57 protein-coding genes (2 of these 57 running past the window's edge) are annotated in these 56,036 nt (G+C 52.1%); 32 read left to right on the top strand and 25 right to left on the bottom strand.

Annotated features, from left to right (window positions below; translation table 11 throughout):
* The 6 genes in view from trpA to Q399_RS0118355 are tightly spaced (each overlapping or abutting the next) and all read right to left on the bottom strand, a layout consistent with a single transcriptional unit that may run on beyond the window.
* A protein-coding gene (gene trpA, locus Q399_RS0118380; RefSeq protein WP_031571101.1) for a tryptophan synthase subunit alpha crosses the window boundary here: on the bottom strand, nt 1-642 show its 5' portion. Its footprint begins 165 nt before the window's first position; 642 of the gene's 807 nt are visible here — the first part of the coding sequence; the start codon lies at nt 640-642; the stop codon falls past the left edge of the window.
* Nucleotides 642-1,850: a tryptophan synthase subunit beta gene (gene trpB / locus Q399_RS0118375; RefSeq protein WP_031571098.1), complete on the bottom strand. Its 1,209-nt coding sequence runs from the start codon at nt 1,848-1,850 to the stop codon at nt 642-644. The genes trpA and trpB overlap by 1 nt, the downstream gene beginning before the upstream one ends.
* Nucleotides 1,831-3,261, bottom strand: coding sequence for a bifunctional indole-3-glycerol-phosphate synthase TrpC/phosphoribosylanthranilate isomerase TrpF (gene trpCF, locus Q399_RS0118370; RefSeq protein ID WP_031571097.1), 1,431 nt, complete (start codon nt 3,259-3,261; stop codon nt 1,831-1,833). The genes trpB and trpCF overlap by 20 nt, the downstream gene beginning before the upstream one ends.
* Nucleotides 3,251-4,291, bottom strand: a complete 1,041-nt coding sequence (gene trpD / locus Q399_RS0118365; RefSeq protein WP_037046643.1) for an anthranilate phosphoribosyltransferase — start codon at nt 4,289-4,291, stop codon at nt 3,251-3,253. Before trpD ends, trpCF begins: the two co-directional genes overlap by 11 nt.
* The gene (locus Q399_RS0118360) at nt 4,288-4,881 is read right to left on the bottom strand and encodes an aminodeoxychorismate/anthranilate synthase component II (protein WP_031571090.1); all 594 of its coding nucleotides are present in this window, start codon (nt 4,879-4,881) and stop codon (nt 4,288-4,290) included. The genes trpD and Q399_RS0118360 overlap by 4 nt, the downstream gene beginning before the upstream one ends.
* The gene (locus Q399_RS0118355; protein WP_031571088.1) at nt 4,878-6,500 is read right to left on the bottom strand and encodes an anthranilate synthase component 1; all 1,623 of its coding nucleotides are present in this window, start codon (nt 6,498-6,500) and stop codon (nt 4,878-4,880) included. The genes Q399_RS0118360 and Q399_RS0118355 overlap by 4 nt, the downstream gene beginning before the upstream one ends.
* Nucleotides 6,501-7,038: 538 nt before the next feature.
* On the opposite strand from Q399_RS0118355, the gene Q399_RS0118350 reads away from it, so the two are divergent.
* The 6 genes from Q399_RS0118350 to rluB all read left to right on the top strand — a co-directional run bounded on the left by Q399_RS0118350 (nt 7,039) and on the right by rluB (nt 11,491).
* Nucleotides 7,039-7,344, top strand: coding sequence for a TraR/DksA C4-type zinc finger protein (locus tag Q399_RS0118350; RefSeq protein WP_037046728.1), 306 nt, complete (start codon nt 7,039-7,041; stop codon nt 7,342-7,344).
* A 104-nt stretch (nt 7,345-7,448) separates the two neighbouring features.
* The gene (rnm, locus tag Q399_RS0118345; RefSeq protein ID WP_031571085.1) at nt 7,449-8,339 is read left to right on the top strand and encodes an RNase RNM; all 891 of its coding nucleotides are present in this window, start codon (nt 7,449-7,451) and stop codon (nt 8,337-8,339) included.
* Between the two features lie 85 nt (nt 8,340-8,424).
* Entirely contained in the window at nt 8,425-9,045 is a 621-nt protein-coding gene (locus Q399_RS0118340) for an L-threonylcarbamoyladenylate synthase (protein ID WP_031571082.1), read from the top strand.
* Between the two features lie 11 nt (nt 9,046-9,056).
* Entirely contained in the window at nt 9,057-9,881 is an 825-nt protein-coding gene (locus Q399_RS0118335; RefSeq protein ID WP_031571080.1) for a segregation and condensation protein A, read from the top strand.
* Nucleotides 9,882-9,944: 63 nt separating this feature from the next.
* On the top strand, nt 9,945-10,544 hold the full coding sequence (gene scpB / locus Q399_RS0118330; protein ID WP_031571077.1) for an SMC-Scp complex subunit ScpB: 600 nt from the start codon (nt 9,945-9,947) through the stop codon (nt 10,542-10,544).
* Complete coding sequence (gene rluB, locus Q399_RS0118325) at nt 10,541-11,491, top strand: 23S rRNA pseudouridine(2605) synthase RluB (protein WP_031571074.1); 951 nt, start codon at nt 10,541-10,543, stop codon at nt 11,489-11,491. Before scpB ends, rluB begins: the two co-directional genes overlap by 4 nt.
* Before the next feature lie 99 nt (nt 11,492-11,590).
* Here rluB and Q399_RS0118320 read toward each other — a convergent pair whose 3' ends face one another.
* From Q399_RS0118320 to Q399_RS0118310, 3 genes are all read right to left on the bottom strand, one after another.
* Nucleotides 11,591-11,788 (bottom strand): hypothetical protein, encoded by a 198-nt coding sequence (locus tag Q399_RS0118320; protein ID WP_157836346.1) that lies wholly within the window; start codon nt 11,786-11,788, stop codon nt 11,591-11,593.
* 203 nt (nt 11,789-11,991) lie between these two features.
* Entirely contained in the window at nt 11,992-12,294 is a 303-nt protein-coding gene (locus tag Q399_RS0118315) for an EscU/YscU/HrcU family type III secretion system export apparatus switch protein (protein WP_031571070.1), read from the bottom strand.
* A complete protein-coding gene (locus tag Q399_RS0118310) occupies nt 12,291-14,285 on the bottom strand; it encodes a flagellar hook-length control protein FliK (RefSeq protein WP_031571067.1) in 1,995 nt (664 codons plus the stop codon). Before Q399_RS0118310 ends, Q399_RS0118315 begins: the two co-directional genes overlap by 4 nt.
* Before the next feature lie 106 nt (nt 14,286-14,391).
* Between Q399_RS0118310 and ccmA the strand changes: the two genes are divergently transcribed.
* The 11 genes from ccmA to Q399_RS0118255 all read left to right on the top strand — a co-directional run bounded on the left by ccmA (nt 14,392) and on the right by Q399_RS0118255 (nt 23,940).
* Nucleotides 14,392-15,012 (top strand): cytochrome c biogenesis heme-transporting ATPase CcmA, encoded by a 621-nt coding sequence (ccmA, locus tag Q399_RS0118305; RefSeq protein ID WP_031571064.1) that lies wholly within the window; start codon nt 14,392-14,394, stop codon nt 15,010-15,012.
* The gene (ccmB, locus tag Q399_RS0118300) at nt 15,012-15,686 is read left to right on the top strand and encodes a heme exporter protein CcmB (RefSeq protein WP_031571062.1); all 675 of its coding nucleotides are present in this window, start codon (nt 15,012-15,014) and stop codon (nt 15,684-15,686) included. The genes ccmA and ccmB overlap by 1 nt, the downstream gene beginning before the upstream one ends.
* Nucleotide 15,687: 1 nt before the next feature.
* A complete protein-coding gene (locus Q399_RS0118295) occupies nt 15,688-16,440 on the top strand; it encodes a heme ABC transporter permease (RefSeq protein WP_031571061.1) in 753 nt (250 codons plus the stop codon).
* A complete protein-coding gene (gene ccmD, locus Q399_RS0118290) occupies nt 16,427-16,636 on the top strand; it encodes a heme exporter protein CcmD (RefSeq protein WP_031571059.1) in 210 nt (69 codons plus the stop codon). Before Q399_RS0118295 ends, ccmD begins: the two co-directional genes overlap by 14 nt.
* A complete protein-coding gene (gene ccmE, locus Q399_RS0118285; RefSeq protein ID WP_031571057.1) occupies nt 16,633-17,115 on the top strand; it encodes a cytochrome c maturation protein CcmE in 483 nt (160 codons plus the stop codon). Before ccmD ends, ccmE begins: the two co-directional genes overlap by 4 nt.
* Nucleotides 17,115-19,082 carry a heme lyase CcmF/NrfE family subunit gene (locus Q399_RS0118280; RefSeq protein WP_031571055.1) on the top strand — a complete coding sequence of 656 codons (1,968 nt, stop codon included), beginning with the start codon at nt 17,115-17,117 and terminating at the stop codon, nt 19,080-19,082. The genes ccmE and Q399_RS0118280 overlap by 1 nt, the downstream gene beginning before the upstream one ends.
* Nucleotides 19,075-19,659 carry a DsbE family thiol:disulfide interchange protein gene (locus Q399_RS0118275; RefSeq protein ID WP_031571054.1) on the top strand — a complete coding sequence of 195 codons (585 nt, stop codon included), beginning with the start codon at nt 19,075-19,077 and terminating at the stop codon, nt 19,657-19,659. Before Q399_RS0118280 ends, Q399_RS0118275 begins: the two co-directional genes overlap by 8 nt.
* Nucleotides 19,649-20,146 (top strand): cytochrome c-type biogenesis protein, encoded by a 498-nt coding sequence (locus Q399_RS21235; protein WP_051686164.1) that lies wholly within the window; start codon nt 19,649-19,651, stop codon nt 20,144-20,146. Before Q399_RS0118275 ends, Q399_RS21235 begins: the two co-directional genes overlap by 11 nt.
* Before the next feature lie 6 nt (nt 20,147-20,152).
* Nucleotides 20,153-21,379 (top strand): c-type cytochrome biogenesis protein CcmI, encoded by a 1,227-nt coding sequence (gene ccmI / locus Q399_RS0118265; protein ID WP_031571051.1) that lies wholly within the window; start codon nt 20,153-20,155, stop codon nt 21,377-21,379.
* Between the two features lie 128 nt (nt 21,380-21,507).
* On the top strand, nt 21,508-22,248 hold the full coding sequence (locus tag Q399_RS0118260) for an MlaA family lipoprotein (protein WP_031571049.1): 741 nt from the start codon (nt 21,508-21,510) through the stop codon (nt 22,246-22,248).
* A 195-nt stretch (nt 22,249-22,443) separates the two neighbouring features.
* Nucleotides 22,444-23,940, top strand: a complete 1,497-nt coding sequence (locus Q399_RS0118255) for a peptide MFS transporter (RefSeq protein WP_031571046.1) — start codon at nt 22,444-22,446, stop codon at nt 23,938-23,940.
* 63 nt (nt 23,941-24,003) lie between these two features.
* Here Q399_RS0118255 and Q399_RS0118250 read toward each other — a convergent pair whose 3' ends face one another.
* The 4 genes from Q399_RS0118250 to tsaA form a co-directional block, all read right to left on the bottom strand.
* Nucleotides 24,004-24,300 carry a DUF6170 family protein gene (locus tag Q399_RS0118250; RefSeq protein WP_031571043.1) on the bottom strand — a complete coding sequence of 99 codons (297 nt, stop codon included), beginning with the start codon at nt 24,298-24,300 and terminating at the stop codon, nt 24,004-24,006.
* Between the two features lie 140 nt (nt 24,301-24,440).
* Nucleotides 24,441-26,165, bottom strand: coding sequence for a proline--tRNA ligase (locus tag Q399_RS0118240; protein WP_031571040.1), 1,725 nt, complete (start codon nt 26,163-26,165; stop codon nt 24,441-24,443).
* A 52-nt stretch (nt 26,166-26,217) separates the two neighbouring features.
* The gene (locus Q399_RS0118235) at nt 26,218-27,219 is read right to left on the bottom strand and encodes a Kelch repeat-containing protein (protein ID WP_245612936.1); all 1,002 of its coding nucleotides are present in this window, start codon (nt 27,217-27,219) and stop codon (nt 26,218-26,220) included.
* On the bottom strand, nt 27,191-27,979 hold the full coding sequence (tsaA, locus tag Q399_RS22395; protein ID WP_084164507.1) for a tRNA (N6-threonylcarbamoyladenosine(37)-N6)-methyltransferase TrmO: 789 nt from the start codon (nt 27,977-27,979) through the stop codon (nt 27,191-27,193). The genes Q399_RS0118235 and tsaA overlap by 29 nt, the downstream gene beginning before the upstream one ends.
* Nucleotides 27,980-28,137: 158 nt before the next feature.
* Here tsaA and purU point away from each other — a divergent pair, with 158 nt between their 5' ends.
* The 3 genes from purU to Q399_RS0118215 are packed head-to-tail and all read left to right on the top strand — an operon-like array spanning nt 28,138 to nt 30,004.
* Entirely contained in the window at nt 28,138-28,971 is an 834-nt protein-coding gene (gene purU / locus Q399_RS0118225; RefSeq protein WP_031571032.1) for a formyltetrahydrofolate deformylase, read from the top strand.
* Between the two features lie 21 nt (nt 28,972-28,992).
* Nucleotides 28,993-29,481: an acyl-CoA thioesterase gene (locus Q399_RS0118220; protein ID WP_031571030.1), complete on the top strand. Its 489-nt coding sequence runs from the start codon at nt 28,993-28,995 to the stop codon at nt 29,479-29,481.
* The gene (locus Q399_RS0118215) at nt 29,471-30,004 is read left to right on the top strand and encodes a hypothetical protein (protein WP_031571027.1); all 534 of its coding nucleotides are present in this window, start codon (nt 29,471-29,473) and stop codon (nt 30,002-30,004) included. The genes Q399_RS0118220 and Q399_RS0118215 overlap by 11 nt, the downstream gene beginning before the upstream one ends.
* On the opposite strand, the gene can is transcribed toward Q399_RS0118215, so the two are convergent.
* A complete protein-coding gene (gene can, locus Q399_RS0118210) occupies nt 30,005-30,658 on the bottom strand; it encodes a carbonate dehydratase (protein WP_031571024.1) in 654 nt (217 codons plus the stop codon).
* A 176-nt stretch (nt 30,659-30,834) separates the two neighbouring features.
* Here can and Q399_RS0118205 point away from each other — a divergent pair, with 176 nt between their 5' ends.
* Nucleotides 30,835-31,371: an H-NS family histone-like protein gene (locus tag Q399_RS0118205; RefSeq protein ID WP_031571022.1), complete on the top strand. Its 537-nt coding sequence runs from the start codon at nt 30,835-30,837 to the stop codon at nt 31,369-31,371.
* An 81-nt stretch (nt 31,372-31,452) separates the two neighbouring features.
* Here the strand turns inward: Q399_RS0118205 and Q399_RS0118200 are convergent, their stop codons facing one another.
* A complete protein-coding gene (locus Q399_RS0118200; RefSeq protein WP_031571020.1) occupies nt 31,453-32,196 on the bottom strand; it encodes a YciK family oxidoreductase in 744 nt (247 codons plus the stop codon).
* 223 nt (nt 32,197-32,419) lie between these two features.
* On the opposite strand from Q399_RS0118200, the gene Q399_RS0118195 reads away from it, so the two are divergent.
* From Q399_RS0118195 to Q399_RS0118185, 3 genes are all read left to right on the top strand, one after another.
* Nucleotides 32,420-34,831 (top strand): VolA/Pla-1 family phospholipase, encoded by a 2,412-nt coding sequence (locus Q399_RS0118195; RefSeq protein ID WP_031571019.1) that lies wholly within the window; start codon nt 32,420-32,422, stop codon nt 34,829-34,831.
* 178 nt (nt 34,832-35,009) lie between these two features.
* Complete coding sequence (gene sohB, locus Q399_RS0118190; RefSeq protein ID WP_031571017.1) at nt 35,010-35,999, top strand: protease SohB; 990 nt, start codon at nt 35,010-35,012, stop codon at nt 35,997-35,999.
* Between the two features lies 1 nt (nt 36,000).
* On the top strand, nt 36,001-36,654 hold the full coding sequence (locus tag Q399_RS0118185) for a class I SAM-dependent methyltransferase (protein ID WP_031571015.1): 654 nt from the start codon (nt 36,001-36,003) through the stop codon (nt 36,652-36,654).
* 67 nt (nt 36,655-36,721) lie between these two features.
* Here Q399_RS0118185 and Q399_RS0118180 read toward each other — a convergent pair whose 3' ends face one another.
* Complete coding sequence (locus tag Q399_RS0118180) at nt 36,722-38,029, bottom strand: dicarboxylate/amino acid:cation symporter (protein WP_031571012.1); 1,308 nt, start codon at nt 38,027-38,029, stop codon at nt 36,722-36,724.
* A gap of 171 nt (nt 38,030-38,200) precedes the next feature.
* Between Q399_RS0118180 and Q399_RS0118175 the strand changes: the two genes are divergently transcribed.
* The 3 genes from Q399_RS0118175 (at nt 38,201) to topA (ending at nt 45,532) form a co-directional block, all read left to right on the top strand.
* Nucleotides 38,201-41,164 carry an Ig-like domain-containing protein gene (locus Q399_RS0118175; protein ID WP_084164505.1) on the top strand — a complete coding sequence of 988 codons (2,964 nt, stop codon included), beginning with the start codon at nt 38,201-38,203 and terminating at the stop codon, nt 41,162-41,164.
* Nucleotides 41,165-41,580: 416 nt separating this feature from the next.
* Nucleotides 41,581-42,702 carry an arginase family protein gene (locus Q399_RS0118165; RefSeq protein ID WP_031571003.1) on the top strand — a complete coding sequence of 374 codons (1,122 nt, stop codon included), beginning with the start codon at nt 41,581-41,583 and terminating at the stop codon, nt 42,700-42,702.
* A gap of 235 nt (nt 42,703-42,937) precedes the next feature.
* The gene (topA, locus tag Q399_RS0118160) at nt 42,938-45,532 is read left to right on the top strand and encodes a type I DNA topoisomerase (RefSeq protein WP_031571001.1); all 2,595 of its coding nucleotides are present in this window, start codon (nt 42,938-42,940) and stop codon (nt 45,530-45,532) included.
* Between the two features lie 88 nt (nt 45,533-45,620).
* On the opposite strand, the gene Q399_RS0118155 is transcribed toward topA, so the two are convergent.
* Complete coding sequence (locus Q399_RS0118155) at nt 45,621-46,385, bottom strand: hypothetical protein (RefSeq protein WP_031571000.1); 765 nt, start codon at nt 46,383-46,385, stop codon at nt 45,621-45,623.
* Between the two features lie 149 nt (nt 46,386-46,534).
* On the bottom strand, nt 46,535-47,221 hold the full coding sequence (locus tag Q399_RS0118150; protein WP_031570997.1) for a sensor histidine kinase: 687 nt from the start codon (nt 47,219-47,221) through the stop codon (nt 46,535-46,537).
* Between the two features lie 162 nt (nt 47,222-47,383).
* Here Q399_RS0118150 and cysB point away from each other — a divergent pair, with 162 nt between their 5' ends.
* Complete coding sequence (gene cysB / locus Q399_RS0118145; protein WP_031570995.1) at nt 47,384-48,361, top strand: HTH-type transcriptional regulator CysB; 978 nt, start codon at nt 47,384-47,386, stop codon at nt 48,359-48,361.
* Between the two features lie 128 nt (nt 48,362-48,489).
* Entirely contained in the window at nt 48,490-49,383 is an 894-nt protein-coding gene (locus tag Q399_RS0118140; RefSeq protein WP_031570994.1) for a LysR substrate-binding domain-containing protein, read from the top strand.
* Here Q399_RS0118140 and queC read toward each other — a convergent pair.
* A complete protein-coding gene (gene queC / locus Q399_RS0118135; RefSeq protein ID WP_031570992.1) occupies nt 49,371-50,030 on the bottom strand; it encodes a 7-cyano-7-deazaguanine synthase QueC in 660 nt (219 codons plus the stop codon). The two genes, Q399_RS0118140 and queC, sit on opposite strands and share 13 nt — an antisense overlap.
* Before the next feature lie 87 nt (nt 50,031-50,117).
* Here queC and queE point away from each other — a divergent pair, with 87 nt between their 5' ends.
* Nucleotides 50,118-50,783 (top strand): 7-carboxy-7-deazaguanine synthase QueE, encoded by a 666-nt coding sequence (gene queE / locus Q399_RS0118130; RefSeq protein ID WP_031570989.1) that lies wholly within the window; start codon nt 50,118-50,120, stop codon nt 50,781-50,783.
* Here the strand turns inward: queE and Q399_RS0118125 are convergent.
* Nucleotides 50,776-51,384 carry an LON peptidase substrate-binding domain-containing protein gene (locus Q399_RS0118125; protein WP_037046720.1) on the bottom strand — a complete coding sequence of 203 codons (609 nt, stop codon included), beginning with the start codon at nt 51,382-51,384 and terminating at the stop codon, nt 50,776-50,778. The genes queE and Q399_RS0118125 overlap by 8 nt on opposite strands.
* Nucleotides 51,385-51,578: 194 nt before the next feature.
* Between Q399_RS0118125 and Q399_RS0118120 the strand changes: the two genes are divergently transcribed.
* Nucleotides 51,579-52,325, top strand: coding sequence for a substrate-binding periplasmic protein (locus tag Q399_RS0118120; RefSeq protein ID WP_157836345.1), 747 nt, complete (start codon nt 51,579-51,581; stop codon nt 52,323-52,325).
* Here the strand turns inward: Q399_RS0118120 and Q399_RS0118115 are convergent.
* From Q399_RS0118115 to Q399_RS0118095, 5 genes are read right to left on the bottom strand one after another with little or no spacing between them, the layout of a single operon-like run.
* Nucleotides 52,322-52,750, bottom strand: coding sequence for a DUF2069 domain-containing protein (locus tag Q399_RS0118115; RefSeq protein ID WP_031570984.1), 429 nt, complete (start codon nt 52,748-52,750; stop codon nt 52,322-52,324). The two genes, Q399_RS0118120 and Q399_RS0118115, sit on opposite strands and share 4 nt — an antisense overlap.
* Nucleotides 52,747-53,313 carry an NAD(P)H:quinone oxidoreductase gene (gene wrbA / locus Q399_RS0118110; protein ID WP_031570982.1) on the bottom strand — a complete coding sequence of 189 codons (567 nt, stop codon included), beginning with the start codon at nt 53,311-53,313 and terminating at the stop codon, nt 52,747-52,749. The genes Q399_RS0118115 and wrbA overlap by 4 nt, the downstream gene beginning before the upstream one ends.
* Nucleotides 53,313-53,657, bottom strand: coding sequence for an arsenate reductase (glutaredoxin) (gene arsC, locus Q399_RS0118105; RefSeq protein ID WP_031570979.1), 345 nt, complete (start codon nt 53,655-53,657; stop codon nt 53,313-53,315). The genes wrbA and arsC overlap by 1 nt, the downstream gene beginning before the upstream one ends.
* Before the next feature lie 7 nt (nt 53,658-53,664).
* Nucleotides 53,665-55,107: a beta-barrel assembly-enhancing protease gene (gene bepA / locus Q399_RS0118100; protein WP_031570978.1), complete on the bottom strand. Its 1,443-nt coding sequence runs from the start codon at nt 55,105-55,107 to the stop codon at nt 53,665-53,667.
* Nucleotides 55,108-55,779, bottom strand: coding sequence for a hypothetical protein (locus Q399_RS0118095; RefSeq protein WP_031570977.1), 672 nt, complete (start codon nt 55,777-55,779; stop codon nt 55,108-55,110). It lies immediately after the preceding gene.
* 211 nt (nt 55,780-55,990) lie between these two features.
* Between Q399_RS0118095 and Q399_RS0118085 the strand changes: the two genes are divergently transcribed.
* Nucleotides 55,991-56,036, top strand: partial view of an AI-2E family transporter gene (locus Q399_RS0118085; protein ID WP_031570976.1) — the 5' portion only. The gene runs 1,004 nt beyond the window's last position; 46 of the gene's 1,050 nt are visible here — the first part of the coding sequence; its start codon is at nt 55,991-55,993; its stop codon lies beyond the right edge, outside the window.

Raw genomic sequence — 56,036 nt, 5'->3', positions numbered from 1 at the left:
GATGCCAAACCCCAGCAGAGCTGGTGCCGCGCCATAACTTTTCAGCTTGCTCAGCATCGCATCGGCTGGCATTGCTGCCGCGGTTTCAGTGCCGGTGACGCCGGCGCGTGATAACAAATAAGTGTAACCACGGCCGTAAGAGGCCAGTTCCTTTAAGGTGTCATCACTGGCGTTTGGCGTGGCAATAAAAATCGGCGCGATGTCGGCAGCCAGTGCCGCCTCGCGAAAACGCCGGCTTTCTAACAGCGGCACATCGGCAATCAGCACCGAATCAACGCCTGCGGCTTTGGCCTGCTGATAAAAATGGCTGATACCACGCGCCATCACTAAGTTGGAGTACAACAGGAGGCCAATTGGTAAATCCGGCGCATAAGCCCGCACTTTGGCGATAATGGCAAATGCATCAGCCGGCGTGACGCCGGCAGCCAAAGCGCGGATATTGGCGCCCTGAATGGTCGGGCCGTCGGCGATAGGGTCGGAGAACGGGATACCGAGTTCTAACGCATCGGCACCGTTGTCCACCAACGTTTTGATGATGTCAAAAGACAACTCTGCTGTTGGGTCACCCAAGGTCACAAATGGCACAAAAGCGCCCTGATTAGCGGCTTTTAAGCGGCTGAACATCTGGTCATAACGTTGCATCAGTGGGCACTCCCTGTAGTTTTTGTTTGTGCGGCCAGCACCGACATCACATGGCCTAAGTCTTTGTCGCCACGGCCGGATAAGTTCACCAGCAGCACCATTGGCTCTGTGGCGGCTTTAGCCATTTTTAACGCATGCGCTAAGGCGTGTGAGCTTTCCAGCGCCGGAATAATACCCTCAGATTTCGCCAGCAACTGGAAGGCTTCTAAAGCCTCATCATCGTTGATCGCGACATATTCGGCGCGGCCAATCGACGACAAATAAGTATGCTGCGGGCCCACAGCCGGATAATCGAGGCCGGCGGAAATGGAGTAGGACTCTTCAATCTGACCGTCGGCGGTTTGCATAATGGCGGTGTAAGCGCCATGCAAAATACCGAAGCTGCCAGTGGAGAGCGCCGCGCCGTGCTGATGGGTATTGATACCCATGCCGCCCGGTTCGACGCCAATCAGCCGCACGCTTTCTTCTTTGATAAAATCAGCAAACATGCCGATGGCATTGGAGCCGCCGCCGACACAAGCCAGCACTGCGTCCGGCAATTTGCCTTCAGCCTGCAGAATCTGCTGTTTGGCTTCTTCACCAATCATTTTCTGGAATTCGCGCACAATGGTCGGGAACGGATGCGGGCCAGCGGCGGTGCCGAGCAGATAGTGGCTGGTGGCATAGCTGGCGGACCAGTCGCGCATCGCTTCATTGACCGCATCTTTTAAAGTGCCGGAGCCGGCAGTGACCGGGATCACCGTCGCGCCCATCAATTTCATCCGGAACACGTTTGGTTGCTGGCGCTCAATGTCTTTGGCGCCCATATAAATTTTGCAGTTAAGGCCCAATAGGGCACAGGCTAAGGCTGTGGCGACGCCATGCTGACCGGCGCCGGTTTCAGCGATAATGTCTTTTTTGCCCATGCGTTTGGCCAGTAACGCCTGGCCCAGCACCTGATTGGTTTTGTGCGCGCCGCCGTGTAATAAGTCTTCGCGTTTTAAATAGATTTTCACCAAAGGATTGGGGGAGATATTACGCGTTAACGTCAACGGTGTGGGCCGGCCGGCGTATTCGTTCAGCAGCTGTTGGAACTCAGCTAAAAACGCCGGATCCTGCTGCGCATCAATAAAAGCCTGCTCGAGTTGCAACAGGGCCGGGACTAATAATTCCGGCACAAACATGCCGCCGTAGTCACCAAAATAAGGGTTAAGCTTGGGTGCTGTCATCACTGGATTCTCCGAAACTGAAAGCTCTGATACGTTGAAATGCGCTGATTATTTTGGCCGGATCTTTGACGCCGGGCGCCGATTCCAGACCGGAATTCATATCGAGGCCGCTGGCGGCCGTTTTTAACGCGTGCTGGACATTGTCGGGATTTAAACCACCGGCCAGCATCACGGGTTTATGTAAAATGCGCTCGCCGAGTAAATTCCAGTCAAACGACAAACCGGTGCCACCGGGGATACCCGGCTGGTAGGCATCGAGTAAAATCCGGTCGGCGTTGTGGCTGAACTGTGGCAGGGTGTCCTTCACGCGATAGGCCTGCCAAATCTCACAGCCTTTGGGTAACAAGGTTTTTAAGCCGGCGATATAACTTTCGTCTTCATCGCCGTGTAGCTGCACCGCTGCGAGCTGTAATTCACGAGCAACCAGAGCCACCTGCGCTGGCGCTTCATTAACAAAAACCCCGACAAAACGTAAGGAAGCACTGTCGCGAATGGTTTTGGCCTGAGCGATCGTGACAAAACGTGGGGACGGCGGATAAAAAATCAGTCCGCCAAACATGGCGCCTGCTGCCGCGACCTGCTGCGCCTGCTCTGGCGTCGTCAGGCCACAGACTTTGTGTTCGCCACGGGTTAAGGCGTGCACCGCGCGGTCCAAATCCGGCTCGGCCATTAAAGAGCTGCCGACCAAAAAGGCGGTCGCTACTTTACCGAGCTGACGCACCTGATGATTAAAATAAATACCGGATTCGCTGACCAAAGGCGTGGATGGCGGTACCAGCCGCGCCAGGCGGAAACTGGTGTTTAAATCGGTTTCCAATGTACGCAGGTTACGGTTATTTATGCCAATCAGTTCAGCTTTCAGTGCTACGGCGCGCAGCGTTTCGTCTTCGTTACTGACCTCGGTCAGCACTGTCATGTTCAGGCGGTGCGCCAGCGCTGCGAGCTGCTGATACTCGGCATCATCCAGCACCGACAGCATCAAAAGCACAGCATCTGCGCCACAGGCGCGGCCGCGGTATATCTGATACTCGTCGATGATAAAGTCTTTATGCAGCAAAGGTTGGTCGACCAAACCGCGCATTGCTTGCAGATAGTCGTAGCTGCCCTGAAAAAACTTTTTGTCGGTCAACACTGAGATACAGTCGGCATATTTGCCATAGACGCCGGCGATTTCTTTTAGGTCAAAATTGGCGCGGATCAGTCCTTTCGACGGCGACGCTTTTTTGCATTCCAGGATAAAACGTGCACCAGGCGCTGTCAGCGCCTGGAGGAAATTACGCTGGGTTGGCACCACGTCGGCGATAAAACTCTCCAGCGGCAGCGCGATTTTATCCTCGGTCACTTCAATAGTTTTATGCGCAATGATGGTTTGCAAAATATTGGGTTTTGCTGAATTCGGATTAGTTGCCATGACTGGCCTCCCGGAACTGCTGTAAGGTGGTCATTGCCTGATCTGTTGTAAGTAGCGCAAGCACGGCTTTGGTATTAGTGGCTAAATCTTCGCCGCGGCCGCAAATTTTCAGCATGGCCGCGACATTGGCAGCGATGGCGTCCCGATGCGCCTGTGGCGCTTTGCCTGAGAGAATATCGCGGCTGGCCTGCGCATTTTCGGCTGGTTTACCACCGCGTAAAGCTTCGAGTGGCACTGGCTTGAGGCCAAAATCGGCGGCGGTTAAACGGAACTGCCGGATTTGACCATCGCGCACTTCACAAACGTCGGTCACGCCATGCAGCGCAATTTCGTCGCAGCCTTCGCCATGCACCACCCAGGCACGTTCAACGCCAAGTTGCAGCAGCGCTTCCGCCAACACCGGGCATAGTGCTTTGTCGTAGACGCCGAGTAACTGAAACTTGGGCGCCGCCGGGTTTAACAAAGGCCCCAGCAAATTAAATAAAGTGCGGGTTTTCAGCGCAGTGCGCACAGTCATCGCATGGCGAATGCCGCTGTGATACACCGGCGCAAATAAAAAGCTGACGCCGGCTTGTTGCAGCGCGCGGGCAGCGGTTTGCGGGCTCATTTGGATGTCGATGCCCAGTTGCTCCAGCAAATCGGCTGAACCACTTTGTGACGACACACTGCGGTTGCCGTGTTTGGCAACTTTCAGACCCATGGCCGCTGCGACAACAGCCGCAGTGGTGGAAATATTGATGGTATTGCTGCCATCACCGCCTGTGCCGCAGCAGTCGATGACCGCAAGTTCAGTCGCTGGCAGTGGCGTGGCGGCAGCGCGAAAGGCTTTGGCGGCACCGGCAATTTCCAGCGCGGTTTCGCCTTTGAGTTTCAGCGCAGTCAGTACTGACGCTAGTACTATCGGGTCAATGTCACCGCGTGCGACGGCGGCAAAAAAGGCTTCACTTTGCGCTTCGCTTAATGACTCGCGGTTCAGCAATTGGCTGATGGTGGCCAGTTCCAGCTCGCGTGGGGTTAATAGCTGTGTCATGCCTGCGCTCCTTGCGTTAAAAACGCCAGACTTTGTGCCAGTAAAGGTTTGCCTTGGGTGGTCAGAATTGATTCCGGATGGAACTGATAACCCAGCGCTTTATGTTCGCTGTGCAGCACCGCCATCGGAATATGCTGATAGTTGGCAATGACCTGCAGGCAAGCCGGCACTTCAGTTGCCATCAAGGAGTGATAACGCGCCACGGCAAAAGGCCGCGGCAAACCGGCAAAGAGCGGGTGGTCGGCGAGGTCAATCAACGAGGTTTTGCCATGCACAGTTTCACCGGCACGGCCAACCACACCACCATAATGCTCAACTAAGGCCTGATGACCGAGGCAAATGCCCAGCATTGGAAAACGCCCGGCACAAAGACGAATCAACTCAGGCATCGAGCCGGCATCTTTGGGTGCGCCCGGGCCTGGCGATAACAGCAGCACTACAGGTTCGCTTTCCTGACACATCTTGTCGAAGATATAAGCCGCCGGCACCGTGTTGCGATACAGCTTCAGCGTGCAGCCCAGCTGCGCCAGTTCATCGACCAGGTTGTAAGTAAAAGAGTCTTTGTTATCCAGTAAATACACCAGGCTCATACGGCACCTCCTGTGCTTTGCATTTGCACACTGTCGGGCGAATGCGCCGCCAGAATGGCGCTTAACACCGCCTGCGCTTTGCTGCGGGTTTCTTCGGTTTCGGCCTGTGCCACACTGTCAAACACCACGCCGGCGCCGGCCTGAACTGACGCGATACCGTTTTGCACATAAGCGCTGCGGATGACAATGCAGCTGTCAAAATCGCCGTTACCGGATAAATAACCGACGGCGCCGCCATAACTGCCGCGCTTTTTGCCTTCGACCTGACGGATCAGCTCTGCCGCCCGCACTTTCGGCGCGCCAACTAAAGTGCCCATATTCATACAGGCCTGATAAGCATGCAGCGCATCGAGTTCTGGTTTTAACGTGCCGACCACACGCGAGACTAAATGCATCACATAAGAATAGCGGTCGACTTTGAGCAACTCTTTGACATAACGGCTGCCCGGCACACTGATGCGCGCCACGTCGTTGCGGGCCAAATCGACCAGCATCAGATGTTCGGCTTTTTCTTTTTCGTCCTGGCGCAGTTCCAGTTCAATCCGGCTGTCGAGGTCGCGGTCTAACTGTCCTTGGGCATTAAAACCACGGCGGCGGGTGCCGGCGATCGGATAAATTTCCACCTGACGGCTGGCCGCGTCAAATTTCAGTGCCGACTCCGGTGAAGCGCCGAATAACACAAAAGCCGGGTCCTGCAGATAAAACATATAAGGGCTGGGGTTTTGTTGTTTTAACCGCGCGTAAGCCGCCAGCGGTGACGGGCAAGGCAGACTGAAGCAACGGCTTGGCACTACCTGAAACACGTCGCCGGCAATAATGTTGTGTTTGAGCTGTTCGACCTGAGCACTGAATGCTGCGTCGCTGATGTCCACTTGCAGCATGTCGGCACTGACCGCCTGACGCGCTTCCAGTACCGGATTAAACAAACAGTCTCCCTGCAACACGCGGTTTAATTGTTCGAGGCGTTTACCAATGCCAAAGCAGCTTTGCATCGCCTGCTCGCCACAAAACACGTTGCCAACCAGCCGGGCTTGTTGGCATTGGTGGTCCAGCACTAACAGCGTTTCGGCCAGATAAAACACAAAATCCGGGCAGGCGTTGTTGCCAACCGGTACGTCCGGTAGCAGTTCAGCGCTGGCGACATAGTCATAACCGATCACGCCGCCTAAAAACACTGCAAATGGCTCGTCGCTGTGGCTGCATAAACTTTGTTGTAAGGTGCGCAGCACTGATAACGGCGTTGGCGCTAATAATCGGCTGGCTTCGTCGCACAGTGGGTCTGGCCGGCTAAAGAGGACTTTGAGGCTGCTTGTGTTGCGTTCAATGAGCGCCAGGCCTTGCAGTTTGTCTTGTAGAAATTGCAGCAGGGGTAAACCGTTGTCGGAGACGGCGTCAACCCGGACCTCGAGGTCCTGGCATTCAATGCGTAGCGCCGCGTCCAGTAACAACAAAGTTTTAAGATTGTCTTTGCTGTCAATTTCAGCCGATTCAAGCAGCAGGCTGTATGGGCTCAGGCGGCTTAATTGCTGGTAACAACCCAAAGCGTCGCTTTGGTAGGGGATGGCGGTGGCAATAGATGCAACTTCGCCCGGGTTTTGTGTGATATGACTGAAAATCATCCGGAATTTCCTGTAAACCCGCGTTTATTGGTGCGGGTGGTCAGCTGACCTTAATAAAAACGACAATAATCCAAAGCCGGGCCACAATTGCCCTTCGAAAATTGCCACCATCGCCAGGAAATCAGTGCTGTTGTGCTCATTGTTTACTCCACGCTTAAAAAAGTTGTTCACCCAGATACGACAAAGGCCCGTTTTTGGAAAACGGGCCTTTGGGTTTTTCGGAATACACCGCCAACACACGCCCGTTAAGGAGTATGCCACCACCAGGTGATCAGCAAAGAAGCGCTGAGTGAGTGTGAAACGGCCATTGTGTATTCCTTGAATATCGCGACCACATATAGGTCAGGCCCACATAAAACCGCAAATGCAGGGATGGCGTCAAGCAAAAATCGGCGAATTTGAAAAATAAAACCGTAAAGGCGTCTGGATGTCTGACCTGGCTGGGATTACTGCATAGGCTGTTGCGCTGGATCAATACCGGCCGGCGTAGCAGGCGTAGATTCAATACATCAGCAACACAATGACCCGGGAGGCCGAGATGTCGGAGCAACGCCAACTGTTACTTTATTTACAACTGCAACTGCAGCAACGCTTAAGCGCAGTACAACGTGATTTACGCCAGGACCATGATGCGGATAGCACGGAACAGGCGCAACAACGTGAAAATGACGAAGTATTACAGCAGCTTGAGCAACAATTGCAGCGCGAACTGTTACAACTGCATCTGGCTTTGGACCGGCAGCAGCGTGGCGAGTATGGTCAGTGTGAGCAATGTGGCGAGACTATAGCGCCGGCACGGCTCAAACTGCTGCCGTTTGCGCTGCGTTGCCAGCACTGTGCCTGAGCAGACCAAAGGGTATCGCACATAGCCGCAGCGTCGCTTCTGTGGCAAAATGGCTGGCTAAGCGTTGCTATCTGAGCGCGCTCTTCACGTCCATTGAGCTTTACATGAAATTTGATCTGCACAGTCACACTTTTTTCTCCGACGGTATGCTCAGTCCTGCCGATTTATTGGCAAGGGCGATTGAACGCAAAGTCGATGTGCTGGCGATCACCGATCATGACACCTTATTAGGCCTGGCACCGGCCCATACCGCCATCGCTGAACAGCAATTGCCGCTGCAACTGGTGAACGGCGTCGAGATCTCCACCAGCTGGTATGAATTTGAGATCCATATCGTTGGGCTCGCTATCAATCCCGCCGATACCCAGCTGCAACAGCGGCTGGCCAGCCAGCAAGAACGCCGGCTGGAACGGGCCCGCGAAATGGCAAGGCGCCTGACTAAACACAATGTGCCGGACTGTCTCGAAGCAGTGATGACGCTCGCCAACGGCGGCGCTGTCACTCGTACCCATTTTGCCCGTCATCTGATGCAGATTGGCAAAGCCAGCTCGATGGCCGGGGTGTTTAAACATTATCTGGCGCGCGGCAAAGCCGGTTATGTGCCAAATAATTGGGTGAGCCTGATGGAAGCGGTGCAGTGGATCCATGACGCCGGTGGTGTTGCAGTGCTGGCGCACCCACTGCGCTACAACCTCAATGGCAAGTGGCTAACGAAGCTGATGCGCGAATTTGCCGCCGCCGGTGGTGATGCCGCCGAAGTGGCGAGCTGTCAGCTAACGCCGGTACAAAAACGTGATGTCTGGGCTTTGTGTCAGCAATTTGGGCTGGTGGCATCGCAAGGTTCGGATTTCCATCAACCCACTGACTGGAGCGATTTAGGCAGGGGGCTTTATTTAACCGATGATATCCGCACCGTCTGGCAACAATTTCCGGCGCTGTTTCCGCAACCAGAATCACCCGTTGAAAGCTCTGACAAGCCACAACTTTGCAGCTAAGCTGTAGCAACAAACAGCAAATTCGTTTTAAGCTGCTGATCTGCTGTCATTTTCGAAGCTTGTCACAGGCAATAAGGATAAAGGCATGAGCCAGTTTTTCTACGTGCATCCGGAAACACCGCAAAGCCGGCTGATGAAACAAGCCGTACACATCATCAAACAAGGTGGGGTGGTGATTTATCCGACCGACAGCGGTTATGCGCTGGGTTGTCAGCTTGGCGATAAAACTGCGCTTGAGCGTATCCTGCAAATCCGTCACATCAGCGGCGAGCACCATTTCACTATTATGTGCCGCGACCTCAGCGAATTATCCCTCTATGCCAAAGTAGAAAATACCGCGTTCCGGCTGATTAAAAACAATACACCGGGTGCATACACTTTTATCCTGCGCGGCACCAAAGAAGTGCCACGGCGCTTACTCAATGAAAAGAAAAAAACTGTTGGTCTGCGTATTCCGGACCACAAAATTGCGCTGGCGCTGTTGGCTGAATTAGGCGAGCCGCTGATGTCCAGCTCACTGATTTTACCTGGCCGCGAATTTGCTGAATCGGATCCGGAAGAAATGCGTGACCAGCTGGAGCGTCAGGTCGATTTGATCCTGCACGGCGGTGTTCTGGCCGGTAATCCGACCACAGTCATCGATTTGTCTGACGACAACCCGGTGGTGGTGCGTGAAGGCGCCGGCGCCGTGCAGCCGTTTTTATAACAGCGTCATTTATGTCTGTCACAAATCAGGCCGAAGCAGAACTGAGTCCGTTAACAGTCCAGCAGGTTCTGCCGCTGGCATTTGTCCGCGGTGAAGCGGTGCTGGAGCGGCCGGAAGACTTGTTTATTCCGCCCGATGCGCTCGAAGTCTTGTTAGAGGCCTTTGAAGGCCCGCTGGATTTTTTGTTGTATCTGATTCGCCGCCACAAGTTTGATATTGTTGATTTACCGGTCAATGAAATCACTCTGCAGTACATGGAATATATCAACCTGATGCAGGAGCTGAATTTTGAGCTGGCGGCTGAGTATCTGGTGATGGCGGCGATGCTGGCGGAAATTAAATCGCGGTTATTGTTACCTAAACGCGAAGCGGAACAAAGTGAAGAAGTGGACCCGCGCGCGGAATTAGTGCGCCGGCTGCAGGAATATGAACAGTATAAGCTGGCGGCGACACAGCTTGATGCAGTGCCGCGGCAGGAACGTGATTTTTTCCAGACTCATGCTGCATTGGCCGACAACTTTGCGCCTTTTGTCATTGAACCTGAAGTCAGTCTCGCCGAATTAGTGCTGGCGTTGCAGGATGTGATCAAACGCACCAAAGATTTTCAGCACCATCAGATCAAAAAAGAGCAGCTGTCGACGCGCGAGCGGATGAGTCGCATTCTCGAATTGCTGCGTCAGCAGCCGGTGCTGGCGTTTGGCCAGTGTTTTGCGCTTCAGGAAGGCCGGCAAGGTGTGGTCGTGACATTTTTAGCCGTGCTGGAACTGGTGAAAGAGAAACTCATCACGCTGACGCAGGTGGAATCTTATGGTCAGATCCACCTGAAATTGGCATAATACGCGGCCGTTTTGCGGCGCCTTTGCAGGCGATGGTCGACGCACTCAATACGAGGGGCACAGATGGCGACAAAAATTCAGGATGATCAGCTGGTGCAGCTATTAGAAGCCTGTTTATTTGCCAGTGAAAAACCGCTGAGCCAGACTGAGTTGCTGGAGACTGTGCTGGCCGATTTTCAGCTCAGTAAAAAACGCCTGCAGGCGGCTTTGACCCGGCTGGAACAGGATTATCAGGGCCGCGGCATTGGTCTGGTGGAAACCGCCAGTGGCTGGCAGTTTCAGACGAGACCACAGTGGAGTCCTTATTTGGCGAAGCTCTGGCCTGAGCGCTCACCGCGTTATTCACGGGCAGTGCTGGAAACATTAGCGCTGATTGCCTATCGGCAGCCTATTACCCGCGGCGAGATTGAAGAAGTGCGCGGCGTGTCGGTCAGCAGCCAGATCATGCGCACTTTGCTCGACCGTGGCTGGGTCAAAGTGGTGGGGCACAAAGAAGTGCCGGGCAGGCCCGGTTTATATGCTACGACCAAAGAATTTCTCGATTATTTTGGCGTGAAACGGCTGGATCAGCTGCCGCCATTACCTGAATTGGTTCCGCTTGGACCATTATTTAATTCAATCTCTGAAAACACAGTCGCGATGACTGAGGAGTCGCAAACATGAGTGAAAAGTTACAAAAAGTGCTGGCACGCAGTGGCGTTGGTTCACGCCGTGAAATGGAAACATTTATCAGTGCCGGCCGCGTCACCGTCGATGGCAAAGTGGCGCAGCTGGGCGACCGGATCAATTCAAATCAGCTGGTGCGCGTCGATGGTCACCCGGTCAAACTGGCGGCGGAAGAAGAACAAGTCTGCCGCGTCATCGCTTATCACAAGCCGGAAGGCGAAATTTGTACCCGCACTGACCCTGATGGCCGCCCGACGGTGTTCGACCGCCTGCCGAATATCCGTGGCGCGCGCTGGATTGCCATAGGCCGTCTCGATATCAATACTTCAGGCTTATTACTGTTCACTACCGACGGTGAGCTGGCGAATCGTTTAATGCACCCGAAATTTGAAGTGGAACGCGAATATTCTGTACGGGTCTTTGGCGAAGTGAACGACGCTATTATTCAGCGCCTGCGTACCGGGGTTGAACTGGAAGACGGTAAAGCCAATTTCAAAAAAATTAAAGCCATGGGCGGTGAAGGCGTCAACCGCTGGTTTAACGTGGTGTTGACCGAAGGCCGCAACCGCGAAGTGCGTCGGATGTGGGAATCGCAAGGCACTGTGGTCAACCGTTTAATTCGCATCCGTTACGGTGATTTGTTATTGCCAAAGCATTTACCGGCCGGTGGTTACACCGAATTTGGTCTGGAAGAAGTGAATTACCTGCGTAAGCTGGTGCATCTGTCGCTGGAAACTGAGTCGCTGGCGAAGCCGGAAGACCGGGATGAGCGCCGCCGCCGCATGGCATCGATTAAACGCGCGGTGCGCAAGCATCAGGTTAATCAGAAACTGGGTGAAAAAGGCGAAAAGCCTGCACCTAAACCCAAAGCGGAAAAAGCCCGCAGCGATGAGAAAAAGCCGGGCAAAACCCCGTTTAAAGGCAAAAGCCGGACGCGTATCTGACTGCTTATCAGTAATTTCGCAGCAACAATAAAAAACGCAGCTTTCGCTGCGTTTTTTGTCGAAAAGGACCGGTTAATAATATTTGTCGAAAAGGACCGGTCAATAATAAATGTCTGAGCTTTGATGAATTTGCGGTTCGTCCTGTAATTCTTCAAAGCTGACCGCGAAATGCCGGTTCTGGTCATGTAAATCTGACAAATAAACGGCCCTGTCCTGTGCATCAATCCAGCTGACGACACCAGCGCCTTTTTTACTTTGACATACCATACCCAATTTGAGCTCTTGCACATTCATCATTGGCCTCCAGTTTTTCTGACAGAACTGTAACGTTAGACGCTTTTTTGTACAGATGTGTGATCCGACCAGTGCCTGGTGAAGCTAAGTTACGTATTTGCCAGCCAATTTATTTTTATGCAGTGGCGGAAACGTTCCTGTGCATGCAAGCAGCCTGTGACGCAGGTATTAGATAGAGGTAAATAATCACCAAACATCAACAGCCCCTAGCTCTTAAAATCAATTTTTTGGTGAATATTGACCCAGTTCTCCGGAAATTTGCCTTGTAGCACGTAAGAGAAAGCGATGAGTTCGGCGATCAGCACATAAAGCTCCGGCGGGATTTGATCGCCCAGTTCCATCCGCTGTAATAGCTGATTAAGTTGCTCATCTTCATGGATCAGCACACCATGTTCACGGGCCAGCGCGATAATGTCGTCGGCCAGATCGCCATGGCCTTTGGCGATGATCTTCGGTGCATTTTTACCGTCATAATGCAGCGCGACAGCGCTTTGCGGTTTGTCACTCATACCCGGACCTGCAATAAACTGGTACCGCGCTGATACAGATGTTCCGGAATTTTGCCAAGCTGACAGCCGGCTTCGGCGACTTGCAACCCCTGCATCGTCAGGCGGTCTTTAAATAGCGGTAAAAACTGGCCGGTGTCGGCGACAGTTTTTTCGTTGTCAGCGTAAAACTGCAGGCTGACCTCTTTGCCAATCAGCCGAACCTGCACCAGCATCTCGCCCTGGCTGCCCAAATCAAACTTCATCGTCAGCTGCCAGCAGCGTTGGCCGCTGCGCAGCTCTGCGCCCTCGGCTTCGCGCTCACTGACCGCCAGTTCAGCAAAGCGGCTTTCGCCGTTTTGTAGCAGCGGCAGCTGGATCAGCATCTGTTCCGGTTTTTGTTGTTGTGCCGGCGTGCTTTGTTGCTCCAGATTAGCAATTTGTGCACTTTGCAGCTGGCTGCTGTGGCCAGACAGCTGCCGCAGTAACTGCGCACTCTGGCTGCGGTCAAGCTGGCCAATCAGCTGCTGCAGTTTTTCTTTTTGCGGCGGATTTTGTCGCTCGGCAGGCAGCTGTGCCCCTAAGCGACCGAGTAATAACTGGATTGCAATCGCCAGACCACCTGCGACACTGGCAGGCTGCGCCGGCATTTGCAGCGGGTTGAATTGCAGTGCGGCGTTAATTTGCTGCATCAGCTGCTGCTGGCTTTGCAGTTTGGCAGCATCCGGATGCTGGGCGCGTAATTCCTGTAAGACCTGTCGCACTGCTGCCGGCAATACGGGGCTGTCCGCCAGCAAATCGGGTGAGTTTTGACTGAGTGGCAGCCATTGCCGCCACAAGTCGCGGCTATCGGTTTGCATTTGCTGTGCTGACATTGAACCCGATTGAACCGGCAAAAACTGGAATGGCCGGCTGATTTCGCTGACCGACAATTTGAGCTGCCGGGGTTCTGCCTGCGGTGTCAGTTCTAACTGCAGCTGACGAGAGTCTGGCTGTTTCAGTTGCCACTGCCAGCCTGGCGCGCTGCTGGCTGGTCCGGTGACCTTGGCTTGTGCCAACCAGGGTTTGATGTCGCTGCCGAGTTGTTCCGGCCAAATCTGCCGCGCTAATTGTGGGATTAATTGCCGGACTGCGGCCGGTGCTAAGGTGACGGATTGCCCGGATACCGGCTCTGATCTTGACATCAGCCCTGCAGGCACCGCCGCTTTTGCCATTTGTCCGGAACTCGCTGTCGATGGGCATGGCTCGCTACTCCGGCCAGAACCCGGTGTGATTTTGGGATCTGCGTTTTCTTTAAAGATTGCCGGTTGTGCCGGACCAGAGCGCGTAGTTTCGAGTTGCAGCTGCAGTTTGATTTGCCCCTGTTCGATGCCAAGTTGCAAACGCGCTGGCTGCGACTGCTGTTCCGGCCAGTGTTTTGCTGACGGCAAAGCCGTGATGTCAACATTCAGTGGCTGACCTTGCCCGAGGTGGATCTGCAACAGCTGGCCCTGGCGGGATAACTGCACCGGCCACTGCAGGCTCAGGTTATCGGTTTTGGCGAGTTGTTGCTGTGCCTGCACACTAAAATGCTGCTGAGGCCCTGGTGCCGGTTGCTGCAGCAACTGCAATAACTGGGCAGACTGCAACGGGATGGTCAGGGTTTTTCCGGCCAGACGTACTGTCAGCTGGAGCTGGTCAGTGCCTAGTGGCTGTAATTGCACAAAAACTTTGGTTTCCGTGGTTTTGCCATTGGCTTGAGCGATGGTGTTCGTCTGGTTTTCCGCACTGTTTTGTGTGGCCGGCGTCGCGGCCGCTATTAACTGCTGTGCCGTTTGCATAATTTGCTGTGCGGTATTGGTTGGCAGCGTTAGCTGTAGCGGGCCTTGTGGCGTCTGGATGCTGAGGCGCGCGTCCTGGTCACGGCCGATTTGCAGCAAGGCCTGATACAGCTGTGACGAGTCCAGCTTCAGGCTTTGCTCAATTTTTGCACCACTGCCAATTTGTAGCAGACTGTCGATATTGATCTGGTTCATATTTCAGGCGCTTAGCCTGTCCTGATGGTGAACGCACATTCGTATTCTAACGCCAATATGCTAATATGCCCGCGTTTTTTTCTGCGCCTACAGGTCGTATTTGCTGATGTTATTGTCTGCCCGTCAATTGAGTTGCATCCGCCAGGATCGCGTGCTGTTTGAACAGCTCGATCTGCAATTGCATGCCGGCGAAGTGCTGCAAATTGCCGGCAAAAATGGTGCGGGCAAAAGCTCATTGTTGCGGATTCTGGCCGGTCTTGTTGACCCTGAAGATGGCGAGATCTGTTATCAACAACAACCGCTCTCGCACAGCGCCGATGATTATGCTGACAATCTGTGTTTTATCGGTCATTTAGCCGGCGTGCAGCCACAGCTCACTGCGCTGGAAAATCTGGCTTTCTGGCGCGCCTGTTTTGCCTTAGCACCGGCCGATGACTGGGCATTGTTGGCGCAGCTTGGTTTAGCCGGACTTGAAGATATTCCGTGTCAGCAATTATCTGCGGGTCAGCAGCGCCGGGTGTCGCTGGCCAGGCTTTGGTTAACCACAGCGCAAATCTGGATTTTAGATGAGCCCTTTACCGCGCTGGACCAAGGCGCCATCGCTGCGCTGACCAGGCGTATCGCTGCGCATTGTGAAGCGGGCGGTGCTGTGTTGCTGACGTCGCACCAGCCGGTTGAAGTGCCTGGTCACGTCGTGCGCCAACTGACTTTGGAGTACCGCTGGTAATGAGTCATGCCAACGTGTTTCGCGCTACTTTCCAACGGGAACTGAAACTGTTGGCCCGGCAAAAAGCCGACTGGGTCAACCCTTTGTTATTCTTCATTATTATCCTGACTTTATTCCCGCTTGGCGTCGGTGCTAAACCGAATTTATTACGCGAAATCGCGCCCGGCGTGATTTGGATAGCCGCGCTGTTGTCGGTGTTATTAGGCGCAGAACGCCAGTTCCGCCAGGACTATCGCGACGGTGTGTTAGAACAATTAGTCTCGGCGCGCTCGCCATTAGTCGGATATAGCCTGGCTAAAATCGCCGCCGGTTGGCTGGGCAGCGGTTTGCCGTTGATTTTAGTGTCGCCGCTACTGGCATTATTTCTCGGTTTATCAACCGAGGCTTTAACCGCCGTGGTGCTGACTTTATTGCTCGGTACGCCGCTTTTAAGCTTGCTGTCGGCACTCGGCGCAGCGCTGACCTTGTCCGCCGACAAAGGCGGGATTTTATTGGCACTGATTATTCTGCCTCTGTATATTCCGTTACTGATTTTCGCCAGCGCAGCGGTGGAGCAGGCAAGTTTTGGCCTGAACTATCAGGCGCAATTGGCCGTACTGGCTGCGATGTTGTGCGTGGCGCTGGCATTGGTACCGCTTGCGGTACAAAAAGCATTAAAACTGAACGTGGGGTGATATGTTTAAGTGGCTTGATCCATATGCAAAACCACAAGTGTTATTTGCAACCTTACTTTGGTGGCAACGTTGGCTGATGCCGCTGTCTATTGTCGTATTACTTCTGGGCACTGTCTGGGGCCTGGGGTTTACGCCGGCGGATTATCAGCAGGGTGACTCTTACCGTATTATCCACGTGCATGTGCCGGCTGCCATTTGGTCGATGGGCGTGTATGCCTGGATGGCGATCGCAGCTTTTATCGCCTTAGTCTGGCAGGTGAAAACCGCCCAGTGGGCCATTGGTGCTATAGCGCCCATTGGTGCTGTGTATACGCTGATTGCGCTCTTTACCGGCGCAGCCTGGGGCAAGCCGATGTGGGGCACCTGGTGGGTCTGGGATGCACGCTTAACTTCTGAACTGATTCTGCTGTTTTTATTTTTAGGCGTGATGGCGCTGCAAAACGCTTTTGCCGACCGTCAGACCGGTGACAAGGCGGCTGCGGTGCTGGCCGTTGTCGGCGTGGTCAACCTGCCGATCATTCACTACTCGGTGGAGTGGTGGAACACGCTGCATCAGGGCGCCACTATTACCAAATTTGCCAAGCCATCGATGGACCCGTCGATGCTGTGGCCGTTGCTGATTTGTATTCTGGGATTTGCGCTGCTGTTTGGGGCTTTAACCTGCCTGCGGCTGCGTACCGCGATTTTGCAGCATGAAGCGCACCGGCCCTGGGTCCGGCAATATGTTCAGGAGCAGCAGCATGCCACAGTTTAATTTTGCCTCTTTTGCCGATTTTCTGGCGATGGGCGGTTATGGCTTTTTTGTCTGGTTGTCGTTTGGCGGCAGTGTTGCCGCTTTATTAGCGCTGGGTCTTTACAGCAAAAGACAACAACAACGGTTTATTCAGCAGCAGGCGAGCCGCGCTGCCCGTGAAGACCGGGTGCGGCAACATACGCAGGAGCAACAATGAATCCACGTCGTAAACAGCGGCTATTAGCCGTGAGCGGTATTCTGGTGTTATTAAGCGGTGGCGTCGGCGCAATGCTCTATGCGCTCAACGAAAATGTCGATTTGTTTTATACGCCGTCGCAGCTGATTGACGGCCTTGGCGAAGACAAGAAAAAACCTGTGGTCGGGCAGCGCCTGCGCATCGGCGGTATGGTAGTCAAAGGCTCGGTACGCCGTGACGAGCACAGTCTGAAAGTCAGTTTTGACCTGGTCGACACCGGCCCTGTTGTCACTGTGCATTACGACGGCATTTTGCCGGATTTATTCCGTGAGGGGCAGGGTATTGTCGCGCAAGGGACTTTGCTGGATGCCACGACTATTCAGGCCACTGAAGTGCTGGCCAAACATGATGAAAACTATATGCCACCTGAAGTCGCTGAAGCTGTCAAAGGCATCAAACATGTGGCGCCGAAACAAACTTACCCGGCAGGTACGCCCTGATGATTGCAGAAGTCGGACATCTCGCGCTTTGTTTTGCCCTCGCTTTATCGCTGATCCTGGCGTTATTTCCACTTTATGGCAGTTATAAAGGTGCTGCCGGCCCGGTGTTGTTAGCCCGCCCGGCCGCGGTGTTATTGTTTTTACTGACCGCAGTGTCCTTTGCTGCACTCTGTTATGCCTTTTGGATCAACGACTTCACAGTCGCTTATGTCGCGAATAACTCCAATAGTCTGCTGCCCTGGTATTACCGCTTAACGGCGGTCTGGGGCTCGCATGAAGGTTCGATGTTGTTGTGGGTGCTGATGTTGTCCGGTTGGACTGCCGCAGTCGCGTTGTTGTCAAACAGCCTGCCACTGATTTTACAGGGCCGTATTCTGGGTGTGCTGGGTTTTGTTAACGTCGGGTTTTATGCCTTTGTGCTGCTGATGTCGAACCCCTTTGAACGCACATTGCCGTTTTTCCCGGTCGATGGCCGTGACCTCAATCCGCTGCTGCAGGATTTTGGCATGATCATCCATCCGCCGTTGCTGTATATGGGTTACGTCGGTTTTGCTGTGTCTTTTGCTTTTGCTATCGCGGCATTACTGGGCGGGCGTTTTGACGCCAACTGGGCGCGCTGGGCCCGGCCCTGGACTTTAGCGGCCTGGTTGTTTTTGACGCTCGGCATCATGCTCGGCAGCTGGTGGGCGTACAACGAACTGGGCTGGGGCGGCTGGTGGTTCTGGGATCCGGTGGAAAATGCTTCCCTGATGCCCTGGTTAGTCGGCACGGCACTCCTCCATTCATTGGCGGTCACCGAAAAACGCGGCACCTTTAAATCCTGGACAGTGCTGCTGGCCATTGCGGCATTTTCGTTAAGTTTATTAGGCGCTTTTTTAGTGCGCTCCGGTGTGCTGGTGTCGGTGCATGCTTTTGCCACAGATCCGAGCCGCGGTTTATTCCTGCTGGCGTTTTTGTTGGTCGTGGTCGGCGGTTCATTGCTGCTGTATGGCCTTAGAATGCATGCGGTGCGCTCGCAGGCGCGTTATCAGCTGTTTTCGCGCGAAGTGCTGCTGTGGGGCAATAACGTCTTTTTACTGACTGCCACGCTGGTGGTATTTCTCGGTACTTTGTATCCGCTGTTTCACAAAGAGCTGGGGCTTGGCTCTATCTCCATCGGCGAGCCGTTTTTTAATTCGATTTTCCAGTATCTGGCCATCCCATTTGCGCTGTTACTAGGCCTCGCGCCTTGGGTGCGCTGGAAACAACAACAATGGCAACCGCTGTTAAAACCACTGAGCCTGTGGCTGGTTGGCGCTTTAGTGCTGGCTGTTGGTGTGCTGAGCATGTATCAGACACCTGCGGCGAATCTGGCGCTGCTTGGTCTGTTATTGGGTGCCTGGGTCACCATGGCCACTATCGGCGAAATTCAGCAAAAAGCCGCCCAGCTCGGTGGTATACCTGGTTTGTTTAAACTGCAGGCCAGCCATTGGGGCATGGTGCTGGGGCATTTAGGTTTTGCCATGCTGGTGGTCGGTATTGCGATGACCAAAACCTTCAGCGTCGAAAAAGACGTGCGGATGAAGATTGGCGACAGTGTCGAACTCAACGGCTACACCTTTATGTTGAGCGAAGTCTATGCGTTAAATGGGCCGAATTACGGCGGCCAGGCAGCAGAGCTGGAGGTATTCCAGCATGGTGAAAAAGTGACGCATCTGCACGCCGAGAAACGCTTTTATCCGGTGACGCGCGCGGTGATGACCGAAGCTGCTGTGCACGCACGTTTAAGCCGTGATTTGTATGTCGCACTGGGTGAGGAATTATCCGGTCCGTCCTGGGCGCTGCGGGTTTATGTCAAACCTTATGTGCGCTGGATTTGGCTTGGTGCCATTCTGATGGCTTTGGGTGGCCTGGTGTCGTTGTCGGATAAAAGGTACCGGCGTAAAGCCGCTGTCAAGGCGGAAACAGGAGCCAAAGCCCATGCGTAAAGCCTTGTTTTATGTGCCTTTAGCGGCTTTTTTAGCGCTGTCGTTGTTTTTACTCAGCGGGCTTTTTTCTGATCCGCGCGACCATGGCTCGGCGCTGATTGAAAAACCGCTGCCGGCTTTTAGTTTACCGGACCTGCAGCAACCGACGCGATTAGTCACGGCTGCCGATTTAAAAGGCGAAGTCACGCTGCTAAACGTCTGGGGCTTATGGTGCCCGACCTGTAATGCAGAGCTTGGTTTTTTAACTGAATTGCGCCAGCAAGGCGTCAGAATCGTCGGGTTGTATTATGTGCAGCCAGTCGATGCCGCTTTTGGCGATACTTTTGATATCAACACATTACGTCTGGATGTGCAGGATAAACTGGCTGAGCAAGGCGACCCGTATCTGCTGAATATCGTCGATGAAAAGCGCTCGCTGATTTTTGATTTAGGCGTGACCGGCGCGCCTGAAACTTTTTTAATCGACCGTAATGGCGTGATCCGCCATCACCATGTCGGCGATATTAATCCGCAGAACTGGCCAAAAATTCAGCAGCTGTATCAGCAGTTACAGCAAGGAGGCAGCGATGCGCCTTAATGGATTGCTATTGTCAGTGCTGCTGTTGGCGTTGCCAGCCAGTGCGACCGAAGATTTGCTGCAGTTCGAATCTGCAGAACAACAACAGCTCTATCGCCAGCTGACCGCTGAGCTGCGTTGCCCAAAATGTCAGAACCAGAATATCGCTGACTCTAACGCGGTGGTTGCGGTGGATATGCGCAATAAAACGCTGGAGCTGGTACGTCAGGGCCAAAGTCACGACGAAGTGATCGACTACATGAAACAGCGCTACGGCGATTTTGTGCATTATCAGCCGCCAGTGCAGCTGAGTACTATCTGGTTGTGGCTGTTGCCACTGCTGGCGGTGTTGGCACTGGGCTGGACAGTGTTTCGCCGCAGTGACAGCAGTCAAACCGCTGTTGTTGGTCATGCCGATGAACAGCCTGATCACAGTGACTTAGACGCACAGTTACAAGCAATGATTGACGAAGCGACCGCTGCCAACCGGCAGCAGCCGAAGGAGTAACAGGCCATGTTGATGAATTTAGCGATTGTGGCAGCCCTGTTGCTGGCAGTATCTGCGTTGATGTTATGTTGGCCACGGCAGATGAAAGCCGGCCAGCAATTGGACCGGAAAAGTTTGTTTGCCGAAAAGCTGGCGCTGCTCACCGATGCCCGCGAGCTCGGTGAACTGTCCGAACAGGATTTTGCCATCGCAGCCGCGGAACTTAAAAGTCAGTTTCTGGCGCCATTGCCGGATGCTCAGCAACTGCAGGGCCACTCAACTCGCAGTGGCTGGCTGGCTTTTGGTCTGTTGGTGGTCCTGACCTCAGCTGCCTATGTCCTGACCGGCCAATATCGTGAGTTACAACACTGGCAGCAGGCGCAAGACAATCTGGCCAGCTTTGGTGAACGGGCATTGCTGGGCAAAGGCGAAGCGCTGAACGATAAAGAGCTGGCGCAATTTGCGCTGGCGCTGCGCACCAAGCTCGCCGACACCGGCGATGATGCCGTGGCCTGGTTTGTGTTAGGTCGTATCTGGTTTAGTCAGGGGCAAGTGCCGGAATCTATTGAAGCTTTTGAAAAGGCGCTCAGCCTGACGCCTGAACGCACCAACTTACTCATTAGTTACGCGCAGGCTTTATTAGTCGAAGGCTCAGAAGAGAATGTCAAAAAGGCCGCGCAAAGTTTAGGTGTGGTGCTGAGTAAAGATGCCGGCAATATCGACGCGCTGTCGATGTTGGCGTTAATAGCTCAGCAACGTGGCGATACCAAAGAAGCCCGCGCCGCCTGGGAAGTGTTACTGGCACAACTGCCTAAAGACGACCCGCGTTATGCACAGGTGCAACAGCAGCTGGCGCAGCTGGAGCTTCAACCTCAAGTGTCTCAGCAACAAGCTTCGCAGCAAAACGGTGAAACACCGGACGGTCCTGTGTTAAATGTGACTTTGACCATCCCGCAAGCAGTCGCTGATGCCAATGCCGGTGCGACTTTGTTTGTGTTTGCTCGCGCCACTGAAGGCATGTCGTTGCCGGTTGCTGTGCAAAAATTGACGTTGAAAGCCGGCACAATGCAAATTCAACTCGATAACAGCCACAGCATGCAAAGCGGCTGGAACTTATCGGCAGTGAAAAGCGTCACAGTGGGGGCTCGTATCAGCCGCAGCGGTTCAGCCACGCCGGATCCGACTGATCTGCAGCTAAAATCGGCAGAATTAAGCTTGTCGGCAACGCCGCAGCAGGTGGATTTAAGTTTCTGACCACCGCGAGCATGAATAACTGAGTGAAAATACGGCAAAATCGTGTAAAAACTGCAGTGAGCAGTGATCCACGACCGCGGCGCAGGGTATAATCCCGCGCCTTTTTTCTTATTGCAACAGGACGCAACATGCATTTCATCAAAACTGCAGCGCTGCTGCTGACGCTGTTACTGGCAGGTTGTGCCAGCAAACCAGAATCGGCCAATACGGCATCCAATGACCCGCGTGATCCGCTGGAGTCGGTCAACCGCAAAACCTGGACGCTGAACTACGAATACCTCGACCCTTATCTGCTGCGTCCGGCCACAGTTGGTTACATGACAGTGACGCCAAAGCCAGTACGCACTGGTTTGGCCAATATGGTGCAAAACCTCGATGAACCGGCCAGTTTTATCAATGCCGTGCTGCAAGGTAAACCAAAAAGCTCAGCCATTTCTGCTGGCCGTTTCCTGGTGAACAGTACCGTCGGCGTGCTGGGGTTCTTTGATGTGGCGTCTCACTTTGAATTACCGCTGCAAAACGAAGATTTCAGCCAGACGCTGGGCGTTTGGGGTGTTGGTCACGGCCCTTACGTGATGGTGCCAGGCATGGGCCCAACCACAGTGCGCGACGCCACAGGCCGGGTGGTTGATAACCTGTATTTCCCGTTGGCACTGTTAAACACGCCGTTGTCGATTGGCCGTTTTGTCATCAGTGCGCTCGATGGCCGCGAACAGCTGATGGCGCAGGAAAAACTGTTAAACGATTCGCTCGACCCTTATCTGTTTGTTCGTGATGCTTATTTCCAGCGTCAGGATTACAAACAATATGACGGCAATCCACCGCAGGCTGAAGTCGATGAAGAGGCGTTAGAAGCCTTTATCGAATAGCCGGTTGCCGCAAACGCCGGGCTGACCAGTGCAGCCCGGCTTTTCATTTCTGCTCAGCTGCGGTATAAACGGCTGGCAAAAATCAGAAACACCCGCGTCTTATAATTATTAGAAACAGGAAACCACCATGACCCAAACCCCTGTGACTCAGCCACAGCCTGCGCTGCTGTGCTGCAAGATGAACCGGAGCTGCCGATGAACCAGGTAGCAGCTAAACAATTTGATACGTTGTGGGGCCACCCCAAACCGCTGTGGATGTTATTCATGGCAGAATTTTGGGAGCGTTTTGCCTTTTACGGCATCCGTTGGGCGTTAACGCTGTATATCGTTGCGCAGTTTTATGAAGGCAATGCCGCTGGTGAAGCTGACGCCAGCCGTTATTACGGTGCCTATCTGGCGCTGGTATATGCCACTGCGATTTTCGGTGGTTATGTCGCTGACCGGGTGATTGGTTATCAGCGCTCGATATTACTTGGCGCTGTGGTGATGTCGATTGGTCTCTTTATGATCATGATCCCAAGCCTTGAGCTGTTCTTGCTGGGCCTTGCAGTGATTGTGGTTGGTAATGGTCTGTTTAAGCCGAATATCTCGTCGCTGGTTGGTCAGCTGTACGAACAAGGTGATGACCGCCGCGACCGTGGTTTCACCATTTTTTATATGGGGATTAACCTTGGTGGTATGTTGTCGCCGTTAATCACCGGCTGGTTAGCCAGTGAAATTTTTGGCACGCCACAACATCAGAACTACAAAGCAGTGTTTGGCGCTGCCGGTGTGGGTATGTTGTTAAGCACCATCTGGTTTTATATCGGCCGTGCCCAGTTAAAAGGCATTGGCGTGGTGCCGGAAGATAAACCGGCCGGTAAAATGCTGGCTTACGTTATTGCGGGTATTGTTGTGGCAATACCGACAGTCTATTTCCTGATGGCCGGCATGGGTGCGCAAACCTTAGCCTGGGTCCTCGGCGTGTTGTTTATCATTGTTGCGCTGATGCTGCTGGTGGAAGGCAAACAAAACGGCACAGTGCAGATGCATCGTGTTTGTGCCTTGCTGCTGTTATTCGGTTTTAACGTAACCTTCTGGATGTTCTTTGAACAGGCTGGTAGTTCCTTTACTTTCCTCGCCCAGAATCTGGTGAATCGCGATGTATTCGGTGATGCCAGTTTTATCTTCCCAACCGGTTGGTTCCAGTCAGTAAACTCGCTGGCGATTATTGTGTTTGCCCCTATCGTCAGTGCGGTCTGGTATTTCACCAGTAAACGCAAAATGGAACCGACTATTCCGTTTAAGTTTGGTCTGGGTTTACTTGGCAACGCCTTAGGCTTTTTAGTGCTGATGTACGCCTTGACGCAACTGGTTGATGGCAATGGTCTGATCCCATTATGGCCGCTGGTACTATGTTATGTGCTGCAGTCAATTGGTGAGCTGTGTTTGTCACCGATCGGCCTGTCTATGGTCACCAAGCTGGCCCCAGTACGTTATGTCGGCCTCGCGATGGGTGCCTGGTTCTTATCAGTAGCAACTGGTAATAACTTGTCAGGCCTGCTGGCTGGTGAAATTTCCGGTGAAACCGGCATGACAGTGCAATCTGCATTAGCGGGCTTTAGCTTCAGCTTCTATCTGCTGTTAGGTGCCGGTATTGTGCTGCTGGTGATTTCGCCGTTGATTAATAAACTGATGCATGGCGTGAAATAACGCTGCTGCGTCAAATAAAAAAGCGCCGGTTGGCGCTTTTTTTATGACTGACGTCTGTAGTGACTATAACTGCAGCTGCCGCCGCGCCTGTGTCAACAATGGGCGGACTAATGCAAAAGTGACTGGTCTGGTCAGCAGCGGATACAGCAGCACCAGCGCCACCGCAAAACCAATGCCTTGCCAGATGTTGTCAGCACGGGCGATCAGCATAAAGGGTGGGATTAACACACAAAGCTTCCAGACATTGAGGATAAGCTTCTGCGGCGTCGGCAGCTGATCAGAGGCCCGGCGTAAAACCGCCATCCGGTCGCGAAAATTCAGTTGCTGCAGTTCAGGTAAAGCACGACTGTTCCAGAACATAACATACCTTTATTCATTCAATTTACCGGTTATACGCGGTAGCGGCTGCCGCAGATTAGCCAGAATCAAGCCCGCCAAAAACCGCGTCGCCGGAAATAACAAAGGCCGGTACGCCGGCCTTTGGATGATGCAGCCCCAGATTAAGCGAGTTTGGCCAAAATCTCTGCCACCACGTCATCAATCGACAACAGCGATTTTTCGCCGCTGCGACGGTTTTTGTACTCGACCTGACGCTCATCCAGATTGCGCTCGCCAATGACGATATGGTGCGGCACACCAAGCAGCTCCATATCAGCGAACATCACACCCGGCCGCTCTTTACGGTCGTCGAATAACACTTCTACACCGGCCGCGGTCAGCGCCTGGTAGAGCGCTTCGGCGGTGTCCTGAATGCGCACAGATTTATGCATATTCATCGGCACTAAAGCGACCTGGAATGGTGCGATAGCGGCAGGCCAGATGATGCCGTATTGGTCATGGTTCTGTTCAATCGCCGCCGCCACAATACGGGACACGCCGACGCCATAACAGCCCATCGTCATGATCTGATGTTTGCCTTCTTCATTCAACACGCCGGCTTTCATCGCTGCGGCGTAACGGTCGCCGAGCTGGAAGATATGACCCACTTCAATACCACGTTTAATCACTAAGTGACCTTTGCCACAAGGGCTTGGGTCACCTTCGACCACATTACGCAGGTCAGCGACTTCATAAGCTGCGATGTCGCGGTCGAAGTTGACGCCGGTTAAGTGATAACCATCTTTATTGGCGCCACAAACAAAGTTTGCCAGCACAGCGGCACTGCGATCAGCAACGATACGAATAGATAAACCAACCGGGCCCAGTGAGCCGGCTGAGGCGCCGGTGACGGCACGGATGTCGGCTTCAGAGGCAAAGGTCAGCGGGCTTTGGATGCCGGCCAGTTTCTCCGCTTTGATTTCGTTCAGGTCATGGTCACCGCGTAATAACAGTGCGACCAGCGGCTGCGGGCCTTTTTCATCTGTGCGCTCGCCGTACACCAATAATGTTTTGATGATTTGGCTGGCGTCAACGGCCAACAATGCGGCAACTTCAGCGATAGTGCCGGCATTTGGTGTGGCGATTTCTGTGACAGGCGCTGTCGCTGGAGGCCGTGGCGTGGTCGGGGCCAGTGCTTCGGCTTTTTCGATGTTGGCCGCATAATCGCTGGCATCAGAAAACACGATGGCATCTTCACCTGATGAGGCCAGGACGTGGAATTCGTGGGAGACAGCGCCACCGATGGCGCCGGTGTCTGCCAAGACCGGGCGGAACTCAAGGCCTAAACGGGTAAAGATATTGCTGTAGGCCTGATACATCGCCTGATAGGTTTTTTCCAGACATTCCTGACTCAGGTGGAAAGAGTAGGCATCTTTCATCAGGAATTCACGCGCGCGCATCACACCAAAACGTGGCCGGCGTTCGTCGCGGAATTTGGTCTGGATTTGGTACAAATTCAGTGGCAGCTGTTTGTAGCTGCTGACTTCTTTGCGCACCAGGTCAGTGATGACTTCTTCATGGGTTGGGCCCAGAACAAAGTCACGCTGGTGGCGGTCTTTAAAACGCAGTAATTCTGCGTCCATTTTTTCCCAGCGGCCGGATTCCTGCCAGAGTTCAGCCGGTTGCACCATCGGCATCAGCACCTCAATAGCGCCGGCTTTGTTCATTTCTTCACGGACAATAGCTTCAACTTTGCGCAGCACCCGGATGCCGTTCGGCAGCCAGGTGTACATGCCGGACGCTTCACGGCGGATCATGCCGGCACGCAGCATCAACTGATGGCTGATAATTTCGGCATCGGCCGGCGTTTCTTTTAAGGTGGATAACAGGTACTGACTGGTGCGCATTGCTGAGTTCACTCTGAAATACAAATAATTTGGCCCTATTCTAACAAGGGGTTTAGTCGGGCAGAAGGGTGATTTGCTGTTTTCTCAAACCTGATTGTACTTGCTGGCCGGCGCCCATGCCGCCAAGGCTGTATACCTCACCGTCGATTTCGATAAGATTGCGCAAGTCCATGACCGCTTCAGTGGTTTTTCCACGCCGCCATTTTTGTGTTGCGAGCTGATATAACCAGACCTGATTGTCCGGTTCAGCTGGTTTGCCGTTGTAACCGATGCCGTTGTAATTGTAAGGCGTGGAGCTGCCACCAATAAAAGCCAGATAACGCTCGCCGTCGACAGCAACCGGCAGTGCGGCCTGACGGTAACGTGCGGTGCCGGTTGGATGCGGGATAGCTTTCCAGCTGATTTTGCGCGCATTGCTGCTGTCGATATCGCCACGATAACAGGCCGGGCTTGCGACATAGCTGCGCTCGCCCGCTGGATTTAACGCGGTGGCAACGCCGTCACAGACCACCATGACATTGCCGTCAATTGCACCCGCATGGCCAAACACCGGAGTGCCGGGGAAAGGTGTCGCCTGAGACCATTTTTGCGTGAAGTTATCAAATACCTGCACCAGGTTAATGTTGCCGTCGTTATGCCAGCCGCTGATGAGGTAGATATAACGGCTCTGATAAGCAAGGGCGACACTGTCGTCGACCGCCACCGGCATATCCGGCAATTTGGTGTAGTTTTTACTGATCACACTAAAACGATAGCTGTCCGGCTGTGTGACTTCTGTACCATCGCGGGCCACAGAATAACCACCAAACAGATAAAAGTTTTGTTCCAGCACAGTCGCCGTCATCGCGAGACGGCTATTGTGGCCAAGACTATTGGGTACATTCGGCAATTTTTGCCAGCTGCTGTCGCCGGCTAGCAACATCCAGGCTTTGCTGTGGGCGTCGGCAGCCGTTTTGCCTTCGCCAAGCCCGGCGAAACTGGCAACATAAGTTTTACCGCGGATAGTAGTCGTTAAAACCGGATTATTACTGACCGGCTCCGGTAACGGCGGCAGCGTCTGCGCCAGGGCTGGTGTCAGCAGCAGGCTCAGCAGTAACGTGCTGTTCAGGGAGTACGAAAATGTCGGTAACGTGGTTGTGGTTGCCATCGACTGTCCATTTGATGTTGTAGTGATACAAAGTCATACCATAAGTTTGTAAGTCTTCGCGCTGTTTTTTATATGGTGGCCGCGGGTCCTGTTTCAACACTTTTTCGATAAACAGCTGCAGGTGTGGATATTGACGCTGCTTTTGACAAAACTGCACAGCTGCCTCACTGAAACTGACCGTCATCGCAGTTTCTGGCGCAGCATCAGCAAAACCGCTCAACGCATCTGGTAAAGAATCTGAATAGGGCAGATACGGCTTGATGTCTAATACGGGGGTACCATCAAGCAGATCAATGCCGGATAAATGTAATACCAGTAATTCGCCGCGCCGGCTGACACCTTCCAGTTTGACCACAGACAAACCAATCGGATTGGGCCTGAAAGTGGCGCGGGTAGCAAACACACCTTTTTTGGTATTACCGCCAAGGCGCGGTGGCCGCACCATGGGTGACCAGCCTTTGTCCGCCGTTTCGTGGAACACAAACACCAGCCACAAGTGCGAAAAAGCTTCGATGCCGCGCACTATCGCATCATCGGCATAAGGCGGATGCAAAACCAGTTCCCCGCGCGCTTCCGGAATAAGGCCTGGCTGGCGTGGAATGGCAAATTTCTGTTTATAAGGCGACTGGATAAATCCGAGCGCCGGGAAGTTAAATGTATGGTCCATGGGCAGAACAACAATCTCTCTCTGGTATCTTCTGACATTATCCGGTGCTGCTGGGCAAACAACAAGGTTCAGCCGCTTCGGATGCAGAAGTGCTTGCTCTTGGCTGTCTGGGTGTCTAGAGTGATTTGTTTGCCAATGAAGTAGAGAGTTGTGATTCGATGGAACAGAAAACACTATTGATTGAATGCCCGGATTCAAAAGGCCTGATCGCACAAATTACCAATATTTGTTACAAGCATCAGCTGAATATCACCCGCAATACCGAATATGTCGACCCGGATTCCGGCCGCTTTTATATGCGCACTCAGCTCGAAGGCATATTCAATGATCATACATTGTTGCTGGACCTGGACCGCGCTTTGCCTCACGGCAGTGAACGGCAATTAGTGGGCACCGCAAAAAAACGTGTGGTGATTCTGGTCACCAAAGAAGCACATTGTCTCGGCGATATTCTGATGAAAGTGTTTGATGGCTCGCTGGAGCTGGATATTGCGGCAGTTATCGGTAATCACCCACATTTGCAGGCACTGACGGAAAAATTCGACCTGCCTTATCATTTTATTGATCATCAGGGCGTAAGCCGGGTAGAACATGAACAATTATTAGCGGCACAGATCGCACAGTATCAGCCGGATTATCTGGTGCTGGCCAAGTTTATGCGCGTATTAAGCCCGGATTTTGTTGCTGCCTATCCAAATCGAATCATCAATATCCATCATAGTTTTCTACCGGCGTTTATCGGTGCTCATCCTTATCGCCAGGCCTTTAATCGCGGCGTGAAGATCATTGGCGCAACCGCGCATTTTGTCACCGATCATCTGGATGAAGGGCCAATCATCAAGCAAATGGTAACTAATGTTGACCACACATATAGTGCAAAAGATATGGCAAAAGCCGGCCGAGATGTGGAAAAAAATGTGCTGACCAAAGCGCTGGAACTGGTGGTTGAAGACCGGGTGTTTGTACACGGCAATAAAACCGTCATACTCTGAAAAACAATATGAGGATCCACAATGCAGCCAAGAACAGTAGAGTTTCGTTTTCTGGCCGAACCAACCCATGTCAACTTTGGCGGCAAAGTGCATGGTGGCATGGTGATGAAATGGCTGGATCAGGCTGCATATGCCTGTGCCGCGCGCTGGAGCGGGCTGTATTGCGTCACTGTGTCGGTGGGGACTATTCGCTTTCGTCGGCCTATTCTGGTCGGTCATTTAGTGGAACTGGAAGCTAAAGTGGTGCACACCGGTAGTACCAGCATGCATATTTTTGTGCAGGTGCGCTCTGGTGACAGTAAAAGTGGCGAGTTGGCGGAAACCAATCACTGCATCATCACCTTTGTTGCACTGGACGAGCAGGGCAATACGGCCAAAGTCCCGGCCTGGGTGCCGGAAACCGCCGAAGATCAGTTTCTCGAACGATATGCCATTCAAATGAAGCAGTTTTCCCAGACTGTCGAACAGCAAATGCTGGATTTCTATCAGGAGCAGCAGCATGCAAATTAAAGCGTATTGGCTCAGTGCGTTGCTATTTGTTGTTGGTCCTTTATCTGCAGCAGAGCAGCTCACACTCAGTGCGGAATTGGAGCCACTGCGGCCTTATATCGGTAAAACCTGGCGCGGTCTGTTGTCACAGCCGGGACAACCGGAAATGATTGATATCAGCCGTTGGGAACGGGCGCTGAATGGTACAGCGATTAAAATCATTCACTCGGTGAATCAAGGGGAATATGGTGGTGAGACGATGCTGTTTTATGACAAGAAACAGCAGGCGCTGGTTTATTATTATTTCACCACCGCCGGTTTTTATACGCATGGCACTATGTCGGTAGACAGCAAAACGAAGACGCTGACAGCGGAAGAAACGGTGGAAAATAATGCCAACGGCATTACCAAAGTTCGTTCTTCATCGAAGTTAGCTGACACCACACTGACAACGACCTCAGAATATCTGCAGCAAGGCAAATGGGTCGCGGGTCACAGTGCCGTCTATACAGAGGCACCGGATGCGCAGGTTGTATTTAAATAACTATTTGTCTTTCAGATCGTCGGTCATATCCAGCGCATAGATATTGTCGATTTGGTCGGCGCTGGAGTGGCTGACTTTTAAATCTTTCACCCGGCCGTTGCGCAGGCTATACACCCAGCCGTGCACTGCCAGTTCTTGGCCACGGTCCCAGGCATCCTGCACCACACTGGTATGACACACATTACGCACTTGCTCCATGACATTGAGTTCGCACATGCGGTTTTGCCGCTCTGCTTCCGTTTCCAGCGCCTCAAGTTCTGCTTTGTGCATGGTGTAAATGTCTTTGATATTACGTAGCCAGTTATCCACCAGGCCGACTTTTTGTTTACTAATAGCAGCATTAATGCCACCACAGCCGTAATGGCCACAGACGATGATATGTTTCACTTTCAGAACATCAATGGCGTATTGCAATACAGACAAACAATTGATGTCTGCATGCAGTACCAGATTGGCGACGTTACGATGCACAAATAACTCACCTGGTAATAAACCAACAATATCATTGGCCGGAACCCGACTGTCTGAACAGCCGATCCAAAGATACTCAGGTGCTTGTTGTGCCGACAATTTCTTGAAAAATCCTGGCGCTTCCCGCTCGATACGGTCAGCCCATGCCTTATTGTTTTCGAACAAGTGTTGTAAAGATTGCATCTCAGATCCCCGGACAAATTTGGGCTAAGATACCTGAATTCGGCTCAAATGCCAGCACCGACCAGCTAGGATTCTTGTAATCTGCTGTGGAAATTATTATATCCCCATTTCTTTTTTTATTGAATATCACTAAGATGTCGTCAGATATTATATCGCTAACATAGAAGGTTCGCTGTATGTCATTATTACTTGATAAACGTGAGTTAAAAAAAGCAGCAAAAGAGTTGTCTGTATTAAAATTACAGGAAGTAATTGATGTATTAAAATCGGTACTGGATGAGCGGCAAAAAGAATCTGAAGTCTTGGAAAAAGTGCGCGAATTCGCCCGTGCTCAAGGCTTCACGCTAGAACAGCTGGGTTACAAATTAAATGCCGAAGGCACCGTTGTATTGAATCAGGAAGAAGAAGTACAACAGGATGATGCCAAACGTCCGGTGAAGCCAAAGTTCAAAACAATTAATAAAGAAAGCCAGTTCTTCTACGTTGAAAATGGTCAGTTGCAGTTGCTGAAAACTCATACGATGAAAAAAGCACTGAACGACAAAGGTATTGACGTAGTTCCTTTCTCAAAAGTTGAGAAGAAATATGTGAAACAGATCGACGCTCTGTTAGCTGAAGCAGGTAGCCAGGCGCTGCTGAACTATAATGCTAAAGTTGACGTGTGGAATGAGTGGGCTGCGGCGCATCATGAAGAGATCCTGACTAAGCGTTAATAGGCGACGCGAAATATCAGTTAAAAAAAACAGGAGCTAAAAGCTCCTGTTTTTTTATGCCTGATCGTGATGGGTGGCTGGTTACTTCGGCTGCGCATCCAGCGACTGGCCATTGATATGCACGCTTTGGTCTGACATCAGATACAGATACAGCGGCATAATCTCGGCCGGCGTTTTGAGCAGGCGCTGATCTTCACCCGGATATGCGGCATTGCGCATTTTGGTGCGCGTGGCACCGGGATTGATACAGTTCGTGCGGATAGTTGAATGCTCGTACTCATCAGCAATCAGCTGCATCAATCCTTCGGTGGCAAATTTTGACACCGCATAAGGCCCCCAGTAAGCGCGGGCTTTTTTCCCAACGCCGGATGACGTAAAGACCAGCGACGCCTGAGGTGCCAGTGCCATCACAGGTAATAAAGCTTGCGTCATCAGCATCGCGCCTGTCACGTTGACCTGCATAATTTTCTGCCAGGTTTCCAGATCGATATGCTCAAAAGGTGTCAACACGCCAAGCATACCGGCATTGTGTAACAGACCATCGAGTTTGCCGAATTCTGCTTTAATAGTATTCGCCATGTCGGTGTAATGTTGTTTGGTGGCACCGTTTAAATCCAGCGGCACTATCGCCGGCTCCGGCGCACCGCTGGCGACGATTTCATCGTATACGGCTTCGAGTTTTTTTGTGGTTTTGCCAAGCAGGATCACTGTCGCGCCGGCTAGAGCAAAAGAGAGCGCGGCCTGACGGCCAATACCGTCACCGGCACCAGTGACTAAAATCGTTTTACCTGCCAGTTCATCTGGCTTTGCCTGAAAATTATGCATGAGAAAACAACCTGTGCAGCTGCTGAAATCGCGCGCAGAATACAGGGTTGTCAGGCTTTTTGCACCTTTCTTCAGAGAACTGCAGATTAGCCCTAGCGAATTTTTTCTGATTGGGTTAAGTTTAACTGGTCGTAGCTGTTACCAGTCTACACAAAGGAATTTTAATCTGCAGCCTAGCTAAGCTGCGGAAATATAATAAAAAATCAGGACACGGGGAGAACGTATGAAGAAGCTTCTGATTAGCCTGGCGGTGACCAGCGCGCTTGGGCTGACCGGCTGTGGTGGTGACTCACTGAATGATATCAAACAAGATACGGCAAATAATGACCAGGTTCTGGTTCCTGCCAGTCGTGTGGTGTTTGATCCTACCGCCAGTAAAGTATCTGTGCCGAATGACTTGTTGTTTCAGGGCACCACAGACGGCACTTTAGTGATGCCGGGTGAAGCGGCTGCCACACCGAACTACACAGACCCACAAACGGCATTGGGTGCGCTTGATGGCTGGTCAACCCAGAATCCGTTTAGCATCGAACTGGCCTTTGCCGGTGGTGTCAGTCTGGACGCAGCCAGTGCGGCACGCCCAGATTCAGTTCGTCTCGTTGAAGTGTTAATGGGTGACCCGGCTTCAACTGATGCTTCTTGCCGCACAGTACCACGCGGCGTGGCTTGTAAAGCTGTTGGCCAGCTGACTTATGGTCAGGATTTTGTGACTAAGGCCGTTGGCAATAATGTCGCAGTGATCCCGTTAAAACCGCTAAAACCAGCTACCACATATATTCTGGTGCTGACAAATAACCTGAAAGATTCTGAAGGCCGCAGTGTGTTGCCATCTACCACTTACGAGCTGGTGAAACAGGATCTGGCGACAATGCCGCTTGGCTCTGAAGCACAACGTGCATTGCAAGGCGTAATCAACAGCTTTGAAAATGCAGTGTCGACACAGTCTATTGCGAAAGACTCTATTATTTATACCGCAGCCATAACGACTCAATCGACGGCAAACGTGCTGGCCACAGTGAAACAACTGATGCTGCCAAGTGCACTCAATGGCAATACACCGCCAAAAGTTGTAGTGCAGAATACCGGTAAACTGGTGTCTGATATTTTATTCCCAGGCGCGACTATTCCGGACAATCCGGCTGACCCGCGGTTTGCCTTTAAACTGGCACAATATTATGCCGGTACTATCAGTCTGCCATATTATTTGGGCGTTTCTTCAGCTGCAGCACCAACTGCGGCGCTGAACACACGTTGGACTGGACGCTGCGATAGTGGCGCGATGATCGCGGCATTAACAGATGCACAAAAAACTGCACTGGAAGCGGGTATTACCACGCCGGCACAGCTGCAGAACGATGCGGTCTGTAAAGGCGCCAGTGGTGGTGCTTTACGTGATTTTGGCATCGATAAACAACGCCATCTGACTAAATTTAACGTCGTGCCGAAAGTCAATTCAGTGCAGACTCTGCAGGTGCAGATGACAGTCCCGGTCGAAGCATTTGGTCTGAAAAAGCCGGAAGCTGGCTGGCCTGTGGTGATTTTGCAGCATGGTATTACCGGCTGTAAAGAAAGCATGCTGGCCATCACTGGGGCGTTGTCGTCACAAGGCTTTGCCACTGTGGCGATCGACCATCCATTACACGGCAGTCGCGGTTTTGACGTGAACGGTGATGGCAAAAAAGATATCACTGCATCCGGAGCTTATTGCCAGGAATCTGGCAACGCCACTGTCTATATGAATTTAGCGGATATGCTGGTTACCCGCGATAACCTGCGTCAGAGTATCGCTGACATGCTGGGCCTGCGTCTGGGTTTGAACTTCAATAACACAGCAGGCCTGATTAATACTCAGGACGTGCAGTTTATTGGTCACTCGCTGGGTGCTATCACCGGTGCCAGCATGGTGGCTTTAGCAAATGCGTCAACCGGCATTCCGACTGCAGATGCTTTATACAAAATTAAAGCCAGCACGCTGGCGATGCCAGGCGGGGCTGTTGCCAATTTCCTGCTGGAATCACCAGAGTTTGGTAACACTATTAAATCAGCGGTAATGCTGGGTTCTGCCACCTTATCACCAGGCTTTAAAGCTTATGTCGATGCACAGAAAGTCTGTGTAGACGCAGCGACTTATGCTGGTTGTGCGGCCCGCTTTGTTGATGGTTATCTGGCTGACCTGACTGCCAAAGGCCAGGTTGCAGCACTGACAGCCATCAGTGCAACTCTGAGCCAGTTTGTGTTTGCTGCGCAGACCATTACCGATGCCGGCGACCCGAACAACTACGCAGCGATGCATGTGGCTGGTAAAACACCAGTGCATATCCTGGAAGTGGTTGGCAATGGCGGTACTAATAAGTCTGACCAGGTGATCCCGAACCAGGCGGTTAACATGCCGTTAGGCGGTACTGAGCCACTGGCACGACTGTTAGGCGCAGCCAGTCTGCCTGCCAAGGCTGGTGGTTATGTGCTGGACCGTCCGTCGATAGCCCGCTTCACTGAAGGTGACCACGCCTCCATTTTAAGCCCAACAGCAAGTGCCGCAGCGACCGCAGAAATGCAGCGTCAAACGGTATCGTTCTTTGTTAATCGTGGCGCAGGTATACAGGTGACGAATGCTGCGGTGTTAAAAGCACAGTAATCATCACGTCTGATGGAAAACCCGGCAGTGCCGGGTTTTTTTTCGCCTGCAATAAACTGTGGTGCCTGCAGGCCAGCACGAGTCAGCCTCACTGTGTGGCACGCATTCATTCTGTGACTATGCGGCTTATGCACTGACGCGCTAGAATGCAAGCAATTCAATTATTTGAGGATATTCTGTGGAATTTTTACTGGAATACGGCATGTTTCTGGCCAAAACCCTGACGATGGTGCTGGCAATCGGCGCTGTGATTGTGATGGTCGTTGTTGCGTCGGTGAAGCCAAAAGCGCGCAAAGGTGAATTATGTTTTGATGATTTGTCGGCGGATTACCAGCATTTACAGGCTGATTTGCAGCAACAGCTGCTGGATAAAAAAGCCTATAAACAGTGGCAAAAACATGCAGATAAGACAGAAAAACCGCAGCACCGGCTGTTTGTTATCGACTTTAACGGCAGTATGGATGCGCACGAAGTCGATGCGCTGCGTGAAGAAGTGACCGCAGTGCTGGCCGTTGCAAATAAAGATGATGCTGTGCTGGTCCGGCTGGAATCCGGTGGTGGGGTGGTGCATGGTTATGGCCTTGGCGCTTCGCAGCTCGAGCGGGTCCGGCAGAAAAATATTCCTCTGACAGTTGCAGTCGACAAGGTCGCGGCGAGTGGTGGCTATATGATGGCCTGCATTGCCGACAAAATCATCGCGGCGCCTTTTGCCATACTGGGTTCTATCGGCGTGATCGCACAGTTACCGAACTTCAATAAATTACTGAAAAAGAATCACATCGAATTTGAACAATTCACCGCTGGTGAATTTAAGCGCACTGTCACAGTATTTGGTGAGAATACCGACAAGGGGCGACAAAAATTTCAGCGCGAACTGGAAGAAACCCATGTGCTGTTTAAACATTTTGTGCAGCGCCACCGCCAGCAACTGGATATCGATGAAGTAGCCACAGGTGAGCATTGGTTTGGATATCAGGCTCTGGAACTGAAACTGGTTGATACACTTTGTACCAGTGACGATTATCTAATCTCTCAATTGGCAGAGCGTCAGGTGTATAAAGTGCAGTATCGAGTGCGTAAATCGCTGGCGGAAAAAGCCGGTCTGACCGCAGCAAGCATCGTTAAAAGCAGTCTGCAGCAACTGCAGCAGCTGACGTTCTGGCGCTGAGATGCAGCAAGATTTCTGGCTGCAATGCTGGCAGCAAAATCAGCTGGGCTGGCAACAGGAAGACGCGCATCCGCTGCTGCGCTCGGCCCCGTCAGACTGGCTCAATGCCAGTCAGGTGTTTGTACCTTTATGTGGTAAATCGCCAGACTTGTTGTTCCTAGCGCAGCAGGCACCTGTTGTAGGGGCTGAATTGTCAGAGATCGCCTGCCGGGACTTTTTTGCGGAAAATCAACTGCAGGCCACACGCAAGCAATCAGCTGCTTTTGTTTGTTACGAAACAGAGGTGATCCGGCTCTGGCAAGGTGACTTTTTTGCGTTGAGACCTGAGCAGGTTGCCGAATGCCGTCGCATATACGACAGAGCCGCGCTGATCGCATTACCGGCGCCGATGCGCCGGGACTATGTCCGGCAGTTGCGGGCTTTAATGCCAGCTGCTGATATGTTGCTGTTAAGTCTGGAGTATCCGGTAGCAGAAAAAAATGGCCCGCCTTTTAGCGTGCCAGCTGAAGAAATCTCTGAGCTGTTTAGCTTTGCACAAGTGACTTTGTGGCAACAACGCGACCTGACCGGACACGGCTTTGCCAGACGCCGTTTTGAGACCTCGTCTCTCGTCGAGACCTGTTGGCGGATCCAGTGGCCGTCTGTGCAACAATGATGTCAGGCAAGACAGATATTTGAGAGAAAATAGCCGGCGAACGCCGGCTATTTTTTGATTAAGAGTGTCAGCTCAACTGACCGGCTTTGGGGTCGTTAAAAACCGCTTCGTCAAAGCAGTTTTCACTTTTACCGACCAGGCAAGACACCATGGCATCGCCGGTGATATTAACCGCGGTGCGCGTCATATCCAGTAAGCGATCGACACCAATAATCAGCGCAATCCCTTCAACCGGCAGGTTGACCTGTTGCAGCACCATTGCCAGCATCACCAAACCGACGCCAGGTACACCGGCAGTACCAATAGACGCCAGCGTTGCGGTCAGTACTACCAACAGATAATCGCTGAAAGTCAGGTCAATCCCATAAACCTGAGCGATAAATACCGTGGCAACGCCCTGCATAATGGCTGTGCCATCCATATTAATAGTGGCACCAAGCGGAATAGTGAAAGAAGCGACTTTATTATCAACACCCAGTTTTTGCGTGGTCGTGGTCATATTGCTGGCGATAGTCGCATTACTGCTGGATGTGCTGAAGGCAAACAGGGCGGTTTCTTTCATTTTGCTGAAGAACATCAACGGATTCAGGCGGGCCGCAAAAGTAATAAAAGCGCCATAAACGACCACACCATGGAACACCAGTACAAAAAGCACCAGGCCAAAGTATTTCGCCAGATTCGCCATATCGCTGAGATCCAGAATAGTGAACTGCTTCGCCATCAGGAAGAACACGCCGTATGGCGAAAAATGCATCACGATACCGACTAATTTCATCATTGCGGTATTGATATCTTCAAACATAAGCCGCAGACGTTCACCCGCTTCTCCTGAAAGCGCTAAGGCCACACCAAACAACACCGCAAACACAATGATCTGTAGCATTTCGCCTTTGGCCATGGCATCAATCGGATTACTTGGAAACATATTGATGAATACTTGCGCCAGACCTGGCGCCTGACCCGGATTAAAATCGCTGGCAGGTGTCATGTTGACACCCTCGCCAGGCTTAACCAGTGTTGCAAAGAACACAGCCAGCGCTATCGCCAGCGCTGTCGTCAGAATATAAAGGCTCATCGACTTGCTGCCGATCCGCCCCAAAGTCCTGATGTCTTTCAGTGAGCTGGTGCCGCAAATCAGCGACACCAATACTAAAGGCACGACCAGCATTTTTAAGCTGGCGATAAAAATCTGACCGCCGACATGAAAAAAACCATCGATAAATAACGCTTTGATCCCAAAGCTGAAAACGCCAACATCAACTACGCGCTCGGCCTGGCCATCCAACAGAAATTTAAACAGAGTACCGACAAGAATGCCGATGGCCATCGCGAGCAGAATTCGCGTGGTCAGATTGTATTTTGTGTTTGTAGTCATCTGGGCACATGGGTTATAACAGAGTTAAGGACGGCGTAATCTAGCAGTTTCTGAACTAAAAGAAAAATTTGTGCTTTAGCCCGAGTAAATTCTCGCAGCCGCGCGGGTTAATCGGCTAAGCTAGGAAAAGTCATAAATTCTAATGAAAATAGCCAGCTAGGGAGAGTTTTCATGCGAAACATCCGGCAACTTCTCGTTGCGTTTCTGATGAGTGTTGTAGTCGCTTGTGGTGGGGGGGGAACTCTGGGAACAAGCGGTACACCTGAGACGCCAAAGTACGCTGCAACTCTGAAATTAATCACTGCTGCCGGAGTTGAAAGTAATCAACTGACCGCGCAATCCCCGTTAACACTGGAAGTTGTCTTAACTTCAACCAACGGCGGCGCTATCAATGGCAAGCTCATCAGCTTTGAATTGAGTAACGCTACGGTGGCCACTTTCAGTAATGGTACGGCATCGGCCGTCACTGATGCGAATGGTGTCGCCCGCATTACATTGTTAGTTGGCCAAAGCTCTGGCGCAGCTCAAATCACAGCGACTCTGCCGGATAGCAGTAAAGCTACCATTGCCTTCCAGTCGGCTGGGGTCGTGCCAGTTTCATACAGCGGCACTATTAAACTGCTCAACGCAAATGGTGCTGAAACAGGCACTTTATCCCAGGCGGTGCCTTTAACTGCTGAGCTGACGCTGACCTCGAGCAGCGGTGGCAGCCTGAGTGGTCAAATCATCAAGTTTGCATTATCAGACAGTGCTGTTGCGCAGTTTGATAATGCCACTGCGTCAGCGGTGACCGATGCCCGTGGCGTCGCAAAAATCGGCCTGACAGTCGGCACCAAATCCGGTGCCGCAGAACTTACCGCGACCTTACCTGATAATTCAGTATCGAAAAAAGCTTTTATGTCAGCCGGTGATAATCCGTCAGCAGACCAACTGACTCTGACGTTGAGTATGCTGAGTGCAGACGGCACCGAAGTCACATCGGTCAGTAATGCCAACCCGGTTAAAGTCAGAGCCCAGCTGAAATCAAAACTCGGTCTCAGCGTGGCGAATAAACAAGTGAATTTTGCCATCAATCTGGCTGATTTAGCGCGCTTCAGTAATTCAGCTGCAACGGCACAAACCAACAGTAGCGGTATCGCAGAAATTGGCCTGACAGTTGGCACTGCCAGCGGGACAGGCACTCTGACTGCGGAGCTTGACAGTAATAAAACGGTCAACGCCGCTAAGTCGTTTGACTCTGCCGGTGATGGCGGTTCTGTTACGACAGATCCGGTGAGTACGGTGTTGCTGCAATCCGACAAGTTGCAGATTGGTAGTGGGAATGCAGATAAAGTCGAATTAACCGCGATTGTGCGTGATCGCCAGCAAAACCTGTTGAAAGATGTTGCAGTTAAATTCGGTATAGAAACCGGTTTTGAGGGTGAAATTGAAGTGCAGTCGGCTACAACCGACAATACCGGCACCGCGCGGGCTGTGCTGACCACCAAAACCAATCCGGCTTTGCGGGATATTCTGGTCAGTGCGACTGCAGGCAGCGGCGCGGCAAAATCTTATCTCACACTGAAAGTTGTCGGGACTGATATTGAAATTGCTGCGGCGCCTGCCGTTGTGCTTGGCAGCAGTATGGATATGACCTTTACAGTATTGGATTCATCAGCGAAGCCCATCCGGGATACCATACTGTCATTGTCATCGGAGCTGAAAAACAGTTTTAGCAATACATCGCCAAGAACTGATGCGGCAACCGGGCGGGCGACAGTGCGTTATACGGCAGTAAACGCTGGTAATGATACCGTCACAGTGTCGGCACTCGGAGTGATAAAAACCGTATTAATTGAAGTAAATGCCGATGCATTTGCGTATGTCAAACCGGCGAATGAAGCAGAGATCCCTGAAATCGCGTTAAACACGCCAGCCAATGCGACTGTCAAGTGGACACGCAGTGGCTCGCCGGTCGTTGCTCAGGATGTCGGCTTTACCACGACAAGAGGTGTGATAGCCGCTGATGAACCAGGGCTGGCAGATAACAAAGTTGTGTCCACGATTCAGACTAATGCTGCAGGTGAAGCACAAATATTTATGCGTTCAGCTTTCGCCGGTCTTGCCAGTATCTCAGCAAATACCCGTGGCACCGGAGCAACCTTACAAACGCAAAAAGTGGTTGAGTTTATTGCCACAGTGCCTGATCCGAACCGCCCGCTGGAAGTGCAGGCCATTCCGGCGCAGTTAGCTCCGGGTGAAAAAGCCATCGTTCAGGCGATTGTGCGGGATGCCAACAATAACCCGGTGAAAAACAAAGAGATCGCCTTTAGCCTGGTGGATTCATTTGGTGGACAGTTAAGCCCGGCCACAGCCAGGACCAACTCGCAGGGGATTGCCACCACAGAATTTACGGCGGATGTCACAACACCTGGCAGCGGCAACCCGCAAGATCCGAAAGGCCTGAAGATTAAAGCGACTATTGCCGACAATGATGCTATCAGTGGCACCACTGGGATCTCGGTCGGTAACCGCACGCTGTTCTTCCGTTTTGCTACCGGCAATGGTATTGAAGAGTCAGACGACAAAGTGTTGTATAAAAAGAAATATGCAGTGCTGGTGACAGATTCTACCGGCAATCCGGTGCCAAATCAGGTGCTGACGGTGTCGGCGCTGCCAACCCGGTATAACAAAGGTCATTGGTTTAAGCGCCCGGTCAATCAGTCGTTTAAGTATTGGGAGGCTGTATATTCTAATACCGGCGACGATCTGACCTGTTTGTCAGAAGATAAAAACCGTAACGGTATTTTGGACGCTGGCGAAGACGAAAATGGTGACAAACAACTGACACCTGGCAATATTGCAACAGTCGAGAAAAATATCACAGCGGGTACTGACGGTATTGCGTATTTCACCCTGACTTATCCGAAGACCATGGCGCCTTTCGTCGACGTGGAAGTTGTTGTGTCTGGATTTGCTGCCGGTACAGAAAACGTCACAGCCCGCACCGTCTCGTTGGGATTTAGCTCAGAAGATACCACCGACGAATCAGACAGACCTTGGGCCAGTCCGTTTGGGGTTGATGCATTCGCAAATGAGGAAGGATTTACCACCAAATCTATCTGCGCTATCAACGGCCAGACCTTCCCGCTCTGATGAATCGCAGGGGCACAACAGCCCCTTGCGTCGCTGTTCAACAAAAACCGGTCTTTTACAGACCGGTTTTTTTTTTGTACTCCTGGTGTCCACTAAGGCAGCATGCGGCCTAACTGAAGATTCAATTAGATTGAATAAAAAAACACAGTGCCAGGCCCACTTCAAGTTTGTTGCGTTGACACAAAAAAACAGCCTGATATATCTGGATCAACTGCCACACCTTTACATTTTTTTGCGCAAGCTGATGTTATCTAAATGCTTGATTTAAATTGGTATAATTTATTTTGTGGCTGTGTTGTGACCAGTAGGCACAACCAAACGTAACGCTGAGTGCAAACCGAATTGCCAGGCTTTATAAATATTTCAGACTGCATAAACATTCGATAGTTGATCTGAATTCATCACCGGGAGCTGATATGACAACGTCCGTAGATTTATTTCTTCAAACCGCCAGCCAATGCCTGTGCCCGCCGGGGGATGGCGTGTTTACCGTCAATACCGCAAAAGAACGTAAAGCGCTATTACGGGCTGAGCTATTTGGCCAGGATGCTGATGTGCGGGCTGAGTGGCTGGCTGGGCTTCAACGATTTGCCGGGTCAGCCGAGTCTGCAGCAATCCTTGGCATCAGTTCAGATTGTGGTGGCGGTATTTTGCGAGGTGCTAATTGGGGGCCGTTATTTTTGCGTCTGGCGCTGTTGCAGCAGCAACGGCAAAGCTACCCGGCGGACCTGGGAGATATCCGGGTGATCCCCCATCTGCTGCATGATAAATATCTGAATGCAGAAACTATCACTAACTGTCGTCAGGCGCTGTACCGAAATGCCCAGGCAGATTTACCGGTGAGCCCGCTGTCGCTGACTGAGCAACTGGCCGATTTGTTTTATCAGGCTTTTCCGGGCAAAGGCATTTTTGGCATCGGTGGTGACCATTCGGTAAGTTATCCACTAACCAAAGCCTATTTAAAAGCGCGCCGCACCGCCGGTATTCGCACTGCCATCATTCATTTTGACGCCCATACCGACCTGCTGACAGAGCGGCTTGGCATTGACCTGTGTTTTGGTTCCTGGTGTACCCATATCCTTGAATTTTTGCCGGCACCATCGCATTTGATCCAACTGGGGATTCGCTCCAGCGGGAAGCCAAAATCACACTGGGAAAGCACTTTTGGTGTGCGCCAGTTCTGGGCTGATGAAATCCGCTCACTGGGTGCTGTGGCAGTAGCTGAGGCTATCGTGACGCAGCTAAAAGCGGCGGCGGTCGATGAGCTCTATGTCAGTTTCGATATCGATGCACTGGATGCAGAATATGCCGCAGCGACAGGCACGCCGGAAACCGGAGGCATGACACCGGATGAAGCACTGCAGATCCTTGCTATTCTGCAGCAGCATTTCCGGGTTGGCGCTGCTGACATGATGGAAATTGCGCCCTTTACCGACAGTACCGGACAGGGTGCTGCAAGTTCAGCGCAAACGCTCAAAGTAGGGGCAGAACTTTCTGCCGTTTTACTCGACGCTATCAGTCGGGATCCAGCCTGTTAAACACCTTTTTGGCGCAGTTTATTGCGCTTCATCCAAAAAAATCCGCGCCCGACCATATCGGGCCGGATTTAGCCTGTTTTGCCGGAGCTGCTGGATAAAGCAGCAATCAAGCCTCGAAAAACCAGCTGTCGGAGACAATTGTGCAACTGGCTACTTGTCACAACCTCCGTTTACGGATATACGTTAAAAAGCAAAAAAGACTACTGAATTTTTTAATAGGGACTCCTGCACTCCAATGGCGAAATCTCTGGTCATCGTCGAATCCCCGGCAAAGGCAAAAACTATCAACAAGTACCTGGGTGCTGATTACATTGTAAAAAGCAGTGTCGGGCATATCCGTGATCTGCCATCGAGCAGTTCCAGGGACAAAACCAAGGCAAGTGACAGTAAACTCAGCAAAGCTGAAAAAGACTATCTGGCGCTGGTAGACCGGATGGGGATAGATCCGGCAAACGGCTGGAAAGCCCGTTATGAAATTCTGGAAGGCAAAGAAAAAGTTGTCCGGGAATTAAAGCAATTAGCGGAAAAGGCAGACACTGTTTACCTGGCAACGGACTTGGACCGCGAAGGGGAAGCCATCGCCTGGCACTTGCAGAGCATTATTGGCGGTGACGCCAGCAAGTTTAAACGCGTTGTATTTAACGAAATCACCAAAAACGCTATCAAAAATGCTTTCACTGAGCCTGGTGTTGTTAATCAGGATCGTGTGGATGCGCAGCAGGCCCGACGCTTCTTAGACCGCGTAGTAGGTTTTATGGTGTCGCCGCTGTTGTGGAAAAAAGTCGCCCGTGGCTTGTCCGCCGGTCGGGTGCAATCAGTCGCAGTGCGGCTGGTCGTCGAGCGCGAGCGTGAAATTAAAGCTTTTGTGCCGGAAGAATACTGGACTGTCGACGCCGACGTGCGTAATCCACGCCAGGCGCAGCTGCGACTGGAAGTAGCACGTCAGGCTGGCAAAGCCTTCCGCCCGGTCAATCAGCAGCAGACTGATGCGGCTGTCGCGTTATTACAGCGCGCAGCCTATCAGGTGACCGATCGCGAAGACAAACCATCGAGCTCCAAACCACAAGCGCCATTTATCACTTCAACGCTACAACAGGCGGCCAGTACGCGTCTGGGCTATGGCGTGAAGAAAACCATGATGCTGGCGCAGCGGCTGTATGAAGCTGGTTACATCACTTATATGCGTACCGATTCGACCAACTTGTCGGCGGAAGCTGTTGGCGCAGTGCGCGATTTTATCGTGCAGCAGTTTGGTAAGAACTATCTGCCGGCTGAGCCATTAAGCTATGGCAGCAAAGCCAATGCGCAGGAAGCACACGAAGCGATCCGGCCTTCGGACGTGAATGTGCAGGCGTCTGCCTTAAGTGATATGGAAGTCGACGCCAAGAAGCTGTACGAGCTGATTTGGCGCCAGTTTGTCGCCTGTCAGATGCCACCGGCGCTTTATGACGTCACTAACATCACAGTACAAGCCGGTGAGTTTGAACTGCGTGCCAAAGGCCGTGTGTTACGTTTTGACGGCTGGACCCGGGTGCAGCCGGCACAAAAACGTAAAGACGAAGAAGAAAACGAATTACCGGATGTTAAAGTCGGCGAAGTGTTAAGCCTCGAGCAGTTATTGCCGGCGCAGCATTTTACCAAACCACCGGCACGCTACAGCGAAGCCAGTCTGGTCAAAGAGCTGGAAAAACGCGGTATCGGCCGTCCATCGACATATGCCGCTATTATTTCCACTATCCAGGAACGTGGTTATGTCAAAGTCGACAATAAACGGTTTTATGCCGAAAAAATGGGTGAGATCGTCACAGACCGGCTGGTCGAGAATTTCAGCGATCTGATGAACTACGACTTTACCGCCAACATGGAGCTGAAGCTCGATGATATCGCCAATGGCGAGGCGGCCTGGCGCAAGGTACTGGATAATTTCTATGCCGATTTCTCCAAGCGACTGAAAGTAGCGGAAGGTGACAGTACTGAAGGCGGTATGCGCACCAATCAGTTCGTGCTGACCGACATCGACTGTCCGACCTGTGGCCGCAAAATGGGTATCCGCACCGCCAGTACCGGCGTGTTTTTGGGCTGCTCCGGCTACAATCTGCCGCCAAAAGAACGTTGCACCACGACAATGAATTTGACGCCGGGTGATGAAGCGGTCTTGGTTGCTGACGAAGAAGAGCTGGAAACCGAAGTGCTGCGCCACAAAAAGCGTTGCGCTAAATGCGGCACCGCGATGGACCCGTATTTACTGGACGAGACCCGTAAACTCTATGTCTGTGGTAATAACCCGGGCTGTGACGGTTATCTGGTTGAAAGTGGTGCCTTTAAAATCAAAGGTTATGATGGCCCGCTGATCGAATGTGAAAAATGTGGCTCGGATATGCAGTTAAAATCCGGCCGCTTTGGTAAATACTTTGGCTGTACCAACAGCGACTGTAAAAATACCCGTAAATTGCTGCGTAACGGCGAAGCAGCACCACCAAAAGAAGATCCGGTGCATTTACCTGAGCTGCGTTGCGAGAAGTCAGATGCGTACTTTGTACTGCGTGACGGGGCAGCTGGCTTGTTCCTAGCGGCGTCGACCTTCCCGAAAAGCCGCGAGACCCGCGCACCGCTGGTGGCCGAGTTACAGCGCTTCAAAGACCGGATGATGCCGAAGTTCCATTATCTGGCGGCAGCACCGGCACAGGATCCGGCCGGCAATGCAACGATAGTGCGCTGGAGCCGCAAAACCAAGCAGCAATACGTGATGTCAGAGAAAGATGGCAAAGCGACAGGCTGGATGGCCTGGTATAAAAATGGTCAGTGGGTGGAAGGCAAAGCTGACGCCTGATTAGCCTGTCTTAGCTAAAACAAAGCCCCGCATGCGGGGCTTTGTTATTTATGCGAATGCTGCAGTGGCTGTAAGGCAGGTGAGAGGACTACCATTTTCTCTTCGGCGCGAATAACACATCGAGGTCGTTGTTTTCCTGTTCGGCTTTTTTCTGCCGGTCCCGCAGGTTGCCTTCTTTCAGTTCTTCGGCAATTTCTTGCAGGATGTTGTTCATTTCGGCCCGGCGCGACTGCACATATTCATCAGCATGGCTGGCGTTGCTGAGTGTCACCAGGGCTTTTTCATAACACTGCCGTGCCGAACCCAGCAACTGGTTGGCTCTGGCCTGATTGCCGCGTTTAATTTGGCTTTCAACATTGATGCGCAGCTGCAGGTTCTCGAGACGGCGGTCTTCTTGAATCACTAACTGGGTATCGATATTGCCGCGGGCATGTTCAGCGCGCAGAATAGTTCTGAGTTTTTTGATGCCCTGGATCATGCTGATAATTTGTTTGTCGTTATCCGGCAGACTGATATTTTCTGCAGCGCCCGGGCTTTCTTTGCCAAGTTCAGACAAACGTTTTTCAGTGTCAGCCAGCCGGCTTTTTAAATCACGGGAACCGGGTTCCAGCTCCACCATGGCTTTGAGAGTATAAGCAATGCGGGTCAGCAGCATCTGCACTATGCCGGGCGTCAGCGGCACATTGGCGGCGTTCAGCAGGATCTCTTCGGTATCTTCCAGCATGCCCCGCAGTTTACTGAATTCGGCGCGTTTTAACGTGGCCAGTCGTTCTTTGTGCTGCTGCATCGCGCTGGCGACTACGGAGATCACCAATAAGCCAATGAAAAGCACCACAATTACTGTAAAAGCCATCTGAACCTCTGCTTTGGTCTTACCTTCGCATCTTAAACAGAAACGCGGCAAAATACCAATCTTTGCACTGGTGCTGTATGTGAAGCCGCGCTATTTGACATACCCGCCGGCACAGCCTGATCTGATTCATTTTATGCTGTTTTTTGGCATCAGGGCAGAATTAAACGAAACACAGCGCCGCCGAACTGTCCGCCATTGGAGAGTTCGATGCGGCCGCATTGCTGCCGGTTCCGATGCGCTCGTGCAATCATATGAGCAAAAAACAAGCCAAGCCCGGTGCGGCCGGCTGCAAGATTCAGATTATTGATGCCTTCATCGCTGTTATCCAGCATGTCCGCCGGATAGCCGGTGCCGTCATCGTGCAGTTCTATCACCAGCTGCTGTTGTTGCAGACTGGCTTTTAGCAACAGGCGGCTGGCTGAGTAGCGTAGCGCATTGACAAACATATCGTTCAGCAGGTTGCTGACAAGGTCGTTGTCAAAAAACCAGCTGAGCCGGGCAGGGCAGTCTTTGATGACTTCGATATGGCGTTGCTGACTGTATAACGCATTTTTCAACAGGATCTCGTCCACTAAGTCGTCGACGTTATATTCGTCCATATGCAGCGGCAGCTGATCCTTTTCAATGCGATACAGGGACAACAACTGCAACAGATTAGTGTTCAGCCGCGTGGCCTCATAATGAATGCGGCCGAGTTCCTGACTTGCTGACAGTGATTTTTCCGCCAGCTCCTGCTGCAACACTTCCATCGACTGGATCAGCATACATAAGGAGTTTTTCATATCGTGTACGCCGGACGCCAGTACGGTCGCGAAATCTATTTCGGGGTGCTCCACAACATTCTCCGGTGAAGTTCAGTGTTCTGCAGGAAAAAGTACTACAGTCTGATTGGTTTTTTAGCTACTATTAGTTATACATAAATAAAAAACAATGAATCGTTGGAATAATTAGCCCGATTGATTGTCGCCAGTGGCCGTCAACCATGGAAAGCCTGACCGATGAAATTACAACAGCTCCGTTATATTGTCGAAGTGTTAAACCATAATCTGAACGTGTCGGCGACGGCGGAAAGCCTGTATACGTCACAGCCTGGTATCAGTAAACAAGTGCGGATGCTGGAAGACGAATTAGGTATTCAGGTGTTTGGCCGCAGCGGCAAGCATTTAACTCACGTCACACCAGCCGGGCGCGATGTGATTGAAATTGCCCAGCAAATTCTGGCTAAAGTTGAAAGTATCAAAGCGGTGGCGAAGGAACACACTTTACCGGACCAGGGCAAACTGAATATTGCCACCACCCACACACAAGCCCGGTATGCGTTGCCCGGCGTCATCGGCGGTTTTATCAAGAAATTTCCTAAAGTATCCTTGCATATGCATCAGGGCACGCCGCAGCAAATCTCTGAGGCAGCGTCCCGTGGCGAGGCCGATTTTGCCATTGCGACTGAAGCCATGCATTTGTTCAGCGATTTAGTGATGTTGCCTTGTTACCACTGGAACCGCAGCGTCATCGTACGCACTGACCACCCACTGGCAAATTTACAGCGCAAAATCGAAATTGAAGATGTGGCGCAGTATCAGATTGTCACTTATGTATTTGGTTTCACCGGCCGCTCTGAACTGGACCGCGCTTTTGGCGAAAAAGGCCTGGAGCCGAAAATTGTCTTTACCGCCACCGATGCGGATGTGATTAAAACTTATGTCCGGCTTGGTCTTGGCGTTGGCGTCATTGCCTCGATGGCAATGGACAAAACGTTGGATACCGATTTAGTTGCCATCGATGCCAGCCATTTGTTTGCGGCGTCGACCACCAAAATCGGTTTCAGAAAAGGCACGTTCCTGCGCACTTATATGTATGATTTTATTGAGCGTTTTGCGCCGCATCTGACCAAAGAAGTGGTGGAGCGCGCCAATATGCTGCGTAATCAGGAAGAAATCGATCGGATGTTTGCCAAGTTTGAATTACCGGTGCGTTAGGCGCTGGAAAGAACCACACAGGACAGCTCCGGCTGTCCTTTTTACTTTTGGACGTCTGGATGTTGATATGGCCAGATAAAGTGGGTACAGTGCATGTTTACGATGATTCCCGCTGAAGAAGGTCATGCATGCAACTGGATTTAAAGCTGTTAAAAACGTTGCGGGCGCTGGCGCAGACCGGTTCACTGCAAGGTGCGGCCAGCCGGTTATTTGTTACGCAATCGGCGTTATCCCATCAGTTAAAAGAGATTGAACAACAGCTCGGTGAGCCGTTGTTTATCAGAAAATCGCAGCCAATCCAGTTCAGCTGGCAAGGGCAGTTGTTATTGCAGCTGGCAGACGAGGTGCTGCCAAAGATTGAGGCTGTGCAACAGCAACTGCGTCAACAACCAGATCTACCGGCGCAACTGCGCCTGACGGTCGAATGTCACGCCTGCTTTCACTGGCTGTTACCTGCGGTGAAGGCATTCCGGCAGCAATATCCGCAAGTAAACCTGAGTCTCAATACCGAGATTGAGCATCATGCTATTGAAGCCATGCTGGCCGGCGAACTGGATTTAGTGCTGACCACTGACGCGCGGTTGCCGCGTCAGGTTTGTTACCAGCCACTGTTTGAGCTGGAATTGCTGGCTTATCTGGCACCTGAGCATCCGCTCGCTGCGAAGACCTGGCTGACGCCGGCTGATTTACAACAGGCAAAATTGCTTACTTACCCAATTCCGCCGGAGCGGCAGGATTTATTTCGTTATTTTCTCAAAGATCTGGAGTTTCGCGGTGAGCGCCGGCAAGTGGCGCAGGCCAGTCAGATGTTGCAGCTGGTCGCTGCCGGCGAGGGGATTGCCGTGTTACCGTTGTGGCTGGCCGAACCGTTTTTAAGTCAGGGTCTGATAGTGACCAGACCGCTCGGGCCGCAGGGCTTAAAACGCACTATGTACCTGGCGAGCCGGCGCGGTGATAATCATAGCGCCGTGCAGGCGCTATATCAGCTGTTGCAATTGCATTCGCCGGTTCAGGCTTCGTAGGGCAGTGGATCTATGGCCTGGTTTAACTGGAAGGCTTCCAGTCGCTCCTGACAAGATCCGCATTTGCCGCAGGCTTTGGCGCGGCCGTTGTAACAAGTCCAGGTTTTGCTGTAATCCAGGCCCATTGAGAGACCATCACGCAGGATCTCGATTTTGGTCTGCTGCAAATAAGGGCTGATGATTGCGACCGGTTCATAGTTAGCAACCTGACAGACATCATGCATCTTCTGCACGAATTCCGGCCGGCAATCCGGGTAAATAAAGTGGTCGCCGGAATGGGCGCCGTAATAGACCGCTTGCGCATCCAATGAGACGGCATAACCGACCGCCAGTGAAATCAAAATCATGTTGCGGTTTGGCACCACAGTGGATTTCATATTGTCGGCAGCGTAGTGGCCTTCCGGTACTTCGATGTCTGAGGTCAGCGATGAACCGCCAATCAGCTGGTTAATTGCCGAGATATCCACGACTTTGTGATTGATGCCAAGCTCTGCGCAAACCGCTTTAGCGCATTCCAGTTCACGGACATGGCGCTGGCCATAATTAAACGACAGGGCAAAGACTTCATGCCCGTCTTTGATGGCCTTGTGTAATACGGTAAATGAATCCATACCACCGGAATAAATCACAACAACTTTTTGCGGCATCTGGCAAGCTCCCGTTATAATGGCCAACAATTTGGGGGCGCGCATTGTACTGCAATTCGGCCCGATGCTAAAGGAAATCCAAGCACTGTGTATAAAGTCAACGAAATCTTCGAAACCATCCAGGGTGAAGGCAGTTACACCGGTACGCCGGCGATTTTTGTCCGGTTGCAGGGCTGCCCGGTTGGTTGCGCCTGGTGCGACACCAAACATACCTGGGAGATAATGCCGGATTTATTGATTGCGCTCAGTGACACCAGCAGCAAAAAAGCTGAGTCGGATCATTGGGCCAATGCCAGTGCCGACGATTTACTGGCGTTATTCCGCGGCCGCGGTTATCGGGCCCGCCATGTCGTGATCACCGGTGGCGAACCTTGTATCTACGACCTGAACCCACTGTGTGAACTGCTGCACGCCAATGGCTACAGTACCCAAATTGAAACCAGCGGCACTTTTGAAATTCTGGCACCGGCTTCAACCTGGGTCACTGTGTCGCCCAAGGTTAATATGAAAGGCGGTTATCCGGTGCTGACCAGCTGCCTGGTGCGCGCCAACGAAATTAAACATCCGGTGGCGATGGAAAAACACATTGAAGAGTTGCATGAGTTGCTGCAACAAGTTGATTGCTCTGGAAAATTGATATACCTGCAACCTATCAGTCAAAAGGCGAAGGCCACAGCGCTGGCGATTGAGATGTGCAAACAACACAATTGGCGTCTCAGTGTACAGGTGCACAAATATCTGGGAATTAATTAGTCTGGGCCGGAGGCGCCAGCTCTGATGACTGCTGCTCTCTAAGCCAGTCCTGCAACACGTCAAGCGTCGGGCCTGGATGGTCGGCACTTATCAGTTCAAATTTTAACTGCGGTGGCATGGTCAGTACTTCCAGCCAACGCTGCGCCAGCCAGCTGGCGTTGTACCAGTCAGCTGCCGGATATAATGCTGCCAGTTGCGGATTTTGCTGATAAATCTGCTGCAGCGCAGGCACCAAAGGCTGAAATGCTGCGTCAAGCTCAAGCATGGACCAGGACGGCAATGCCTCAGTCTGTGCGACATGCAGCTGATCAGCTTCCTGCCAGCGTTTGATGATGCGGTGGCGTGCAATTCCTTCAATGGTAATACCGAGCAGTCCATCCGGCAACTGACAAAAATCGATAATCCGCACTAAGGTCACCACCGGAAAAATCCGTGCCTGATGTTGCTGATGCACATAAGGGTTCAGCAAAGCGCTGGCAAACGGGCGCTGCTGCGCTTCACGCACCAGTCGCTGATACCGGGGTTCAAACACCCGTAACTGCATCCGGCCTTGCGGCAAAATAATCTGGCTTAACGGAAACAACGCAATCGCTTGAGACATAAACAACACTCTAACCATGACTGTGGCGTGATACGGTGTAGTTCTGTCGCTGGATTTGTGGTTGCCGGCTGAAAATCTGGCATTTTTTTGTTATGTTGAGTGATAAGACGTCAGCAGAGGTTGTGGCCGTTATGAGAATACTTCAGGCTCTCCGTGGCGGGGTGTACAGCATCATCCGGTGCTGTTTGCTGTTGGTGCCTGCATGTTTCGGACAGGCCGGGGCTGAGGGCATCAAGACGCTGAACGTGTTGTCACCGCCACTCAAAGCCGCAGTCAGTGACACTAATGCAGTGCCATTTGCCATCTTTAGCAGAAGTGGTCAGTTATCCGGTGGTATGGCGAAAGATATTCTCGATCTGGTGGCGCAGGAACTGCGCAGCCCCGTACAATATCTGGATATTCCGCGGGCCCGGCTCGAGCCTTGGCTGGTAGCCGGCGAGGCTGAGGTCGGTTGTTTCCTCAATCCGGATTGGGTCAGTCAGCCACAACGATTTGACTGGACTGATACGTTGTTCTTCAGCCGTCAATTGATTATCCGCCGCCGGGACAGCGCCGCCATTCGTGGTCTGGCGGATCTGTATTACAAAAGAGTCGGTACCACTTTCGGCTTTATCTATCCGGAACTCCAGCAAGCTTTCACTGAAAGATTGATTGTCCGTGACGATGCGCATTCGCTGCAAAGTAATCTGAAACGGCTGGCGCAGCGCCGGCTGGATGCGGTGATGGCAGTAGACCTGAGTTATTTTTATCTGCTGGATCGCGAGCAGTTTGATACAGAATTTGTCGCCGACCCAATTTGGAGCTCACCGCCTGGCGTTTTTTGTGCCGTCAGCCAGCAATCGCCTCGGCGTCAGGCGATTTTACGCGCCTTTAGCCGGCTGAAAGCACAGGGGGTGATTGAACAGCTGCTGCAAAAATATAAAGGCAATGCTCCGGGTTAACGGCCGACCGGATCGTCTTTTAACTTAGGGATTTTTAATCCCAGTTCTTTGCCACGATCACGCGCGTAATAGGTGCAACCATAAAACATCAGGCTGGCAAAAACCACTTCAGACAGCGCCAGATAAAAAGCGATGCCACTGCTAACCCATAAGTGGGTCAGTCCATGGACGAAATAAATCATCACAATAAAATTGGCCCAGGCGAAGGTGTAGGCTTTACCTTGCCAGATACCTTTAAGCGGTAACCACAGCGGGCCCCATAATAACGCCAGTAACACCCGCGGACTGCCAAGCTCCGGCGGAGATAACCACAAAACCCACGCCGGGATCAGTAAAAACAGTGCCAGATAGCCGAGCTGCCCGATGCGAAGCAAGCGACGGGTCGATGGTGCCAGGGGCACCTGTTGTTCAAATAACACTTTCATTGCAGTTTCCCGGCGAAGCGGGCCAGCCGCTTGCCAAATTCAAGACAAAGGGTATGTTCGTGTGCGGTGAGGCCTGTGGCTGTGCTATGGCCGGTCACTTGTGTCGGGCCATACGGCGTGCCGCCACTTTGGGTCTGATGCAGCGCCGGAGCGTCGTAAGGCTGGCCCAGCAGGACCATGCCGTGATGCAACAGCGGTAACATCATGCCCAGCAAGTTGGCTTCCTGACCGCCGTGCATCGAAGAAGACGAGGTAAAAACGCCGGCGGGCTTGTCAATCAGCGCACCTTGCAGCCACAAATCAGTCGTCTGCTCCCAGAATTGTTTCATTTCTGAACTCATCTGGCCAAAACGCACCGGGCTGCCGATCGCCAGTGCGTTGGCCTGCACCAGTTCGGCTTTTGTCACCACAGGATGTGCGAGCGGGGTATCGGCCGACCAGGGCGCGACACACCGCAGCATGGCTTCGGCGCCTGCACTTTGTACACCGACAGCGATTTTTTCAGCGAGCTGCTGCACTGAGCCATGCCGCGAATGATACAAAATCAGTACCTTAGCGGGCATTAGAGCAGCTCCAGCAATAGCTCCGGCGGACGGGCAACTATGGCTTTATCCGCCCATTCAACAATAGGCCGTTCAATCAGTTTGGGCATTGCGATCATCGCGGCAATTAATTGCTCTTCAGTCAGCGCCGGATTGTCCAGGCCTGACTGGCTGTATTCTGTTTCCTTATGGCGTAACAGCTGACGGGCGCTGTAACCGAGCTTTTGCAGCAGTCGCTGTAATGTGGCTTGATCCGGCGGCGTTTCAAGGTAATAAACGACTTCGAATTCAAGGCCTTTTTCTGTGAGTAGCGCCAAAGCCTCCCGGCTTTTAGAACAGCGGTTGTTATGGTAAATCTTCAGCATGGGGGTCTCAGTTTAATTGTTTTAAGCGGGTAAATTCGGCCTGCCACTGCTTTTTCTTCGCTTCCAGCCGCCGGCTTTCCAACTTGTCGGTGGCAGCTAAGCGGTTCAACGCTTCGTTAATATCGTCAATCGCTTTGGGATAAATTGCCAGCTGGTAATACAGATCGGCCCGGGCTTCAAAATATTTCGCCATATCATTCATTGATTTATAGACATCGATGAGCATTTCGTAAGCCAGATAGGTATCAGGTTTGAAATACAGCAGATTTTTCAGCAAGTGTAGCGCCAGCCGTTCGGATTTGGCCGCCAGTGCTGCATTGGCATAGTTCAGCGTGATCACCTGATTGTTTGGCCGCAGCAAATATTCCTGTTCCAGCAACTGCAGAGCCTTTTCGGTGCGACCAGACTGAATATAAACATCGGTCATCGCATCGATATAAAACAGATTTTTGTCGTCATGTGCGCGCAGTTTCAACAGGATTTGTTCGGCGGCGCTGACATCACCGCTGTCGAATAAGGCCAGAGCCAAGCCATATTGGTTGGCTTTGGTATTGCCGCCTGGCGTCGCGACCTTTTTCTGAAAATAGGCCAGCGCATCTTTGCCTTTTAACTGATAACGCGCCCAGACCCTTGCCTTCGCCAGGGCGAAATCGCTGCTGTCCGGCACAAAACGCCGCTCGAATTGTTCAGCCCGTACCCGTGAATCGCTGATCCGCGCCTGTGACAGCGGGTGAGTATATAAAAACGCCAACTGAGTATTACTGAACCGGGTTTTTTCGCTGAGCTTGTTGAAAAACTCCGGCATGGCATAGGGGTCATAGCCGCCTTTGGCTAACAACTGAATGCCAATGCGATCGGCTTCCTGTTCATTGCTGCGGGTAAAATTAATCGCTTGCTGCGCAGCGACACCCTGGGTCGCCATCAAACCCGCCATACCGGCTTCCGGATTGGCGATAGTCAGCAGGATTGAGCCAAGCAGGGATGCCATCGTCAGCGGCGCATTCTGTGATTTTGCTTCGACCGCCCGCGCAATGTGGCGCTGCGTCACGTGCACGATTTCATGTGACATGACTGAGGCAAATTCACTTTCGCTGTCAGCGGCAGCCAGCGTGCCTGTATTTGAAACTATATTGCCGCCGAGCATAGCAAAAGCGTTAATTTCCGGGCTGTTGACCCAGGAGAAAGAGAATGGAAAACGCACACCTTCCGCTTTCGCAACCAGCCCTTGTCCCAGGGTATGCAGATATTCGTCTAACAAAGGGTCATTGACCATCGGCAGTTGCGAGCGGGTTTGCTTCAGCATCATGTCGCCGATAATTTTTTCTTTTTCCGGTGACAAACTGGAGAAGGCGTTGGTGCCTAAATCAGGTAAGGCGGTGGAATTTACTGCTGCCGCAGTGAAAGGCAGCACGAACATTGAACAAAACGCAATTTTCAGGAGATACGTCATCTACTTCTTCTGCTCACCTTGGATACCGGATTTCAACCCTTGCAGTTGCAGCGCATCGGCATCCGCCTGACCCAGGCGTTTTTCCTGTGCTTCGAAAAACGCCTTGATAGTAACGCCTTCGACTTTCTGCACATTGACATGTTGCTGCATGAATTGAATCACTTTGTGCACCGTTTTGTGAGCATGCAGGATCAATGCGAAATCTGCTTCATCACCGTGTTCAAAGTAATATCCGATAAATTTATGTAATTGGTTGACCCGCAACAACAACCGCATCGATACCGGGTCCCACAGATTAAACTCCATCAACCGGTTGCCTTTGACATACTGGTCGATCTCCTGGTCTTTGGCATAGGGGATAGCGTGAAGTTCAAAGCCGCGTTCAGAAAAAACCTGATATAAGGCGATACGCGGCTTGTTGTCACAATGGATCTCCTGATTGTCATCGATATAACCGCCCAGTAACTGCAGATTCCAATTGCGTTTATCGATGATTTTTTTCACTGCAGTGTCAAAACCATGCGTCAGCAAGCCTTCGGATTCACCCAGAGACTGAGACACCATGTGATAAAACGGCGGCAGCTCGCCCCAGTTAATCTGTTTTTTGTACCAGTTGATGTCTTTGAGCGTAGGATTTGGCGGTAATTTGTGTCTGTTGCCATTTTGCGACATGAACTATTCCTCCTGGCCGCGCCGGATGGTGGCTTTTTGCGCCGCGTCGCTGGTGAATTCCGGCAAAAGCAGCTGTTTTGTCATAGAGTTAAAATGTATCACAACTTCTGCGGCTGTTGACTAGCCGGCGTGGCTTTTCCTGCGCGGAGCCTGTTCATTCTGGCGGGAACCGCGACTACAAGCAAGACAGACCTGCAGGCAGGAGTATCAAATGCGTAATATCTGGTCGTCGTTGCGGCACAGTCTCGACGGGTCGC

The sequence above is a fragment of the Rheinheimera texasensis DSM 17496 genome (assembly GCF_000711985.1).
GTDB classification, from domain to species: Bacteria; Pseudomonadota; Gammaproteobacteria; order Enterobacterales; family Alteromonadaceae; genus Pararheinheimera; species Pararheinheimera texasensis.
The sequence above is the reverse complement of the archived record's forward strand: the minus strand, read 5'-3'. Positions and strand labels throughout refer to the sequence as shown.

What these genes read in the sequence shown, in the direction of transcription:
- trpB (WP_031571098.1), bottom strand. Translation starts at nt 1,850, where the DNA reads ATGACAGCACCCAAGCTTAACCCTTATTTTGGTGACTACGGCGGCATG.
- trpCF (WP_031571097.1), bottom strand. Translation starts at nt 3,261, where the DNA reads ATGGCAACTAATCCGAATTCAGCAAAACCCAATATTTTGCAAACCATC.
- trpD (WP_037046643.1), bottom strand. Translation starts at nt 4,291, where the DNA reads ATGACACAGCTATTAACCCCACGCGAGCTGGAACTGGCCACCATCAGC.
- Q399_RS0118360 (WP_031571090.1), bottom strand. Translation starts at nt 4,881, where the DNA reads ATGAGCCTGGTGTATTTACTGGATAACAAAGACTCTTTTACTTACAAC.
- Q399_RS0118355 (WP_031571088.1), bottom strand. Translation starts at nt 6,500, where the DNA reads ATGATTTTCAGTCATATCACACAAAACCCGGGCGAAGTTGCATCTATT.
- Q399_RS0118350 (WP_037046728.1), top strand. Translation starts at nt 7,039, where the DNA reads ATGTCGGAGCAACGCCAACTGTTACTTTATTTACAACTGCAACTGCAG.
- rnm (WP_031571085.1), top strand. Translation starts at nt 7,449, where the DNA reads ATGAAATTTGATCTGCACAGTCACACTTTTTTCTCCGACGGTATGCTC.
- Q399_RS0118340 (WP_031571082.1), top strand. Translation starts at nt 8,425, where the DNA reads ATGAGCCAGTTTTTCTACGTGCATCCGGAAACACCGCAAAGCCGGCTG.
- Q399_RS0118335 (WP_031571080.1), top strand. Translation starts at nt 9,057, where the DNA reads ATGTCTGTCACAAATCAGGCCGAAGCAGAACTGAGTCCGTTAACAGTC.
- scpB (WP_031571077.1), top strand. Translation starts at nt 9,945, where the DNA reads ATGGCGACAAAAATTCAGGATGATCAGCTGGTGCAGCTATTAGAAGCC.
- rluB (WP_031571074.1), top strand. Translation starts at nt 10,541, where the DNA reads ATGAGTGAAAAGTTACAAAAAGTGCTGGCACGCAGTGGCGTTGGTTCA.
- Q399_RS0118320 (WP_157836346.1), bottom strand. Translation starts at nt 11,788, where the DNA reads ATGATGAATGTGCAAGAGCTCAAATTGGGTATGGTATGTCAAAGTAAA.
- Q399_RS0118315 (WP_031571070.1), bottom strand. Translation starts at nt 12,294, where the DNA reads ATGAGTGACAAACCGCAAAGCGCTGTCGCGCTGCATTATGACGGTAAA.
- Q399_RS0118310 (WP_031571067.1), bottom strand. Translation starts at nt 14,285, where the DNA reads ATGAACCAGATCAATATCGACAGTCTGCTACAAATTGGCAGTGGTGCA.
- ccmA (WP_031571064.1), top strand. Translation starts at nt 14,392, where the DNA reads ATGTTATTGTCTGCCCGTCAATTGAGTTGCATCCGCCAGGATCGCGTG.
- ccmB (WP_031571062.1), top strand. Translation starts at nt 15,012, where the DNA reads ATGAGTCATGCCAACGTGTTTCGCGCTACTTTCCAACGGGAACTGAAA.
- Q399_RS0118295 (WP_031571061.1), top strand. Translation starts at nt 15,688, where the DNA reads ATGTTTAAGTGGCTTGATCCATATGCAAAACCACAAGTGTTATTTGCA.
- ccmD (WP_031571059.1), top strand. Translation starts at nt 16,427, where the DNA reads ATGCCACAGTTTAATTTTGCCTCTTTTGCCGATTTTCTGGCGATGGGC.
- ccmE (WP_031571057.1), top strand. Translation starts at nt 16,633, where the DNA reads ATGAATCCACGTCGTAAACAGCGGCTATTAGCCGTGAGCGGTATTCTG.
- Q399_RS0118280 (WP_031571055.1), top strand. Translation starts at nt 17,115, where the DNA reads ATGATTGCAGAAGTCGGACATCTCGCGCTTTGTTTTGCCCTCGCTTTA.
- Q399_RS0118275 (WP_031571054.1), top strand. Translation starts at nt 19,075, where the DNA reads ATGCGTAAAGCCTTGTTTTATGTGCCTTTAGCGGCTTTTTTAGCGCTG.
- Q399_RS21235 (WP_051686164.1), top strand. Translation starts at nt 19,649, where the DNA reads ATGCGCCTTAATGGATTGCTATTGTCAGTGCTGCTGTTGGCGTTGCCA.
- ccmI (WP_031571051.1), top strand. Translation starts at nt 20,153, where the DNA reads ATGTTGATGAATTTAGCGATTGTGGCAGCCCTGTTGCTGGCAGTATCT.
- Q399_RS0118260 (WP_031571049.1), top strand. Translation starts at nt 21,508, where the DNA reads ATGCATTTCATCAAAACTGCAGCGCTGCTGCTGACGCTGTTACTGGCA.
- Q399_RS0118255 (WP_031571046.1), top strand. Translation starts at nt 22,444, where the DNA reads ATGAACCAGGTAGCAGCTAAACAATTTGATACGTTGTGGGGCCACCCC.
- Q399_RS0118250 (WP_031571043.1), bottom strand. Translation starts at nt 24,300, where the DNA reads ATGTTCTGGAACAGTCGTGCTTTACCTGAACTGCAGCAACTGAATTTT.
- Q399_RS0118240 (WP_031571040.1), bottom strand. Translation starts at nt 26,165, where the DNA reads ATGCGCACCAGTCAGTACCTGTTATCCACCTTAAAAGAAACGCCGGCC.
- tsaA (WP_084164507.1), bottom strand. Translation starts at nt 27,979, where the DNA reads ATGGACCATACATTTAACTTCCCGGCGCTCGGATTTATCCAGTCGCCT.
- purU (WP_031571032.1), top strand. Translation starts at nt 28,138, where the DNA reads ATGGAACAGAAAACACTATTGATTGAATGCCCGGATTCAAAAGGCCTG.
- Q399_RS0118220 (WP_031571030.1), top strand. Translation starts at nt 28,993, where the DNA reads ATGCAGCCAAGAACAGTAGAGTTTCGTTTTCTGGCCGAACCAACCCAT.
- Q399_RS0118215 (WP_031571027.1), top strand. Translation starts at nt 29,471, where the DNA reads ATGCAAATTAAAGCGTATTGGCTCAGTGCGTTGCTATTTGTTGTTGGT.
- can (WP_031571024.1), bottom strand. Translation starts at nt 30,658, where the DNA reads ATGCAATCTTTACAACACTTGTTCGAAAACAATAAGGCATGGGCTGAC.
- Q399_RS0118205 (WP_031571022.1), top strand. Translation starts at nt 30,835, where the DNA reads ATGTCATTATTACTTGATAAACGTGAGTTAAAAAAAGCAGCAAAAGAG.
- Q399_RS0118200 (WP_031571020.1), bottom strand. Translation starts at nt 32,196, where the DNA reads ATGCATAATTTTCAGGCAAAGCCAGATGAACTGGCAGGTAAAACGATT.
- Q399_RS0118195 (WP_031571019.1), top strand. Translation starts at nt 32,420, where the DNA reads ATGAAGAAGCTTCTGATTAGCCTGGCGGTGACCAGCGCGCTTGGGCTG.
- Q399_RS0118185 (WP_031571015.1), top strand. Translation starts at nt 36,001, where the DNA reads ATGCAGCAAGATTTCTGGCTGCAATGCTGGCAGCAAAATCAGCTGGGC.
- Q399_RS0118180 (WP_031571012.1), bottom strand. Translation starts at nt 38,029, where the DNA reads ATGACTACAAACACAAAATACAATCTGACCACGCGAATTCTGCTCGCG.
- Q399_RS0118175 (WP_084164505.1), top strand. Translation starts at nt 38,201, where the DNA reads ATGCGAAACATCCGGCAACTTCTCGTTGCGTTTCTGATGAGTGTTGTA.
- Q399_RS0118165 (WP_031571003.1), top strand. Translation starts at nt 41,581, where the DNA reads ATGACAACGTCCGTAGATTTATTTCTTCAAACCGCCAGCCAATGCCTG.
- topA (WP_031571001.1), top strand. Translation starts at nt 42,938, where the DNA reads ATGGCGAAATCTCTGGTCATCGTCGAATCCCCGGCAAAGGCAAAAACT.
- Q399_RS0118155 (WP_031571000.1), bottom strand. Translation starts at nt 46,385, where the DNA reads ATGGCTTTTACAGTAATTGTGGTGCTTTTCATTGGCTTATTGGTGATC.
- cysB (WP_031570995.1), top strand. Translation starts at nt 47,384, where the DNA reads ATGAAATTACAACAGCTCCGTTATATTGTCGAAGTGTTAAACCATAAT.
- Q399_RS0118140 (WP_031570994.1), top strand. Translation starts at nt 48,490, where the DNA reads ATGCAACTGGATTTAAAGCTGTTAAAAACGTTGCGGGCGCTGGCGCAG.
- queC (WP_031570992.1), bottom strand. Translation starts at nt 50,030, where the DNA reads ATGCCGCAAAAAGTTGTTGTGATTTATTCCGGTGGTATGGATTCATTT.
- Q399_RS0118125 (WP_037046720.1), bottom strand. Translation starts at nt 51,384, where the DNA reads ATGTCTCAAGCGATTGCGTTGTTTCCGTTAAGCCAGATTATTTTGCCG.
- Q399_RS0118115 (WP_031570984.1), bottom strand. Translation starts at nt 52,750, where the DNA reads ATGAAAGTGTTATTTGAACAACAGGTGCCCCTGGCACCATCGACCCGT.
- wrbA (WP_031570982.1), bottom strand. Translation starts at nt 53,313, where the DNA reads ATGCCCGCTAAGGTACTGATTTTGTATCATTCGCGGCATGGCTCAGTG.
- arsC (WP_031570979.1), bottom strand. Translation starts at nt 53,657, where the DNA reads ATGCTGAAGATTTACCATAACAACCGCTGTTCTAAAAGCCGGGAGGCT.
- bepA (WP_031570978.1), bottom strand. Translation starts at nt 55,107, where the DNA reads ATGACGTATCTCCTGAAAATTGCGTTTTGTTCAATGTTCGTGCTGCCT.
- Q399_RS0118095 (WP_031570977.1), bottom strand. Translation starts at nt 55,779, where the DNA reads ATGTCGCAAAATGGCAACAGACACAAATTACCGCCAAATCCTACGCTC.